Annotated in this window: 44 protein-coding genes and 1 tRNA gene (1 of these 45 running past the window's edge); all 45 read left to right on the top strand. The window is 52.1% G+C overall.

The window, feature by feature from the left end; translation table 11 throughout:
* Positions 1 to 2,246: the 3' portion of an insulinase family protein gene (locus TX77_RS07915; protein WP_044504232.1), read on the top strand. 676 nt of this gene lie to the left of the window's left edge; the window shows 2,246 of its 2,922 coding nt (coding positions 677-2,922); its start codon lies beyond the left edge, outside the window; it ends in the stop codon at positions 2,244 to 2,246.
* An 11-nt stretch (positions 2,247 to 2,257) separates the two neighbouring features.
* Complete coding sequence (gene gluQRS / locus TX77_RS07910; RefSeq protein WP_044504230.1) at positions 2,258 to 3,184, top strand: tRNA glutamyl-Q(34) synthetase GluQRS; 927 nt, start codon at positions 2,258 to 2,260, stop codon at positions 3,182 to 3,184.
* Positions 3,185 to 3,330: 146 nt separating this feature from the next.
* On the top strand, positions 3,331 to 3,771 hold the full coding sequence (gene mraZ / locus TX77_RS07905) for a division/cell wall cluster transcriptional repressor MraZ (RefSeq protein WP_044504228.1): 441 nt from the start codon (positions 3,331 to 3,333) through the stop codon (positions 3,769 to 3,771).
* Between the two features lie 8 nt (positions 3,772 to 3,779).
* On the top strand, positions 3,780 to 4,712 hold the full coding sequence (gene rsmH, locus TX77_RS07900) for a 16S rRNA (cytosine(1402)-N(4))-methyltransferase RsmH (RefSeq protein ID WP_044504227.1): 933 nt from the start codon (positions 3,780 to 3,782) through the stop codon (positions 4,710 to 4,712).
* Between the two features lie 13 nt (positions 4,713 to 4,725).
* Positions 4,726 to 5,121 (top strand): cell division protein FtsL, encoded by a 396-nt coding sequence (ftsL, locus tag TX77_RS07895; RefSeq protein WP_044504226.1) that lies wholly within the window; start codon positions 4,726 to 4,728, stop codon positions 5,119 to 5,121.
* 117 nt (positions 5,122 to 5,238) lie between these two features.
* The gene (locus tag TX77_RS07890; protein ID WP_044504225.1) at positions 5,239 to 6,744 is read left to right on the top strand and encodes a UDP-N-acetylmuramoyl-L-alanyl-D-glutamate--2,6-diaminopimelate ligase; all 1,506 of its coding nucleotides are present in this window, start codon (positions 5,239 to 5,241) and stop codon (positions 6,742 to 6,744) included.
* A complete protein-coding gene (locus TX77_RS07885) occupies positions 6,744 to 8,114 on the top strand; it encodes a UDP-N-acetylmuramoyl-tripeptide--D-alanyl-D-alanine ligase (protein WP_044504224.1) in 1,371 nt (456 codons plus the stop codon). Before TX77_RS07890 ends, TX77_RS07885 begins: the two co-directional genes overlap by 1 nt.
* Before the next feature lie 5 nt (positions 8,115 to 8,119).
* Positions 8,120 to 9,085: a phospho-N-acetylmuramoyl-pentapeptide-transferase gene (gene mraY / locus TX77_RS07880; RefSeq protein ID WP_044504223.1), complete on the top strand. Its 966-nt coding sequence runs from the start codon at positions 8,120 to 8,122 to the stop codon at positions 9,083 to 9,085.
* Positions 9,086 to 9,198: 113 nt separating this feature from the next.
* Entirely contained in the window at positions 9,199 to 10,119 is a 921-nt protein-coding gene (gene murD, locus TX77_RS07875; protein WP_230198086.1) for a UDP-N-acetylmuramoyl-L-alanine--D-glutamate ligase, read from the top strand.
* Complete coding sequence (locus TX77_RS14125) at positions 10,116 to 10,505, top strand: glutamate ligase domain-containing protein (protein ID WP_230198085.1); 390 nt, start codon at positions 10,116 to 10,118, stop codon at positions 10,503 to 10,505. The genes murD and TX77_RS14125 overlap by 4 nt, the downstream gene beginning before the upstream one ends.
* Positions 10,506 to 10,538: 33 nt before the next feature.
* Positions 10,539 to 11,660 carry an undecaprenyldiphospho-muramoylpentapeptide beta-N-acetylglucosaminyltransferase gene (murG, locus tag TX77_RS07870; protein WP_044504222.1) on the top strand — a complete coding sequence of 374 codons (1,122 nt, stop codon included), beginning with the start codon at positions 10,539 to 10,541 and terminating at the stop codon, positions 11,658 to 11,660.
* Positions 11,661 to 11,688: 28 nt separating this feature from the next.
* The gene (gene murC / locus TX77_RS07865) at positions 11,689 to 13,077 is read left to right on the top strand and encodes a UDP-N-acetylmuramate--L-alanine ligase (protein ID WP_044504874.1); all 1,389 of its coding nucleotides are present in this window, start codon (positions 11,689 to 11,691) and stop codon (positions 13,075 to 13,077) included.
* 3 nt (positions 13,078 to 13,080) lie between these two features.
* Positions 13,081 to 14,019: a D-alanine--D-alanine ligase gene (locus TX77_RS07860; protein WP_081651717.1), complete on the top strand. Its 939-nt coding sequence runs from the start codon at positions 13,081 to 13,083 to the stop codon at positions 14,017 to 14,019.
* A 113-nt stretch (positions 14,020 to 14,132) separates the two neighbouring features.
* Positions 14,133 to 14,927, top strand: coding sequence for a cell division protein FtsQ/DivIB (locus tag TX77_RS07855; protein WP_225069749.1), 795 nt, complete (start codon positions 14,133 to 14,135; stop codon positions 14,925 to 14,927).
* A 119-nt stretch (positions 14,928 to 15,046) separates the two neighbouring features.
* Complete coding sequence (gene ftsZ / locus TX77_RS07850; RefSeq protein WP_044504219.1) at positions 15,047 to 16,084, top strand: cell division protein FtsZ; 1,038 nt, start codon at positions 15,047 to 15,049, stop codon at positions 16,082 to 16,084.
* A gap of 75 nt (positions 16,085 to 16,159) precedes the next feature.
* On the top strand, positions 16,160 to 16,624 hold the full coding sequence (gene nrdR, locus TX77_RS07845) for a transcriptional regulator NrdR (protein ID WP_044504218.1): 465 nt from the start codon (positions 16,160 to 16,162) through the stop codon (positions 16,622 to 16,624).
* A 21-nt stretch (positions 16,625 to 16,645) separates the two neighbouring features.
* Entirely contained in the window at positions 16,646 to 18,127 is a 1,482-nt protein-coding gene (rfaE1, locus tag TX77_RS07840; RefSeq protein ID WP_044504217.1) for a D-glycero-beta-D-manno-heptose-7-phosphate kinase, read from the top strand.
* The gene (gene rfaD / locus TX77_RS07835; RefSeq protein ID WP_044504215.1) at positions 18,124 to 19,089 is read left to right on the top strand and encodes an ADP-glyceromanno-heptose 6-epimerase; all 966 of its coding nucleotides are present in this window, start codon (positions 18,124 to 18,126) and stop codon (positions 19,087 to 19,089) included. The genes rfaE1 and rfaD overlap by 4 nt, the downstream gene beginning before the upstream one ends.
* A complete protein-coding gene (locus TX77_RS07830; protein ID WP_044504214.1) occupies positions 19,086 to 19,607 on the top strand; it encodes a D-glycero-alpha-D-manno-heptose-1,7-bisphosphate 7-phosphatase in 522 nt (173 codons plus the stop codon). Before rfaD ends, TX77_RS07830 begins: the two co-directional genes overlap by 4 nt.
* Positions 19,594 to 20,625: a glycosyltransferase family 9 protein gene (locus TX77_RS07825; protein WP_044504213.1), complete on the top strand. Its 1,032-nt coding sequence runs from the start codon at positions 19,594 to 19,596 to the stop codon at positions 20,623 to 20,625. The genes TX77_RS07830 and TX77_RS07825 overlap by 14 nt, the downstream gene beginning before the upstream one ends.
* Entirely contained in the window at positions 20,622 to 21,671 is a 1,050-nt protein-coding gene (locus TX77_RS07820) for a glycosyltransferase family 9 protein (RefSeq protein ID WP_044504212.1), read from the top strand. The genes TX77_RS07825 and TX77_RS07820 overlap by 4 nt, the downstream gene beginning before the upstream one ends.
* Before the next feature lie 38 nt (positions 21,672 to 21,709).
* Complete coding sequence (locus TX77_RS07815) at positions 21,710 to 22,288, top strand: outer membrane beta-barrel protein (protein ID WP_044504208.1); 579 nt, start codon at positions 21,710 to 21,712, stop codon at positions 22,286 to 22,288.
* 414 nt (positions 22,289 to 22,702) lie between these two features.
* Positions 22,703 to 23,137: a PaaI family thioesterase gene (locus TX77_RS07810; RefSeq protein WP_044504206.1), complete on the top strand. Its 435-nt coding sequence runs from the start codon at positions 22,703 to 22,705 to the stop codon at positions 23,135 to 23,137.
* Entirely contained in the window at positions 23,130 to 23,573 is a 444-nt protein-coding gene (locus tag TX77_RS07805) for a PaaI family thioesterase (protein WP_044504205.1), read from the top strand. Before TX77_RS07810 ends, TX77_RS07805 begins: the two co-directional genes overlap by 8 nt.
* 41 nt (positions 23,574 to 23,614) lie before the next feature.
* A complete protein-coding gene (locus TX77_RS07800) occupies positions 23,615 to 24,754 on the top strand; it encodes an acyl-CoA dehydrogenase family protein (protein WP_044504204.1) in 1,140 nt (379 codons plus the stop codon).
* 277 nt (positions 24,755 to 25,031) lie between these two features.
* Positions 25,032 to 26,057 carry a phenylalanine--tRNA ligase subunit alpha gene (gene pheS / locus TX77_RS07795; RefSeq protein WP_044504203.1) on the top strand — a complete coding sequence of 342 codons (1,026 nt, stop codon included), beginning with the start codon at positions 25,032 to 25,034 and terminating at the stop codon, positions 26,055 to 26,057.
* Positions 26,058 to 26,076: 19 nt separating this feature from the next.
* Positions 26,077 to 28,503 (top strand): phenylalanine--tRNA ligase subunit beta, encoded by a 2,427-nt coding sequence (gene pheT / locus TX77_RS07790; RefSeq protein ID WP_044504202.1) that lies wholly within the window; start codon positions 26,077 to 26,079, stop codon positions 28,501 to 28,503.
* A gap of 200 nt (positions 28,504 to 28,703) precedes the next feature.
* Entirely contained in the window at positions 28,704 to 30,050 is a 1,347-nt protein-coding gene (gene tig, locus TX77_RS07785; protein WP_044504201.1) for a trigger factor, read from the top strand.
* A gap of 41 nt (positions 30,051 to 30,091) precedes the next feature.
* The gene (gene clpP, locus TX77_RS07780; protein ID WP_044504871.1) at positions 30,092 to 30,688 is read left to right on the top strand and encodes an ATP-dependent Clp endopeptidase proteolytic subunit ClpP; all 597 of its coding nucleotides are present in this window, start codon (positions 30,092 to 30,094) and stop codon (positions 30,686 to 30,688) included.
* Positions 30,689 to 30,704: 16 nt separating this feature from the next.
* The gene (gene clpX, locus TX77_RS07775; protein WP_044504200.1) at positions 30,705 to 31,943 is read left to right on the top strand and encodes an ATP-dependent Clp protease ATP-binding subunit ClpX; all 1,239 of its coding nucleotides are present in this window, start codon (positions 30,705 to 30,707) and stop codon (positions 31,941 to 31,943) included.
* Between the two features lie 72 nt (positions 31,944 to 32,015).
* Positions 32,016 to 34,349, top strand: coding sequence for an endopeptidase La (gene lon / locus TX77_RS07770; RefSeq protein WP_044504199.1), 2,334 nt, complete (start codon positions 32,016 to 32,018; stop codon positions 34,347 to 34,349).
* A complete protein-coding gene (gene yihA, locus TX77_RS07765) occupies positions 34,349 to 34,990 on the top strand; it encodes a ribosome biogenesis GTP-binding protein YihA/YsxC (protein ID WP_044504198.1) in 642 nt (213 codons plus the stop codon). The genes lon and yihA overlap by 1 nt, the downstream gene beginning before the upstream one ends.
* A gap of 118 nt (positions 34,991 to 35,108) precedes the next feature.
* Positions 35,109 to 35,456, top strand: coding sequence for a thioredoxin (trxA, locus tag TX77_RS07760; protein WP_044504196.1), 348 nt, complete (start codon positions 35,109 to 35,111; stop codon positions 35,454 to 35,456).
* Positions 35,457 to 35,517: 61 nt separating this feature from the next.
* Entirely contained in the window at positions 35,518 to 36,444 is a 927-nt protein-coding gene (locus TX77_RS07755; protein ID WP_044504870.1) for a glycosyltransferase family 2 protein, read from the top strand.
* 43 nt (positions 36,445 to 36,487) lie between these two features.
* Positions 36,488 to 37,246: a C40 family peptidase gene (locus tag TX77_RS07750; protein ID WP_044504195.1), complete on the top strand. Its 759-nt coding sequence runs from the start codon at positions 36,488 to 36,490 to the stop codon at positions 37,244 to 37,246.
* Positions 37,247 to 37,403: 157 nt separating this feature from the next.
* Positions 37,404 to 40,001 (top strand): alanine--tRNA ligase, encoded by a 2,598-nt coding sequence (gene alaS / locus TX77_RS07745; RefSeq protein ID WP_195891183.1) that lies wholly within the window; start codon positions 37,404 to 37,406, stop codon positions 39,999 to 40,001.
* A 45-nt stretch (positions 40,002 to 40,046) separates the two neighbouring features.
* On the top strand, positions 40,047 to 40,307 hold the full coding sequence (locus tag TX77_RS07740) for an IreB family regulatory phosphoprotein (RefSeq protein ID WP_044504192.1): 261 nt from the start codon (positions 40,047 to 40,049) through the stop codon (positions 40,305 to 40,307).
* A 7-nt stretch (positions 40,308 to 40,314) separates the two neighbouring features.
* Positions 40,315 to 40,731, top strand: a complete 417-nt coding sequence (gene ruvX / locus TX77_RS07735) for a Holliday junction resolvase RuvX (RefSeq protein WP_044504191.1) — start codon at positions 40,315 to 40,317, stop codon at positions 40,729 to 40,731.
* Between the two features lie 11 nt (positions 40,732 to 40,742).
* A complete protein-coding gene (locus TX77_RS07730; RefSeq protein WP_044504186.1) occupies positions 40,743 to 41,030 on the top strand; it encodes a DUF1292 domain-containing protein in 288 nt (95 codons plus the stop codon).
* Between the two features lie 134 nt (positions 41,031 to 41,164).
* Positions 41,165 to 42,058 (top strand): LysR family transcriptional regulator, encoded by an 894-nt coding sequence (locus tag TX77_RS07725; RefSeq protein ID WP_044504185.1) that lies wholly within the window; start codon positions 41,165 to 41,167, stop codon positions 42,056 to 42,058.
* Positions 42,059 to 42,179: 121 nt separating this feature from the next.
* Positions 42,180 to 43,385 carry an MFS transporter gene (locus TX77_RS07720; RefSeq protein ID WP_044504184.1) on the top strand — a complete coding sequence of 402 codons (1,206 nt, stop codon included), beginning with the start codon at positions 42,180 to 42,182 and terminating at the stop codon, positions 43,383 to 43,385.
* Positions 43,386 to 43,515: 130 nt separating this feature from the next.
* The gene (locus TX77_RS07715; protein ID WP_044504183.1) at positions 43,516 to 44,058 is read left to right on the top strand and encodes a TlpA family protein disulfide reductase; all 543 of its coding nucleotides are present in this window, start codon (positions 43,516 to 43,518) and stop codon (positions 44,056 to 44,058) included.
* Between the two features lie 66 nt (positions 44,059 to 44,124).
* A tRNA-Val gene (locus tag TX77_RS07710) sits at positions 44,125 to 44,201 on the top strand.
* An 884-nt stretch (positions 44,202 to 45,085) separates the two neighbouring features.
* Positions 45,086 to 49,270 carry an ESPR-type extended signal peptide-containing protein gene (locus TX77_RS07705; RefSeq protein ID WP_044504182.1) on the top strand — a complete coding sequence of 1,395 codons (4,185 nt, stop codon included), beginning with the start codon at positions 45,086 to 45,088 and terminating at the stop codon, positions 49,268 to 49,270.
* Positions 49,271 to 49,320: 50 nt separating this feature from the next.
* A partial coding sequence (locus TX77_RS07700) for a beta strand repeat-containing protein (protein WP_044504181.1) occupies positions 49,321 to 57,671 on the top strand: 8,351 nt, incomplete at its 3' end.

The raw sequence follows: 57,671 nt of genomic DNA, 5'->3' as shown, positions 1-57,671 counted from the left end.
ATATCTTCCTCTACGGCGATATGGACATCGACCAGACCCTGGCCTTCATCGATGGGGAATACTTGAGCAAATTCCGCCTCCAGGACGTCGATTCGACCATTGGCCGTCAGGCCTTCCCGGGCAGCGCCGTAAAGTCCTATCCCTATGGCATTGCCTCCGGGGAAAAGACGGAACACAAGACCCTGCACAGCCTGACCTACGTCATCGACCAGGCCCTCGACCCGACGGTGGCCCTGGCTTTTAAAGTCCTGACTTATGTCCTTCTCCAGTCGCCGGCTGCGCCTCTTAAGAAGGCTCTCGTCGACGCCGGTCTTGGGAAGGACATTTCCGGGGACTTCCAGGATGGCATCCTCCAGCCCTTGTGGAGCATCTCTGTCAACGGCTCTGACCCGGATAAGCAGGATAAAATCATGCCTATCGTCACCGACGTTTTGCGCCGCATGGTCAAAGGCGGTCTCGACAAGACGCTTTTGACCGGGGCCTTGAACCGGACGGAATTCACCCTCCGTGAAGCCGATTTTGCCGGCCGTCCTAAGGGCCTTATCTATGCCATCCGCTGCATGGATACCTGGCTCTATGATCTCGATCCTTTAGAAGCCTTGTCCTATGAAAAATCTCTCGACGTCCTCCGTAAGGGCATTGACACTGGTTACTTTGAAGACTTGATCCAGCGTTACATCCTCGATAATGCCTACTACGCATTGGTATCGCTGGTACCGGAACCGGGCCTGACGGAAAAACACGATAAAGCCTTAGCCGAAAAACTGGCAGCCTATAAAGCGTCCCTTACGAAAGAAGAAATCGATGCCATCGTCGCCGAATCGGAAGCGTTGAAACAGCGCCAGGCGACGCCCGATTCGCCGGAAGCCCTGGAATCGATTCCGACCTTATCACGTGATGATCTTGAAAAGAAAGTCGATACGGTGGTCATGCATGAGGAACAGCTCGGCGACGTGACCTTGTGCCATGTACCGGACAACACGAACGGCATTACCTACGTCAATGCCTACTTCGACCTTCACGGCCTGACGCGGGAAGAAATTTCCTACGCCTACCTTTTGAGCGACATCCTCGGTGATATAGACACCAAGTCCCATACGTACGGCGAACTGGCGTCCCTCATCGACCTCTACACCGGCGGCATCGGCTACAGCGTGTCGGCCTATTCCAATCGTTTAGACAACAGCGATTATACGCCCGTATTCCGGATCAAAGCCAAGGGCTTGGCCCTCAATTTCGATAAATTGATCGACCTCTTACGGGAAATCTCCTTGGAAACGGTCTTTACCAACCAGGAACGCTTGATCGAACTGGTCGATGAAATCAAGGCCGGCTGGGATATGGATACCTTCCGCCGCGGCCATACGATCGTCATGCACCGCGTCCTGTCCTACGTATCACCTGTCGAAGCGTTCTGCGATGCCGGAGAATTCTCGTACTATGAATTCATTACGGACATTGCCAAACGCATCAAGACCGATGCCGATGAAATCGGCGGGAAATTGGCAGCCCTCATGAAAAAAATCTTCAGCCGCTCGGCCCTGACCTTAGAAATGACGGCCAGTGACAGCGATTGGAATGGTGCTAAGGCCAGTGCGGCTCGCTGGACAGAAGCCCTGCCGCAGGGAGAAAAGCGGACCGGTCTTTGCGACTTCGGCCTTACGGCGAAGAACGAAGGCATCATGACCAGCGGCACGGTCCAGTATGTCGCCAAAGGCGGCAACTTCCGCGGCCACGGCTACGACTATACCGGGGCGCTGATGGTCCTCGATACGATTCTCCAGTACGGCTATTTATGGACCAAGGTTCGCGTTCAGGGAGGGGCCTACGGTGCTTTCACTCGTTTCTATGACAACGGCGACATGGTATTTTGCTCTTACCGGGACCCGAATCTGCGTTCTAGCGTCGAAGCCTATGACGGCTTGGCGGACTACTTAAAGACCTTTGACGTATCGGACCGGGAAATGACGAAATACGTCATCGGTACGCTGAGCCGCATCGATGTGCCTTTGACGCCGTCCCTTCGCGGTGAAAAAGCCATGACCCGTTACTTTACGGGGACGACGGACGAAGTCGCCCAGGCTCGCCGCGATCAGCTCCTGGCGACGACGGCAGCCGATATTAAGGCCCTTTCTCCGCTCATCGAAGCGGTCATGAAGGATGATAACCTGTGCGTCATGGGCAGTGAAGCGACGATTCGCCAGGAAAAAGACCTGTTTACGAACCTCGTTTCCCTTCCCGACTAAGGGGGGCTTCCATGCGAGGGCGATTTGCTCCGAGCCCGACAGGATATATCCACCTCGGCAACGTCTGGTCGGCCTTTTTGGCCTGGCTCCAAGTGCGTCAGGCCGGAGGCACCTTGGTCCTTCGGATTGAAGATATTGATGAGCAGCGATCCAAGGCTGTGTATACTAAGGCACTTATGGAAGACCTTTCCTGGCTGGGCCTTGCCTGGGACGAAGGCCCCGATGTGGGAGGCCCTTACGGTCCTTACGTCCAGCAGGAACGTTACGACCGTTATGACGAGGCCTTGGACGTCCTGCGGGAAAAGGGACTCCTTTATCCCTGCTACTGCAGCCGGACGCGGCTTCAGGCCATTGGGGCCCCTCATGCCGGCGAACATACCGTGTACGACGGCCATTGTTACGGCCTGAGTGAAGCCGAACGCCGCATGACCAAGAAACCGTCGTGGCGCATCCATGTACCGGACGAAACCGTTTACTTTACCGACTCCGTTTACGGCCGGCAGGAAGACTATCTGCCCGACTGCTGCGGTGACTTCGTCGTCCGCCGGGCCGATGACATGTATGCCTACCAGTTGGCTGTTTCCGTCGATGACGGCAGCATGGCCATAACCCATGTCCTGCGCGGTGAAGACTTGCTGTCATCGACGGCGCAGCAGATTTGGCTCATGAAGATTTTAGGCTACGACGCGCCCCACTATACCCACGTGCCGATGCTCATCGACGGCGATGGGAATCGCCTGTCGAAACGACAAAAAGGCATTACCGTCCGCGCCCTGCGGGACGACGGTGTCGATGCCGAGACGATTTTGTCCCACCTGGCCTATGCCGGCGGCTTGGTTCCGGAACGGCGCCGCTACAGCCGGGCTGAATTAGTGGCCCTTTGTGATTTTAAAAAAATGCATACAGATCCGATTGTTATTACCGGAACGATGAAGTAAATCGGTTTACTAAACGATATATTAAAAAAGTAGGCTGTCGCCAGTGCGACGGCTTATTTTTTTTTCCCATTCTTTGTCAACATTATTGTCACAGAGTGTGTAAATGTGGTAGAATGTGGAGGAGAGTGAAAGGAGTGACGCGCCTAATGTTTATGGGAGAATACGAACATACAATCGACGCTAAAGGTCGCGTCATTTTGCCTGTCAAATTTCGGGATGAACTCGGTCCAACCTTCATCGTTACCCGAGGTTTGGAAGGCTGCCTTTCCGTTTACACGATGGAAGCATGGATGCGGTTTGCCGGAAGTTTAAAACAACTGAAGGCATCGAAGGAAAACGTCCGTGCCTTCCAGCGATTCGTCTTTGGCAGTGCTGCTGAAGTCGAATTCGATAAGCAAGGTCGTATCCTTATTCCGGCTACTTTGCGGGCCTATGCGAAACTGGTTAAGGATGTGACCGTTCTGGGGACAGGAGACAAGGTCGAAATTTGGAGTAAAGACGCATATGAAGCCTATGTTGCCAAGACTGTTCCGGCCATGGAAGAAATCGCCGAAAGCCTCGACGATTTCCTGAACCTGGACTTTTAGGAGGAATTATGGATTTTCACCACGTCAGTGTTCTTCGTAAGGAAACCATAGCCAATTTAATAACTGATACCAGCGGCGTTTACGTCGACTGTACCCTCGGCGGCGGCGGCCATTCCAGGGCCTTAGCCGACCAGCTGACGGGGGAGGCGACGATTATCGGTCTCGACCAGGACCGGGACGCCATTGCAGCGGCAACGGAACGCCTCTCTGATACGCCGTGCCGACATATTCTCGTGCAGCGCAATTTCAGGTATATATCGGAAGTCCTCGACGAACTTCACATCGATGCCGTCGACGGCATCATGTTTGATCTCGGCGTATCGAGCTATCAACTGGATACACCGGACCGGGGATTTTCTTATATGCAGGACGGGCCCCTCGACATGCGCATGGACCGCAGTCAAGGGCGCAGCGCTTACGACGTCGTAAACGGTTACAGCGAAGCCGACTTGTACCGTATCATCAAAGATTATGGGGAAGAACGGTGGGCTAAGCGCATTGCCGAATTCATCGTGAAAGAACGTCAGGAAAAACCTTTAGAACGGACGGAAGAACTGGTTCACGTTATTAAAAAGGCCATCCCGGCCGGCGCTCGTAAGGACGGGCCGCACCCGGCGAAGCGAACGTTTCAGGCTATCCGAATCGAAGTCAATGACGAATTGGGAATCTTAAAGGATTCCTTGGAACATGCCGCTCAGCGTTTAAAGCGCGGAGGACGTTTGTGTGTCATTACCTTCCATTCACTGGAGGATCGTATTGCAAAACAGACGCTGCGTCTTTTGGCGACCGATTGTATCTGTCCGCCCGATATGCCGGTTTGCACCTGCCATCATCAAGCCATCCTAAAAGTAAAGCGACAACCCATTTTACCGTCGCCGGAGGAACTGGATTTGAATCCGAGGGCCCGCAGTGCAAAACTTCGCGTCGGTATCCGTAAATGAAGGAGCCAAGCTAATGATTATTGAAATGGATGTGTTGCGTATGCTGGCAAGGAAAGTCGGAAATTTACATGAAGAAAGAAGCGTTCCCCTGTGGAGGTCAGCTGCGGTACAGGCTGTCCAGCAGGGTGCCGTATATGTTCTGGTTCCCATTGGAATGATCGCAGCGATTGCCATCGCTTCTAATCTTATTACGTCTTGGACGTATCAGCAGAGTGGCGAACTCATGGAATTAAAACTTCAAGCACAGCAGTTACAACGTGAAAATGAGCAGTTACGGGTCCAAATTTCCAAATTGGAAACGCCGGAACGAATTTATACGACGGCGACGAAACAGCTGGGAATGGTGGCACCGTCACGTATTCTCTATGGGAATCAAAGCGATCAGGCCGCAAAGGGGAACCGTCGATAATTGCTTAAATGAGAGGTCGACGCACTTTTGTGCGACGACCTCATTGTTATTTATCCGATAAAGCTGTACAATGTAGAACAGTACAATGAAATGAACCGTCAAGGAGGTTCTATAATAATGACAAAAACAATAGGTGAACTTTGCAAACAACTTAAAGGAATTTATAATCTCAGCGGCAGTGCCGATACGGTAGTTACCGGCATTTCTTCGGACTCCCGGGACATCGAAGCGGGCTACTTATTCGTCTGCATTTCCGGCGCTCATGTCGACGGGGCTGCTTTTGCAGCGCAGGCTGTTGAAAAAGGGGCCGTCGCCGTTTTGACGACGAAACACCTCGACCTGCCGTCGAAAACGGTCCAGATCCAGGTCCCCGATATCCACCATGCCTTAGAAGACATGGTCCCTTTCTTTTATGACTATCCCGGCAAAAAGATGCGCATGATTGGCGTCACCGGTACCAACGGTAAGACGACGACGACCCACATCATTGCCCATATCCTGCGTTCTGCCGGCCATCATGTCGGCGTCATCGGCACGATTCACGCCCTTATCGACGATGAAGAACTGCCCATTCACAACACGACGCCGGACGTCGTCGAACTCCAGCGCTTTTTGGCCCTGATGTATGAAAAGGGCATGACCCATGTCGTCATGGAAGTGTCCAGCCACGCCTTGGCCTTAGACCGCGTCGCCGGTATCGAATACGATACGGCTGTCTTTACCAATCTTACTCAGGACCATCTCGATTTCCATAAGACCATGGAAAATTACGTCGCCGCGAAAGCCAAGCTCTTCCAGAGCCTGACCGCTGCCGACCATGTCAAAGACAATAAAACGGCTATCGTAAACGTCGACGATCCCTGGTCTAAACAGATTCTCGATGCTTGCCACTGCCAGGTTTTGACCTATGGCGTTGAACAAGATGCCGACCTCAAAGGTTCGAATTTAAATGTCGAACTGAAACGCTCGTCCTTCGACGTCGTCGGTCCTTTTGTCAATGTCCATCTCAATATGAACATTACCGGCCTGTTCAACGTTTACAATACACTGGCTGCTATCGGTGCGGCCCATGCCGAAGGCATCGACGAAGCCACTATCGACAAGGCCATTCAGACTTTCCACTCCGTAGCCGGACGTTTTGAACTCGTCGAAGCCGGCCAGCCCTTTGCTATCGTCGTCGACTATTCCCATACGCCGGACAGCCTTGAAAAGGCCTTGGAAACGGCACGGGCCATGAACCCCAACCACGTCATTGCCGTCTTTGGATGCGGTGGTGACCGCGACCGGACCAAGCGCCCCATCATGGGCCGCATCGGCGCAGAACTTGCCGATATTCCCATCGTCACTTCGGATAACCCGCGTTCGGAAAACCCCGATGCCATCGTAGCAGAAGTCGAAGAAGGCGTTAAACAAGGGCTTAAGGCGGGACAGCATCATGAAGTCATCGTCAACCGTCGTGAAGCCATTTATCGAGCCGTCGAACTGGCACAAGAAAATGACATCATCGTCATTGCCGGTAAGGGTCATGAAACGTATCAGATCTTAAATGACGGTACGATTCACTTTGACGACCGCGAAGAAGCCCGCAATGCCGTTCGCGACCTGCATCGAGGAGATAAATAATGGCTGATTTTACCAGTGAAGAAGTACAGAAAGCGACGGGAGCCCGTCTGCTCTCTTCTATAGGGAGCGTGCTTTTTCATGACGTTTGCACCGATACTCGGGCGGTGGAAAAGGGCTCCCTTTTCGTCGCCTTCAAAGGGACCTCTTTTAACGGTCATGACTTCGTCTTAAAGGCACTCTCTTCGGGCGCGGCCGGTGCCGTCGTCTCTGAACTGCGTCCGGAATATAAGGGGGCTGCGGTACCGATTTTCGTCGTTTCTGATACGCTGAAAGCTTATCAGGATTTAGCCCGTTTTCACCGCCGCCGTTTTTCCATTCCTGTCATTGCCGTAACCGGCTCGGTAGGGAAGACGTCGACGCGCAATATGATTGCCGCCGTCTTGAGTGAAAAATATAAGGTATTGCAGACGGAAAAGAATTATAATAATGAAATCGGACTGCCTAAAACCTTGTTACAGTTAACGGCTGACCACGAAGCCTGCGTCGTCGAAATGGGCATGCGCGGCCTCGGGCAGATTGCCGAACTGGTCGATATCGGCGAGCCGACCATCGGCGTCGTCACCAACGTCGGCAAGAGCCATATCGAACTCTTAGGTTCTCAGGAAAATATTGCCAAGGCCAAGTCTGAATTGGTTCAAGGCCTCGATGCCAAAGGAACGGCCATCTTAAATGGTGACGATCCTTTTGTTGCACCGATGAAGGATCTCTGCCAAGGTCGGTCTGTCCTCTACGGGACCGATGATTCGGCGCAGATCCGGGCCGAGAATATCGTCTGTGACGAAAAAGGGGTTCGCTTTACCTGCCGCTGCTTCGACCGTACCTTTGATGTTTCCGTTCCGGTCATTGGCCGCCACAACGTCTATAATGCCTTGGCGGCCATTGCCTCAGGATACCTGACCGGTCTCAGTGACGCGGAACTGCAGTCCGGACTTTCTGCCTATCGAGGCATGGCCATGCGCCAGGAACTCCTGCACCTCGGGCCTTATACCTTCATCAACGATACGTATAATGCCAATCCGGCTTCGATGGCTGAAGCTATCCGCACCTTGGATCTCTTGACCAAGGGACGCAAAATCGCCGTCCTCGGCGGCATGGGAGAACTCGGCGACTGGGCCGAAAGAGAACATCGGGCCATCGGCCGCTTGGTTGCCGATATGAAGCTCGACGCCCTCATCACCATGGGGAATCTGGCTGAAGATATCGCCCGTGCGGCACAGGATGCCGGCATGAAAGCCGTCTATATGACCGATTCTCATGAAGCGGCGGCCCGTCAGCTGAAGGCCTTGCTCCGGGACGGTGACACCGTCCTTTTGAAAGGCTCGCGCAGCTTTGCTATGGAAAAAATACTGCCCTATTTTGAAAGGAAGTAATGTGAATGTTTAAAATGCTGATTTTCAGCTTCATCGTCAGCTTGGTCATCGGCCTTGTCCTGGGACCTTTCGTCATCAAAAAACTGAAACAGTTCCACGCCCGCCAGTCTGAACGAGAAGAAGGGCCGGAAAGCCATAAGTATAAAGCCGGTACACCGACCATGGGGGGGATTCTCATCCTGACGGCGCTGACCGTGGCTTGCCTCCTCTTTGATCCGATGGAAATCAGAAAGGCTTTGGCCTTATTCCTGACCCTCGGTCACGGCGTCATCGGTTTTTTGGATGACTCCATCAAGGCCGTTAAACACCGCAATTTGGGCCTTACGGCAAAACAGAAACTGGCCGGCCAGTTCGTCATGGCTGCCGTTTTCTGCTACATCCTCCAAGCCTTCCTTCATTTTCCCACGACCTTGTGGATTCCTTTCACGTCGACTACGGTTGACTTAGGCTTGTTCTACTATCTCTTCGTATTCGTCATGATCGTCGGAACCAGCAATGCCGTCAACCTGACGGACGGACTCGACGGACTGGCAGCCGGTTCATGCTCGATTACGGCCGTTGCCTACGTCGTCATCGCTGTCGCCTTGGGGTATACTCATTTTGCCATTTTCAGTACGGCCCTGACCGGTGCCTGCCTGGGCTTCTTGTTCTATAACCAGCATCCGGCTAAAATGTTCATGGGCGATACCGGGTCTCTGGCTCTCGGCGGTGCCTTAGCGGCTATGGCCATTTTGACCAAGACGGAACTCTTGCTCATCTTGGCCGGCGGTCTCTATGTCCTCGAAGCCTTGTCGGTCATCATCCAGGTTATTTCCTTCAAAACACGGGGCGTCCGGGTCTTCAAAATGAGTCCCATTCACCACCATTTTGAATTATCCGGTTGGAGCGAAGTGAAAGTAGTTACTGTTTTTTGGAGTTTTTCGGCGTTAATGGCTATCTTGGCGATTATCGTCGTCATGGCAGGAAAGTAAACAGTCTTTTCTCCTTGTTAAGACCATATTTTACATAAAGCAGGTGTAGGTAATGAGCATCATGGATTTTTCTGGAAAAAAATTTTTAGTCATCGGCGCGGGCATTAGTGGTCGTGCCGCTTCACTGGCCTTGGCAGATCACGGGGGGGACGGTCGTCCTCAACGATATGAAGGCCATCGATGTGAGCGAAAAGCCATGGCCGGACTTGGCGTCTCACGGCGTAAAGCTCGTCTTCGGCAGTCAGGAAACGAGCCTCCTCGACGGCATGGATGTCGTCGTACCGTCGCCGGTCATTTCTCCGGAAATTCCCATTATGAAAGCCGCTGCTGCGAAAAGGCTTCCCATTTGGAGCGAAGTCGAAGTCGCCTGCCGCGTTACCGATGCTGACATCATCGGCATCACCGGTACTAACGGTAAGACGACGACGACGACCCTGGTGGGGGAAATCATGAAAGCTACGGGCCGTCAGACCGTCGTCGGCGGCAACATCGGCTACGGCCTTTCAGAACAGGCAAAGGATCTTCCGAAAGACGCCGTCGTCGTGGCCGAACTTTCAAGTTTCCAACTCGAATTTACGCGTACGATGAAGGCCAAGGCGGCGGTTATCCTCAATATCACGCCGGACCATTTGGACCGTCATCACACGATGGAAGCCTACAGTGCTGCGAAACAGCGAATTTTCCTCAATCAGGACAAAGACGATTATGCCATCCTCAATTACGATGATGACCGCGTCCGGGCCATGGCCGATGCCATGACCGGTACCGTCCTGTACTTCTCGACAAACGGCGAGGTCCCTGAAGGAGCCTTTTATCGGGACGGCGACCTTATTCTGCGCCATGAAGGACAGGATACCGTCGTCTGTGCTGAATCGGAGCTCCATCTCTTTGGCAAGCATAATATACAGAATTGCTTAGCGGCGATTCTCTTGACCTATGCGGCCGGGGCTTCCCTTGACGTCATTAGACAAGTTTTAAAACCTTTAAAGGGGTTGAACACCGGCTTGAAAAAGTCCGGACCATCCACGATGTGACTTATTATAATGACTCCAAGGGTACCAATGTCGATGCTTCGATGAAGGCTTTGGATGCCTTTCCCCAGGGCCATCTCATTCTCATCGCCGGCGGCTACGATAAAAAGACGCCCCTCGATGACTTCATGGCCTTAGCGGCCAAACGCGTCGATACACTGATCCTCATCGGCGATGCCGCCGACCGCTTTGAAGCAGCCGCGAAAAAAGCAGGTATTGCAGATATCCGCCGAACCGGTTATAGTATGGAAGGTGCGATTATGTTAGCCCGCAGTATTGCCAAAGCTCCTCAGGCCGTCCTCCTTTCACCGGCTTGCTCGAGCTTTGATATGTATGACAATTTTGAACAGCGTGGCCGTGTCTTTAAGGGCATTGTCAACGCGATCTGATACTATTTAAAACAGACGACAGGAGGCAGGAACATGCGTCGAGTTATAATTTCCGGAGGCGGCACAGGCGGCCATATCTATCCGGCTATTACCATTGCCCGGGCGATCGCCGACATCGAGCCCACCGAATTTCTCTACGTCGGCTCCAAAATCGGCCTGGAAAATACCTTGATTCCAAAAGAAGGGTTGCCCTTCGTCACCCTCGACGTGCGGGGCCTCGAACGGAAGATTTCCGTCCGCAACCTGGTTACCCTCGGGAAGACGGCAGCCAGTCTGATTAAGGCAGAAGGCATTATCCATAAATTTAAACCGGACGTCGTCATCGGTACCGGCGGTTTCGTCTGCGGCCCGGTCTTACTAGCCGCAAGTCTCAGCGGTGTACCGGCATTGATCCAGGAACAAAACGTCATTCCCGGCGTTACCAATACGATTTTGAGCCGCTTTGTCAATCGCGTCGCTCTCGGTTATGAAGAAGCTGCCGAGCGCTTTCGCAGAAAAAGCATTCTCGTTTATACAGGCAATCCCGTTCGCAAGGATATTTTGACGGTCACTCGCGAAGAGGGCCGGAAAAAACTGGGATTGGATCCCCATAAATTCACCCTCCTCGTCGCCGGAGGAAGCCGCGGTGCCCGCAGCATCAACACGGCGATGATCGAGGTTCATAAACATTTTCGCAACGACGATACGATACAGATTCTCCACGTTACCGGCGATCACGAATATGACCGCGTCGTAAAACAGCTGTCGGGCATCGAATGCCGCGGCCGCTACGGTAAGGGGAGCCGCATCATTCCTTATCTTCACCATATGCCGGAAGCCCTGGCTGCCTGCGACCTGGCCGTATACCGGGCCGGTGCCGTCGGTCTTGCCGAGCTGACCGTTCGCGGCGTACCGTCGATTCTTATTCCCTATCCCTATGCAGCGGAAGATCATCAGCGCTACAATGCACAGGCCCTGGTCATGTGCGGCGCCGCCAAGATGATTCTCGATAAGATGCTGACCGGGCGGGAACTATTGGAAGAAATCATTCATTTAAAAGACGATCCGTCGGCCCTGGCAGCCATGGGCAAAGCCAGCCGTTCGATGGGTAAGCCCCAGGCAGCTCAGGATATTGCTGAACTGGCCTTGTCGATTGCCCGAAACCGTCGTCCGTAACAGGAGAAGAAGGGTGTGGAATAAACCTATGGTTAATCTGAACGATGTGACAAACGTTCATTTTATTGGGATTGCCGGAGCCGGAATGCGGGCAATCGCCAATGTTTTTATTGAAAAAGGATATCACGTATCCGGCTCAGACCTCAAAGCCTCGCCTGTAACGGAGCAGTTTGCCAAGCGCGGAGCCCGTATCTGCATTGGACAAAGCCCTGAAAATTTGCAGGACGCCCAGGTCGTCGTCATTTCGTCGGCCATCCGCGACAACAACGTCGAACTCGTCGAAGCACGGCGTCGGCAGATTCCGGTCATCCACCGTTCCGATGCGCTGGTTCACATCATGAGCTGGGGAAAGGGGATTTCTGTTGCCGGTGCGCACGGCAAGACGACGACGTCGTCCATGCTGGGCCAGGTCTTTGAAGAATGCCGACAGGACCCGACCATCGTCATCGGCGGGGAAGTCGACTATTTGCACAGCAACTCGATTTTAGGGAAGGGGCAGTACGTCATTGCCGAAGCCGATGAAAGCGACGGCACCTTCCTCAAGCAGCATCCGTATATCGCCGTCGTTACCAACATTGATGCCGACCATATGGATCACTATAACTCCCTTGAAAACGTCATCGCCGCTTTTAAGGAATTCATCCAGAAACTCGATCCCGAAAAGGGACTGGCCGTCTTGTGCTTTGAAAACGACAAGATTCGCGCCATGGCTCCTTCCATCGGGCGGCGCTACGTTTCTTACGGCCTCGAACAGCCGGCGGATTACCAGGCAAGAGAGCTTCATTACCTGAAAGGCAAACTTCACTTTAGTGTCTATAAAGGCGGCCAAAAGATGGGCGACATGGTCTTAAACGTACCGGGCCGGCATAACGTCTTAAACGCCTTGGCGACGACGGCCGTGGCCGATGCCTGCGGACTTCCCTTTGCGGAGATAGCCGCTGCCATGAGCCATTTCCACGGGGCTAAGCGCCGGTTCCAGACCAAGGGGTTTGTCGGTGACGTTTGGGTCGTCGATGACTATGCCCATCATCCGACGGAAATCAATGCGACCTTGACGGCGGCTCGCGACATGGGGACCCACCGCGTCGTCTGTCTCTTCCAGCCGCACCGCTACACGCGGACGAAGCTTCTCCTCGAACAGTACGGCAGTGCCTTTGCAAAGGCCGATAAACTGATCGTAACCGATGTATACAGTGCCGGTGAAGATCCCATTCCCGGCGTATCGGGCGAACTCATTGCCAAAAAAGTCAAGGAGACGACGGGACAGGACGTCACCTACATTCCTCATAAAGAGGATTTGATTGCCTATTTGAAAGAAAACTCCAAGCCTCTCGATTTAGTCATCACCATGGGCGCCGGAGATATTTATAAAGTCGGCGAACAGTATATTGCCGAAGCGAAAGAAATGGAGAAATAACGCATGGAAGACATGAAAGGTAAAAAGATTGCCGTCGTCGTCGGCGGCCCTTCGACAGAAGCGGAAGTATCGCGCCGCACGGGAGCTGCCATTGCCGAAGCACTGAAGAAAAAAGGCTATGTCATCGAAACGATTGAACTCGTTCCGCATACCTTGGCGGCAACCTTGAAAGAAAAGAAAATCGACGTCGTATTCAACGCCCTTCACGGCCGCTACGGCGAAGACGGTGTTCTCCAAGGCCTGTGCGAAATGATGGGCATCCCTTATACCGGTCCGGGCGTCATGGCCAGTGCCGTCGGCATGAATAAGGTCATGAGCAAGGCTGCCTTTAAAGGCGCCGGCATTGCCACGGCTCCTTTTGCCTACTACTTTGCCAATCAGGACCGCAAGGAGATCATTGCCGATATTGAAAAGCAGTTTTCTCTACCCGTCGTCATCAAGTCGTCCGGCCAGGGATCGAGCATCGGAACGGTCATCGTCACCGCCCGGGAAGAACTGGAATCGGCCCTTAAAGAAGCCTTTAAGTACAGCACATCCATCGTAGCCGAAGCCTTCATCGACGGCGATGAATTTACCGTTGCCGTCATGGACGACCTGGCCTTTCCGGTCATTCAGATCGTATCCAGTACGGGGAAATACGATTTCTATTCAAAATATGAACCGGGCATTGCCAAGCACATCTGCCCGGCTCCCATTTCACCGGCTCTCACAAAAGAGATGCAGGACCTGGCTTTAAAAGTCTTCCGCCTCTGCCACTGCAGCGGTGTGTCCCGTGTCGATATGATGACCGATAAAGAAGGCCATCCCTTTGTCCTTGAAATCAATACCGTACCGGGAATGACGGCGACCAGCCTGGTCCCCGACGCAGCACGGGCCATGGGACTTTCTTTTGAAGATTTGTGCGAAAAGATTTTGCTCGAAGCATCGGTAGGTAAATTCTGATGAAACAGCATCCATATCCGGGAAGGCGGCCGCGAACGGTAGTGCCGAATGATCCTCATGATGTCTTTGTGCCTCCTCATCTGGACAGGGATCCCTTGCGCAGCGATGAGGATATGAGACTGGCTGAAGAAGAGGAACGCCGCCGTCAGCAGATACGGCAGGCCGCCCGACTGAAGAAAAAAAGAAAGCAGCAGAAAAAAGCGCGTGCCCGCCGGCGCCGATGCACGATCATCTTAGGCGTCCTCGGTGTCTTTGCCTTGTGGCTGTTCCTGCGGCTGGCACCGGTTCCCTTTGGCACAATCATCGTCGACGGCAATGAAAACATGTCCTTTGACGATGTTTACCGCGCCGCCGGCGCTTATTCCTACGTCAACGTCGTCCAACTGTCGACAGCCGGCATCGAAGAGCGGCTGAAAAAAGACCTGCGCATTGCCGATGCCACCGTAACCCGGGAATTTCCGGCGACCATTCACATCGAAATGACCGAACGCAAGCCGGCAGCTATCATTACGACGCTCTATGGTTTCGCTTACGTCGATAAGACGGGACGGGTCATCGATTTGGAACCGCAGATCAAAGGCGTTTCCCTGCCCATCATGACCGGGAAAAAAGTGGACAACCTGCTCCTTGGCGATACGATTGACGATCCGACGCTTCAAGCGGCTATGATATACCTTCAGAGTCTGCCGCCGGACCTGCTTAAAACGATTGCCGAAGTAAACGTCGGTAATCCCGAAAGTATCGTCGCCTATACGACTGATTCCGTTCCTATCCGCCTCGGTAAGGGAGATGACCCGGCTGAACGGGCCAAGATGACCGAAACCTTACTTACCGAAGCTCAAAGCAACGGGATCAATGTACAGTATATCGATACCGACCTCAGAGCACCGGCTATTAAGGCAAAATAAACAGGCTGGAGGCCTTGATTTTTAAAAACAGCTAGATAAATTTTCGAAGATAGTGTAAAATAATAAAGAATCCTACTGCACAAGGTGTGCGTATAGAGTCCGAAGGAGGAAAATGCGATATGGCAGAGTTTGCGAATATAAAAGTAATTGGTGTCGGCGGCGGCGGTAACAACGCTGTCAACCGTATGATAGAAAGCGGTTTGCAGGGGGTCCAGTTCATTTCGGTCAACACGGAAGACCAGGTGTTGGAAGTATCCCAAGCCGATGTCAAAATTCAGATCGGTGAAAAATTGACACGCGGCCTCGGCGCCGGTGCCAATCCTCAGGTTGGTGAACAGGCTGCCCTTGAAAGCAAGGAAGAAATCATCAAGGCTCTCCAAGGTGCCGATATGGTATTCGTTACGGCCGGCATGGGCGGCGGTACCGGTACCGGTGCAGCCCCTATCGTAGCTGAATGTGCTAAGGAAATGGGCGCCCTCACGGTCGCTGTCGTTACCAAACCGTTCTTATTTGAAGGCAAGCGCCGCAGAGAAGTTGCCGAAAAGGGTGCCGACTACTTGAAAGAAAAAGTCGATACCATCATTACCATCCCCAATGATAAACTGCTCCAGATCATCGACAAGAAGACGCCCCTTAAAGATGCTTTCCTCGTCGCTGACGACGTACTCCGCCAGGGCGTTCAGGGCATTTCCGACTTGATCACGACGACCGGTCTCATCAACCTCGACTTTGCCGACGTCAAGACGATCATGTCCGACCAGGGCGAAGCCATCATGGGTATCGGCATCGGTTCCGGTGAAAACCGTGCAGTCGAAGCTGTTGACGGTGCTATTCACAGTGCCCTCTTAGAAATGAGCATCGACGGCGCTCAGAGCATCCTGCTCAACGTCACCGGCGGTCCGGACGTCAGCTTGTACGAAATCAACGAAGCTGCTGAAAAAGTGGCTGAAGCCGTTGATCCGGAAGCCAACATCATCTTCGGTTCGGTCATCGATCCGGACATGGAAGATTCGATCCGCATTACGGTCGTCGCTACGGGGTTCGGTAAAGAACCGTCTTCGATTCCTTCTTTCGGACAGGGAACGGGCGGAACGACAAAATCCGGCGATAAAAAAGATAGTGCCGGCGGCGTAGAAATTCCTGCGTGGATGAGATAATCAGCATGAAAAAAAGCGGATCCCGGCGGACCCGCTTTTTTTGAAAATATCGTCGGAAAGAAGGTAGGAAGAAGGATGAGATGCCCATTTTGCCAATGTGCAGATACAAAAGTAACCGATTCACGGGCAACCGATGATGGCAAAGCTATCCGCCGCCGCCGCGAATGCCAGCAGTGCGGCCGCCGGTTTACGACGTATGAGATGGTGGAAGAAGTACCGCTCATCGTCGTCAAGAAAGACGGACGGCACGAACTGTTTGACCGCAATAAGTTGATCAACGGCCTGCTTCGGGCCTGCAACAAGCGGGAAGTCACGCGCCGGCAGCTGGAAGAGATTGTCACCAAGGTTGAACGCAATATCCGCAACACACTGGCTCAGGAAGTGTCCAGTGAAAAAATAGGGGAAATGGTTTTGCGCGAACTTCGCTCTGTCGATGCCGTTGCCTATATCCGCTTTGCTTCCGTATACCGCGAGTTTGCCGACTTAGAAAGTTTTATGGCTGAATTGAAGTATCTCATGGGTACGAAAGAACAAAAATAAGAGATTGAATCGAGGAACGCTATGACAGAAAATTACATCGACCACTTTTTTTATCATGTCTTGCCGAACCTGAAAATTGCCGTTATCGGAGATATCATGGTCGACCGCTATGTTTTTGGCAAGGTCGAACGCATTTCACCGGAAGCACCGGTGCCGGTCAATAAAGTCGATCACATGACGTCCGTCTTGGGCGGGGCGGCCAATGTCGCATCCAACTTGGCTAACTTGGACTGCCAGGTCTTATTGGGCGGTCTCATCGGCGACGATGAAAACGCCGACTTGCTCCACGAGTTATTGACCGAGTCCCACATCGACGGCTCAGGCCTTGTCGTGCGAAAAGGCCATGCGACGACGACCAAGATGCGTATTCTCGGCTCTCGGCAGCAGATGGTTCGTCTCGATTTCGAAGAAGTGACGCCTTTAGCTGAACCGGAAGAGGAAACACTTCTCGCCTGGCTGAAACAGCAGCTGGCATCAGGCCTTGATGGGATTATTCTGTCGGACTACCAAAAAGGCGTTCTTACCGATTCCTTGTCTAAAAGCGTCATCGAAGCCGCCAATGAAGCTCATATCCCGGTCTTGGTCGATCCCAAGGGCAGCGATTGGAGCAAGTATAACGGTGCCGATTTCGTGACGCCGAATATGAAAGAATTAGGTGACTGCTTGGGGACCCCTGTTGCCAATGAAGGCCAGGCTGTCGTCAAAGCAGCCCATGAGCTGTATAAACAGTATTCCTTTGCCCACCTCATGGTGACCCGGTCTGAAAAGGGAATCACCGTCGTCGGAAAAGACGGCAAGGTCTGGAACAATCCGGCCACTGCCCAGGAAGTCTTTGACGTATCCGGCGCCGGAGATACCGTAGCCGCTGCCTTTTTAGCAGCCGTTGCCGGTAAGTTGTCCATTCGCACCAGCCTGCAAATCGCCAACGCCGCAGCCGGTATCGTCGTCACCAAGGTAGGGACCTATCCCATTCATCGCCATGAGCTCCTGAAATTATGGGAAGATTGGCATCCCGTCCGGTGGCAGCCTTATCAGTCCTTGACCTGGGATGAGATGGCCAAGAAAATCCGGGATTGGCAGCAGAAAGGGGAAACCGTGGTCTTTACGAACGGCTGCTTCGACATTCTCCATCGCGGCCACGTCCTTTATCTGCAGCAGGCAGCCATGCTGGGACAACACCTCGTTGTCGGCCTCAATTCTGATGACTCCGTACGGCGCCTCAAAGGGGAAACGCGTCCTCTCGTAGCTCAGGAAGACCGGGCCGTTCTGCTCGGAGCCTTGGGATGTATCGATGACGTCGTCATCTTTGACGAAGACACGCCGAAGGAACTCTTAGAGGTCCTCCGTCCCGATATCCTGGTCAAAGGCGGCGATTATAAGGCCGATGAAGTCATTGGCCGCGAGTCCGTCAAGCGCGTAGAAATCATTTCTTTTGAAGAGGGGTATTCGACGACGGGACTCGTTCAGAAAATAGCTGATTTGGTAAAGAAGGGGAAAATATGAAAATAGTAACAGGCGGTGCCGGTTTTATCGGCAGCAATATCGTAAAGCAACTGAATAATCGGGGTATCGACGACATCATCATCGTCGACGACCTGACCGACGGCCGCAAGTGCCGCAACCTCCAGGGCCTCGATTTCTTTGATTATATGGATTACGCCGACTTCGATGAACAGATGGCCGATGATACCTTTGACTGCGGCTACATCGACGTCGTCTTCCACGAAGGGGCCTGCTCGGATACGATGAATTACGACGGCCGCTACATGATGAAGAACAACTATGAAGGCAGCAAGAATCTTTTGCGCTACTGCATGAGCCGGAAGATTCCCTTCCTCTACGCGTCGTCGGCGTCGACCTATGGCAGCGGCCGAAACGGCTTCCGCGAAGATCCGTCGTGCGAAGAGGCCCTCAATCCCTATGCGTATTCCAAGCTCCAGTTCGACCGTTTCGTTCGCCGCGTTCAGCCTATCGCCAAGAGCCAGATCGTCGGTTTCCGTTATTTCAACGTCTTCGGACCGCAGGAAAACCACAAGGACAAGATGGCATCCCTGGTATTCCAGAAATACCATGAACTCCAAGAAACAGGGAAAATCACCCTCTTTAAGGGGACGGCAGGTTATGAAGACGGCGGTCAGATTCGCGACTTCATCTACGTAAACGATGTGGTCAACGTCATCTTCTATTTCTGGGAACATCCGGAACTGTCGGGCATCTATAACTGCGGTACCGGTATCGGCCATACCTTCAATGAATTTGTCCAAGGCGTCATCGATTATTGCGGCAAGGGCCATATCGAATACGTTCCCTTCCCGGATATTCTCAAGGGCAAATATCAGAGCTATACCCAGGCCGATACGGAAAATCTCATGAAAGCCGGCTATGACAAGGGCTTTACCATCCTGTCGGAAGCCGTTAAGGAATACTGCAGCATCCTCGAAAAGAACGGCGGCTATTTCGCATGAGAAGGGCTGTCTTTTTCGACCGCGACGGCGTCTTGAACGTCGATAAGTCGTACCTCGGATTCATCAAGGATTTTGAATGGATGGACGGCGCCAAAGAAGCCTTGGCCTACTTGACGGCCGAAGGCTATGCCATCATCGTCGTCACCAATCAGAGCGGTGTCGCCCGCGGTTATTACACCGAAGACGATGTAAAGACCCTCCACGATTGGATGTGCCGCGAAGCCGCCGCTGCCGGCGGGACGATTAGCGCCGTCTATTACTGCCCCTACCTCGAAGGGGCGCCGATAAAAGCCTATGATAAAAAGAGCGATTGGCGCAAACCGGAACCGGGCATGGTCCTGGCAGCTGCCCGCGACTACGATATCGACCTGTCCCGATCCTTTATGATCGGTGACATGCCCCGTGACGTCGAATGCGGCCGGCGAGCCGGCATGGACGGCTACTTATTCACCGGCGGCAGGCTCGATGCCTTTGTAAAGGCTATTGTCACAGAAAGGAAGGAACGTGAAAGCGTATAAAAACATATTGGTCATCAAGATGAGTTCTCTTGGTGACGTTCTTCATTCGCTGCCGACCCTCCATGCCCTGCGACAAAATTGTCCCGACGCCCGCATCGTCTGGGCCGTTCATCGGCAGTTTGCCTCGGTGCTGCCGGGAAAACCCTACATTGATGACGTCATCTATGTCGATAAAAAACGGCTGAAATCCTTGTCATACTGGATGGAACTGCGCAAGACACTCCATCCCTATCATTTCGACCTCTGCCTCGATTTGCAGGGTTTGGCCAAAAGCGCCATCGTTGCCTTCCTCAGCGGAGCCAAAGAGAAATACGGCTATTGGGAAATGCGCGAAGGAAGCTTTTTAGTCAGCAAAGGCCTGGTCGGGGCTCATAAATACGACCACGTCATCGAGCGCTACCTCGATACGATTCGGGCCTTAGGCGGCCGTGTCGACGACTTGGTTTTTCCCTTGCCGGATATTACGGCAGAGAAGGAGGCCTGGCGTCAGCGCCTTTTGCAAGACGGCCTCAAAGGGCCTTATATCGCCGTCGTTCCCGGTGCTCGCTGGAATGTTAAAGAATGGCCTCTTGACCATTGGAGTCGCTTTTTAAAGCGCCTGACCGATAAGGGCCTGTCAGCTGTCATCTTAGGCGGCAATGACGATCGGGAGAAGGGACGCCGGATTAAAGAACGGGATGCGTCGGGACTGGTTTTTGACTATACCGGCAAGACCGATCTTCGCCAGCTCATGGCGGCCATCGATGACAGCCTGGTTTATCTCAGTGCCGACACGGGTCCCCTTCACATCGCCAATGCCCTCAAAAAGGAGCTCATCGCCCTTTTTGGCACTACGTCTCCTGAACGGACCGGACCTTATGGAGGACAGGACAGCGCTTATATCCATCTCGTCATTTCGCCGACGTCGAAAGCCACGCCGGAAGAACCTCTCGTCGACGATCCGGACTGCATGGCCCGGATTACTGTCGATGCGGTGTGGAACCTTTTTGAAGAGGTACTGAAGAAGGTGGAACCATGATTAATTTACGCAAGAAAAAAATAATTGTCACCTTTCTCATGCATCTTGGCGATCTCATTCTCATCACGCCGTTCCTGCAGGTCCTGCGCCGTCATGCCCAGGGGTCTGATATCACCCTCGTCGTCGACGAAAAAGTTGCCGACGTCGTCCGCTATAACCCCGATATCGATCATGTCATCACCGTCGATAAGAAGGGGAAGGACAATTCGATCGGTGCCTTGTGGCATATCGGCCGCCGCCTGCATCAACAGCACTATGATATTTTGATCAACCTGCATCCCAATGAACGGACGTCCTTTTTGGCGGCCGCCATTCAAGCTAAGAAATTCGTCGGCATGAGCCATTTTTTGGCCCGTCCGCTGATGAACCGCTATACGCGGCTGGACCGCATCCATCTCCACGCCGCCGATATGTACATCAACGTCCTGGCCCAGCTCGGCATTGACGACTATCGAAGCGACGGGCTGCAGTTCCCGACTTCAAAGGCCTGGGATGACAAGGCCGCCGCCTTTTATGAATCCCACGGCGTCTCGCCGGCAGACAGCCTGATCGGCTTCAATATCGGCAGTGCCGTTCCTCAGAAGCGGTGGCCGGCCAAACGATTTGCTGCCGTCGCCGATTACTTTGGCCGCCGGGGTTTCAAGTGCGTCTTCTTCGGAGGCGACATGGATCTCGATATGGTGAAGGAAGCGACGGGGGAGATGGCTTCGAAACCTATCGTCGCTACCGGTCAGTTTACCATCGGTGAATTGGCCTCGGCCATCCGCCGCTGCTCCCTGTTCATCACTAATGACAGCGGCCCCATGCATATCGCCGTCAGCCAACGGGTGCCCTTGGTCGCCCTCTACGGGCCGAGCAATCCCAAGCTCTACGGTCCCTATACGGACCGGGCCATCGTCCTCGAATCGACGGACCATTATGAAGTCGGCAAGAGCATGAAGAAAATTATCCGCGAAGGTAACTATAAAGGTATTTCGGTGATTCCCATGAGCCAGGTCATCGCCGCAGGCGAAGAACTCCTGAGCCGCTATTATGGAAGATCATAAATGTACTTTAAAGGAATTCTATTTGGAGGTGTCATGTCATGAAAAAATTTATTTTAACGGCGACATTGGCAGCATTTGCCATTACGTCAGCAGCGTGGGCAGCCCCTATCAAAAACGAGCAGCCCGGTGATTTGAAAGCCAACATCAACTATGGATTTGACCAAAAAGAAGGCCACGGCGATGCCGATAGCCGCTTTACCGGCGGCGACGTCACCTACGTCCTGAACGATCGTTGGAATATCCAGTACATCAACAATTATACGAAGGGTGACGATTCCGACAAGATCAACGAAAATTATCTCGTCGGCAACTATCGCCTGACGGAGTACCTTTCGGCCTATGCCGGTGCTTCTTACGTTAAGACCGATACGTACAACACGAAAAAATCCTACGGCTACCAGGTCGGTGTACGCGGCCAGGTTCCTATTTCTGAACGTTGGCAGGGCTTTGCTTCCATCGGTGTCGGCGATGACGTAAATACCTATGAAATCGGCGTCGGCTACGACATTACGCCGGAATGGGACGCTCACCTCAAATATCGCCGCAGCAGCGTCGATGTCGACAACTACGATGACGACGTCCGCGGCTGGCAGGTCGGTATGGGCTATAAGTTCTAACGTTGACAATTTGTCAGCCTGTCCCGTATAATGTATCAATGACATGTGCTGTGGTTGAAAGTCGATGTCAGTCGCAGACGAAGCGATCCACGTAAGGTGCCCAAAGCGGTACTGATCATAGTGCGGCCTAGAAGTAAGACCTGCCGCGTCATAAAACGCGAGAGGACTATTAGTGGGGGACAACAGTCTATGAGCAAGGGTCCCGGCAGGCGAGTGTGGGGGTAAAGACCAGGTCAGGCATGTCACAGTGATAAGGTCTCGCATAAAGGCTCGTGCCGCTATGCGGGACCTTATTTTTTCCCATTCTTAAAGTTCAGTTTAAGGGGCACAAATCGTTGTTTTTTGTTTGACGGATGATTATTCGTATAGTAAAATATAAGGGATTTATGTATTAGCCTAAGGAGTGGAGTCATAATGGATCGCGAATGGTTAGAGCATGAGATTCAAAGAAATCCTTTTGATACCTTTATGCAGTTCCATGTAGCCAAGGCTGAACAGGAGTGTACTGTTCTCACCTTTGAGAATAAGGGCTCAAAATGGGATAATCCCAACGGTACGATGTACGGCGGTGTGTTGTACTCCATGGCCGACTCGGCGATGGAAGCTGCCTGTGCTGTCCACGGCAAGGCGGTCCTGACCTTGGATCTGGGCATGAACTATCTTCGCCCGGCCTTTGCCGATACAGTCATCCGTGCCGAAGCAAAGATCATTCACAACGGCCGCACGACGATGGTCGCTCTTTGTGATTTTTACGATGATGACGATCGCTACTTAGCGCATGGGAAGGGAACCTTCTTCGTAACCGGCCCCTACGGCGGCGAAGAGCAAGGAGGTACGGACCATGGATGAGTCAAGAACTGGCGTCGGCCTATCCGACTCTGCCAGAATGCATGCCATCATCGAAGGCATTTATGCCAAAACGCCGTATTTCAAGAGCATGCCCTGCACCATTGAAACGGTAGCTGTCGGCCGCGTCCGCGTCGGCTTTGACGTTAGCCGCCACATTTGTAATTATCGTAATATTGCCTCAGGCGGTGTCCTGGCAGCCTTTTGTGATACCCTCATGGGGATGGCCTGCCGGACGATGGGTTTTCAGGTTACGACCTTGGAAATCAATATGAACTACATTCGCAGTGTCAACAGCGGCGAGCACATTACCGGAATCGGACAGGTTCTCCATCACGGCCGAAATACGATTGTCGTCGAATGTGAATGCCGCGATGCCGACGGTAGTCTCATTGTAAAAGGGCGGTCGTCTTTTTACATTTTAAAAAAAATCGATTAATATGATATTCACGTATTACAGGGAAGGTTGGTTAGTACAAGATGGATTTTGCTTATAACGACGAACAGAAAGATATCATCAAAGTCGTCCGCGACTTGGTGCAAAAAGAAATCGTCCCCTACGCTGCAGAAATGGATGAAACGGGAAAGCTCCATGAAGGACTTTTGGAAAAATTGGCAGCACAGGGACTATTGGGCGTCGCTATTCCGGAAGAATTTGGTGGAGCCGGACTGGATGCCATTACCATTGCTGGTGTTTATGAAGAATTAGCTAAAGGCTGCGGCGGCGTCGCTACGACGGTAGCTGCCAATGCACTGGCTTCGTATCCGGTCATCTTGGCCGGCAACGACGATCAGAAGAAACGCTATTTTGACGTCATCAATGAAGACAACCTGGCTGCTTTTGCCCTGACGGAACCGGGAACCGGCTCCGATGCAGGCTCCGTATCGACACGGGCTACCAAGACGGAAGACGGCAAAGGCTATCTCTTGAATGGTACTAAGTGCTTCATTACCAACGGCGGTTTAGCTGAAATCTTTGTCGTTTTTGCCAATACCCGCAAAACCGGCGGTATTCGCGGCCTTACGCCGTTCATCGTCCGCAAGGGCACGCCGGGCTTTACCATCGGTAAAGAAGAAAATAAGATGGGCATCCGTGCGTCCAACACGACGGAACTCATTTTTGACAACTGCTTCGTTCCTGTCGAAGACCGTCTCGGCCGCGAAGGCAGCGGTTTCCGTATCGCTATGGCAACCCTCGATGCCGCTCGTCCCTTCGTCGGTGCCGTTTCCGTCGGCATTGCTGAAGCGGCATTCCGTGCTTGCTGTGAATACGCCAAGGTTCGCGTACAGTTCGGCAAACCGATTGCATCCTTCCAGATGGTCCAGGCTATGATCGCCGATATGGCCATGAAGGTCGAAGGGGCTCGACTCCTCGTCCACCGCGCTTGCTGGATGAAGGATCAGGGCATGGACTTCAGCCGTGAAGCTGCCATTGCCAAATGCAACGCTTCCGACGTCGCCATGCAGGTTACGACGGACGCTGTTCAGGTTATGGGCGGGTACGGTTACATCAAGGAATACCCCGTTGAAAAATACATGCGCGATGCCAAGATCATGCAGATCTATGAAGGCACCAACCAGATTCAGCGCTTAGTTATTGCCAATAAGACACTTTACTGATACAATGTATCGTGAATTGAATAGCGATTTATTATGACGATGATAAAGAGGGCATGAAGGGACTTCCGTTTACAGGAAATCCGGGTCGTGGATTGAGAACCCGGTAACGGAAGCTTCATGCGTTCACTTTAGAGTCTCTTGCTGAACGGAGTAGGCAGGACGGGTGTTCCCGTTACAGGATATGAGAGAATCAAGTAGGGTGGTACCGCGGATAAGACTTTCGCCCCTTAGGGGGCGGGAGTCTATTTTTTATGTACTTGCCAGTAGGAGGAAAACCATGATCAATGACAAGATTGAGGCTATTAAAACGGCCGTAATGGAAGAACTCGCCAAGAGCGAACATTTGCAGGATATCCAAGATATCCGCGTCAAGTTCCTGGGGAAAAAGGGGGAACTGACGGCGATTATGAAGGAAATGAAAAACTTTTCCAAGGAAGATCGGCCAAAAGTCGGCCAGTTAGTCAATACGGCACGAAATGCCATTGAAGAACAGTTAAAGGCTAAACTAGAAGAAGTCAAAGCCAAGGAATTGGCCGCGAAAATCGAATCGGAAAAGATCGACATCACCCTGCCGGGACGTAAACCGGTTACGGGGCACGAACATCCCCTTCATCAGACGCTGCGCCTCATGGAAGACTCCTTCCTGCGCATGGGCTTTTCCATCGTCGAAGGGACCGATATCGAATCGGACTACTATAACTTCCAGTGCCTCAATCTGCCCGAAGACCACCCGGCACGGGATATGCAGGACTCGATGTATATCACCGACAACATCCTCCTGAGGACCCATACGTCAGGCATGCAGGCTCGGACTCTTCAGTCCCATAAACCCAATGAACCCTTTAAAATCATTGCCCCCGGCAAAGTCTATCGCTGCGACTACGATGCGACACATTCGCCGGTCTTCCATCAGATGGAAGGCATGATCATCGATAAGAACATCCGCTTCTCCGACCTCAAGGGCATGCTCGAAGACTTCCTTCGCGACATCTTCGGGGAAGACACGAAAGTTCGCTTCCGTGCCAGCTACTTCCCCTTTACGGAACCGAGTGCTGAAGTCGATATTTCCTGCGTCATGTGCGGCGGTGAAGGCTGCCGTGTCTGCTCCCATACGGGCTGGCTGGAAATCCTCGGCTGCGGCATGGTAAACCCCAACGTCCTGCGGCTGAACGGCTACGATCCGGACGTCGTTACGGGCTTTGCCTTCGGCATGGGCGTCGAACGTATTGCCATGCTGAAATACGGCATCGACGACCTGCGTCTGTTCTATGAAAACGATATGCGGTTCTTGAACCAGTTCTAGTTTCAGGAGGGAAAAGATAATGAAAAGTTCTTTAACATGGATGCAAGAGTATGTCGACGTCGATATGAATCAAGACCCGCAGGCTTTTGCAGATAAATTGACGATGGCCGGCATTCCTGTCGAACAAGTTGAATATTGGGGACGGGACATCAAAAAAGTAATGACCGGTAAAATCCTTCAGATCGACCGCCATCCGGACGCCGATAAACTCGTCGTCTGCCAGGTCGACATGGGGGATGAACAGCTCCAAATCGTTACGGCTGCGACCAACGTCCGAGTCGGCCAAATCGTGCCTGTCGCCGTCCACGGCGCTCATCTGCCGGGCGGTACCAAAATCAAGCGCTCGAAGCTGCGCGGCGTCCTGTCGAACGGCATGTTCTGCTCGGCCCACGAATTCGGTTTCGATGACAGCCTGCTCCTGCCGGAAGAAAAAGAAGGCATCTGGATCCTGCCTGCTGATACGCCCCTTGGCGTCGATGCTGCCGAATACATGCAGGTCCGCGACGTCGTCTATGAATATGAATTGACGGCCAACCGCGCCGACTGCTTCTCCATGGTCGGCCTGTCTCGCGAATTCGCTGCCCTCAGCGGAAAAGAAGCCCGTTACCCGGAAATCTCCGTCAAGGAATGCGATACGCCCATCGACGGCAAAGTCAAGATTTCTATCGACGACGAAGAACTGTGCAGCCGCTATACGGCACGCCTTTTGCTCAACGTCAAAATCGGCAACTCGCCCTTGTGGATGCAGCAGCGCCTGCGTAAATACGGCGTTCGCCCGATTAATAACGTCGTCGATGCCACGAACTATGCCATGATCGAATTGGGGATTCCCCTCCATGCCTATGACTACGACCATGTCGCCGACCACCATCTCATTGCCCGCCGCGCTAAAGACGGGGAAGAAATGAAGACCCTCGACGATACGGACCGCACCTTGACCGACAACATGCTGGTCATTGCCGACCCGGAAAAAGCCTGCTGCATTGCCGGCATCATGGGCGGCCTCGATTCGGAAGTCACCAAAGATACGACGTCGGTCATCCTCGAATGCGCCTCCTTCAAAGGTTCCAATATCCGCCATACGGGCCGCATGCTCGGCCTTCGCTCGGAAGCGTCGGGCCGCTTTGAACGAGGCCTCGATTCGGACAGCTGCATCAATTCCATCAACCGCTGCGCTCAGCTCCTCCAGGAAATGGGTGCCTGCGACGTAGCCAAAGGCATTGTCGACGTCTACCCGAATAAACCGGCTGTAAGACGCATCGCTTTTTCGGCGGCTAAAATCAACGCCTTCTTGGGCACGGACATTCCCGAAGCCGACATGATTGACTTGTTGGAACGCCTCCAGTTCGGCATTGAAAAAGACGGCGAAGCCTTGACGGCTGTCGTTCCCAGCTACCGCGGCGACTGCACGGAAATGTCCGACATCGCCGAAGAAGTCGCCCGCATCTACGGCTATGAAAACATTCCTTCTACTCGTCCGGCCGCTCCGATTTCAAAAGGGGAAACGGGCTTCCGCCACGAAGTCAACGAACGGATTTCGACGATCCTCAGCCGCTCCGGCCTCAACGAAACGGTCACCTTCAGCTTCATGCATCCCGACCAGCTCCAAAAGCTGCTCTTTACCGAAAGCGACCCGGTCTATCAGGCCGTTCCCATCCTCAATCCGATCACGGAAGATTTCCCCCTCATGCGGACGACCCTCATCCCGACCTTGATGGATGTATTGGTCCGCAATCAGGCCGTAAAGAACGCCTCCGTCGGCATCTATGAAATCGCTCCCGTTTATCGTCCCAAACAGCTGCCGCTCACGGAACTTCCCGAACAGGAAGACTGCGTCTCAGGCCTCCTCTACGGTCAGCGGACGGATAACTCCTGGCCCGGCAAGGCTGAAAATTACGATTTCTATGACGTAAAGGGCATGGTCGAAGCCATCCTCGAAGGCCTCGGCGTTCAGGCCGACCTCGAAGTATCCGACTGGGCACCCCTCCATCCGGGAAAAGCCGCTCGTTTCGTCAAAGACGGCAAGGTCCTCTGCGACTTTGGCGAACTCCATCCCAAAGCCATGGATAACTACGACGTCGCCGGTCCGGTCTACCTCTTTGAAATGCACATGGATGCCGTCATGCCGTACGTCCGCCTCCTGCCCGATTACCATAAGGTCGCCAAATTCCCGGCCTCGAGCCGCGACCTGGCCTTCCTGGCACCGGTAGGGACGGCCAACGCCGATATCGTCCGCGTCATTAAAGAAGACGGCGGCGACTACTTGGAAGATGTCCGCCTCTTCGATATGTACACGGGCAAACAGGTTCCCGAAGGCTATAAGAGCCTGGCGTATGCCTTGGTCTTCCGTTCCGAAGAAGGAACCTTGACTGATGCCGATATCACCGAACCGGTCAATGCCATCGTAAAAGACCTCGAAGAAAAGTTCGGCTGCCAGCTGCGCTGATTCGAATACAAAGTCGTACCCCTCGACGAAGGATAAAGAGGGGATCGAAATAGAAAACAGGGTAATAAAGGACGCTGTGCGCGGCGTCCTTTATTCTCATATATTGTAAAAAAAGTAAAGTTGTGTTATGATGTAGAGCGTAATATGGTATTTTAGAGATATTAAGGGCTGTACCGGCCCATAAGGAGGACATACTTAGAATGAACGTAACAGTAAACGAAGTAGACCAGCACAAAGTGACCCTGCGCATCGAAGTGCCTGCGAAAGACGCTTCCAAACAGGCCGCAGCCGCTTGCAAAAACTTGGCAAGCCGCGTAAATATCCCGGGCTTCCGTAAAGGCAAGGCACCGCGCATGGTACTGGAAAGCTTCTTAGGCAAAGATGCTGTCAAACAGGAAGTTTTTGAAGCCATTGCCAATAAAGCGTACAGCGACGCCCTCGATCAGGAAGGCATCGTTCCCGTAACGGAACCGGAATTGAACGTTATCTCTGACGAAAACGGAAAAGACGTCGTCTTTGAAGCTACGGTCACTAAGAAACCGGAAGTCAAACTCGGCGAATATAAAGGCATTGCAGTTGCCAAAGATAAGGTAAACGTAAGCGATGAAGACGTTGCCAAAGAATTGGCCAACCTCCAGAAACAGCACGCTAAATTAGTTGTCGCTCCGGAAGGCACGGAAATCGCAAAAGACGACTTTGCTGTCATCGACTTCAAAGGCACCGTCGACGGCGTCGCATTTGAAGGCGGCGAAGGTAAGTCCTACCCGCTCCAGATCGGCTCCGGCAGCTTCATTCCGGGCTTTGAAGATCAGCTCATCGGCAGCAAAGCCGGCGATGAAAAAGACGTCAAAGTTACTTTCCCGGAAGACTACTTTGAAAAATCCCTGGCCGGTAAAGAAGCCGTCTTCGCCGTTAAAATCAACGACGTAAAACGCAGCGAACTCCCGGCTATCGACGACGAATTTGCCAAAGAAGCCGGCAAATTTGAAAGCGTCGACGATCTCAAAGCCGACATCCGCAAACGCCTTGAATCGAAAGCCTCCTACCAGGCTTTGGAAAAATTCAATGCCGAAGTTTTGCAGACTGTCGTCAACAACGCTGAAGTAGATATCCCGCAGGTCATGGTCGACGACAAAATCGATCAGATGATCGAAGAACTGTCGGTTAAGCTCGAAACGCAGCGCATGAACCTCGACGACTATCTCAAATACATGAACCAGGATATGGATAAGCTGAAAGAAAGCTATGCCGAACCTGCTAAAGAAAACGTCAAGATGGACCTCGTCCTCGAAGCCATCTCGAAAGCGGAAAACATCGAAGTAAAAGACATCGATCTCCAGGCTGAAATCATCACCATGTCTCAGAACTTCGGTGCCGATCCGAAAGAAGTTTATAAGATTATTTTGAAAGAACACCGCGTTCCCATGTTGGTTCAGTCTGTTGGCCGTAAAAAAGCAGCCAGCTTCATCTTGAGCAACGCTGTCGACACCAACGAAGACAAGAAAGAAGAAGCAAAAGCTGAAGAACCTGCAAAGGCTGAAGACTAATACCGGAAACGCGTCATCCGGAGGTGTTTGTTTTGACAAATATGTATGTACCTATCGTCGTTGAACAGACGGCGCAGGGTGAACGTAGTTACGATATTTATTCCCGCCTGTTAAAAGACCGCATCGTCTTTCTCGGCGGCCCCATCGATGATACCGTTGCCAACAGCATCATCGCCCAGCTCCTCTTTTTAGAAGCCGAAAATCCTGACAAGGATATTCACTTATATATCAACAGCCCCGGCGGCGTCGTTACGGCCGGCATGGCTATCTATGATACCATGCAATATATCAAACCGGACGTATCGACCATCTGCGTCGGATCCGCTGCCAGCATGGCCTCTGTCCTCCTGACAGCCGGCGCCAAAGGCAAGCGCTTTGCCCTGCCTCATTCCCAGGTCATGATTCACCAGCCCTTAGGCGGTGTCCAGGGCCAGGCGACGGAAATCGAAATCCATGCCCGCGAAATCCTGCGCATGCGTGAAGAATTAAACGGCCTCTTGTCGAAACACACAGGACAGCCTGTGGACGTCATCCAAAAGGATACGGAACGGGACAACTTCCTGACGGCTGAAGATGCAAAAGCTTACGGTCTCATCGATGAAATCCTGTCCCGCCCGTTGACTCATGAAACGAAATAGGACAGGAGGAAATTACATGAACGATAAGCATGATGAACCGCGCTGCAGTTTCTGCGGCCGTCCTCAGGACGAAGTACAGAAACTCATTGCCGGTCCCGGCGTCTACATCTGCGATGAATGCGTTTCTGTAGCGCAGCACATCATCGAAGAAGAAAAGACGGAAGATACAGAAGAGTTCGAATTGAAGGATCTGCCGACACCGCACGAAATCAAGGCAACCCTCGATGAATACGTCATCGGCCAGGAAGCTGCCAAGAAGACCTTGTCCGTCGCCGTTTACAACCATTACAAACGGCTTCAGACCAATTCGACGGCCGTTTCCGGTGACGTAGAACTCCAAAAATCAAACATCGTCATGGTCGGCCCCACAGGGAGTGGTAAAACCCTGTTGGCTCAGACTTTGGCGCGGCTCCTCGACGTTCCCTTTGCCATTGCCGATGCGACGAGTTTGACCGAAGCCGGCTATGTCGGTGAAGACGTCGAAAACTGCCTGCTCAAACTGATTCAGGCTGCGGACTACGATATTGCCAAAGCCGAACGAGGCATCATCTATATCGACGAAATCGATAAGATTGCCCGTAAATCAGAAAACCCGTCGATTACCCGCGACGTATCCGGTGAAGGTGTCCAGCAGGCCCTTTTGAAAATCCTCGAAGGGACTGTCGCCGGCGTTCCGCCTCAGGGCGGCCGCAAGCATCCTCATCAGGAAATGCTGCAAATCGATACGACGAACATCCTCTTTATCTGCGGCGGTGCTTTTGACGGTATCGATAAGACCATCTTAAGCCGGACGACGGATAAAAACATGGGCTTTGGCGCTGACATTCAGACCAAGGACGAACACTCTATGGAATCCCTCCTGAAGGACATCATCCCGACGGACCTCCAGAAGTTCGGCCTCATTCCTGAATTGATCGGCCGTCTGCCCGTTTTAGTTACACTCAATCCTCTCGATGAAGAAGCGATGGTACATATCCTCACAGAGCCCAAGAACGCCCTGGTCAAACAGTATCAGAAGATGCTGTCCATGGATGACGTAGATCTCGAATTTACGCCGGACGCTCTGCAGGCCATTGCCAAGGAAGCGCTGCGGCGCAATACCGGTGCCCGCGGACTTCGCTCGATCATCGAACGGATCATGCTCGATGTCATGTTTGACGTACCGAGCCGCGATGACGTTGAAAAATGCGTCGTAACGGATTCTTGCGTCAAAGACGGTGCCGAGCCGGATCTCGTTTTGAAAGAGGCAAAATGATATAGTGGTATGATAAAACTCATTTCTTAATCCGGAAATGAGTTTTATTTTTCAATAGAAGAAGGTGAAATTATGGAAGAAAACATTGTCATGGATGAACGCGATATTCTGTCTTTACCTTTTGTACCCCTTCGCGGCCTCGTCGTCTACCCCAATCTGGTCAGTCATATCGACATCGGTCGGGATACGTCCCTGGCTGCTGTCGACTATGCCATGGAGCATGACCGCCAGCTCTTAGTGGCGACCCAGGTCGATGAAAACGAAGACAATCCCGGCTTTGATGACGTCTATACCATTGGCTGCGTCGTTAAAATCGAACAATTCCTGCGCATGCCGGGCGGTTTGGTCCGCATCTTGGTCAACGGGATTTCTCGCGTCCGCATGCAGGGCTTTTCTCAGAAAGCAGGCTATCTCGAAGGCGCTGCCATTAAGGTAGCTGAAGTCAGCCGCAATGCGACGGAAGAAGAAGCCTTGCGCCGGGTCATCCTCAAACGCCTCCTCGATTGGCTCGATAAGCTTCGCGACGGTGAAGAAGCCAGCGAAATTGCCAAGAGCATCGAAGAACCGGGCGTCCTGGCCGACTATGCAGCGTCCCAGCTTCCCTTGAAGCTCGTCATCCGCCAGCAGATTCTGGAAATGACCGACGTCGAAGCCCGTCTGCGCCGCATCGGATCCCTCCTCGATACAGAAGTCGACATTGCCAACCTCGAATCGAAGTTAAACCGCGAAGTCCGCGGTAAGATGGACCAGCAGCAGAAAGAGTACTATCTGCGTGAAAAGATAAAGGCCATCCACGACGAACTGGGGGACAAGGTCGATAAGGATACGGAAGTCCAGGAACTCCGTGATAAGATCAAGAAGATGAAACTGGACGAAGACATCGAAAAGGCCCTGCTCAAAGAAACGGACCGCCTCGATTCCATGCCGCCCATGATGGCCGAATCGGCGATCATCCGGACCTATCTCGACTTGGCCATGGCCCTTCCCTGGAAGAAAGAAACGAAAGATCGACTGGACCTCAATGAAGCCCAGAAGGTCCTTGACGAAGACCATTACGGTCTGAATAAAGTGAAAGACCGCATCATCGAATACTTGGCGGTAAAACAGCTGACCAACAGCCTCAAGGGACCGATTCTTTGCTTCGTAGGCCCTCCGGGAACGGGGAAGACCAGTATCGCCCGGTCCATTGCCAGAGCCATGAACCGCAAGTACGTCCGCGTCTCCTTAGGCGGCGTCCGCGATGAAGCCGAAATCCGCGGCCATCGCCGGACCTATATCGGTGCTTTGCCGGGCCGCATCCTGAGCGGCATGAAACAGGCTGGCGTCAAGAATCCGGTCTTCCTCCTCGACGAAATCGATAAGATGACCGCCGATATGCGCGGCGATCCGTCGTCGGCACTCCTCGAAGTCCTCGATCCGGAACAGAACCATACCTTCAGTGACCATTTCCTGGAACTGCCTTTTGACTTGTCCAAGGTATTCTGGATCACGACGGCCAACGTTCTCAGCAATATTCCGAGGCCTTTGATGGACCGCATGGAAATCATCGACTTCACAAGCTATACGGAAGATGAAAAAGTCCAGATTGCGAAAAAATACCTGGTACCGAAACAGATTAAGGAAAATGGCCTTAAGGCCAGCCAGGCTAAATTCTCCGATGCCGTCCTGCGCCGCATCATCTCCGGTTACACCCGCGAATCCGGTGTCCGCCGCTTAGAAAAGATGATCGGCACCGTTTGCCGCCGCATCGGAAAATCCCTGCTCATGAACGATGAAGTGCCCCTCAGCGTATCGGTCAAGAACTTGGAAAAACTCTTAGGGCCGGTGAAATTCCTGCCCGACACGGTTCATAAAGACGACGAAGTCGGCATCGTCACCGGCATGGCCTGGACCCAGGTCGGCGGCGAAGTCCTGGAAACGGAAGCCGTAGCCGTCAAGGGCCGGGGGCGCTTGATGCTCACGGGACAGCTCGGCAGTGTCATGAAAGAATCGGCCGAAGCCGGCGTTACCTATATCCGCAGCCGTGCCGAAGCTTTGGGCCTTGCCGAAGATTTCTATACCAAGACCGATCTTCACATTCACCTGCCCGAAGGGGCCATCCCGAAAGACGGTCCGTCTGCCGGGATTACCATGGCTACGGCCATTACATCGGCCCTGACCGGCAAAGCGGTCCGCCATGACGTGGCTATGACCGGTGAAATTACCCTGCGCGGGACCGTCCTTCCCGTCGGCGGCATTAAAGAAAAAGTCATTGCTGCCCACCGGGCAGGCATTAAAAAGATCCTCCTGCCGGAACAGAACCGCCGCGACATGGTCGACGTGCCCCAGTCTGTTCAGGACGACGTCAAGTTCGTATTCGTCCACCATATGGATGAAGTGCTGGCTCAGGCACTGGTGAAGTCCTGATGGCCTCCTTCGATATCATTCAGGCTGAGTATGCGGCAACGGCTGTCCGCCGCGATCAATATCCGACGGACGGTCTTCCGGAAGTGGCCTTTCTCGGCCGCTCCAACGTCGGCAAGTCGAGCCTGATTAATTCACTCTGCCGCCACCGCGGCTTGGCCAGGGTCAGCGGAGCGCCGGGGAAGACCCAGACCATCAACTATTTTAAGGCCGCCCTGCGATGCCGCGATGAAGAAGAAGGGGAGCAGCGCCTGCCGTTTTTCCTGGTCGACCTTCCGGGCTATGGCTTTGCCAAGACGGGCGGTAAGAACCGCGACCGCTGGAGTGCCTTCATCAGTGAGTACGTCACGGGTTCTGAAAACCTCTGCGTCTTGTGCCTCCTCGTCGACCTGCGTCATCCCGGCCTTGCCATCGACCGCGAAGCCTATGAATGGCTGGCGTCGTCCGGCGTGCCCCTGCAGATCGTCGGGACCAAGGCCGATAAACTGAAGGCTAATGAAAAACACCGTAACCTGGCCCAATTGAATAAGCTCTTTCCGACGGGACAGCCGGCTCTGGCTTACTCGTCTTTAAAAAGCGAAGGTTTCGGTCCCTTGGCTAAAAATCTCTTCAGCCGGCTCCAAGCCTTCACGAATCAGCTTTAAAAATATATAAATTTTTTCTTGTTGACACGAGATACACCGCGATTTTACTGGAAAATCGCGGTGTTTTTTGATATAATTAGTGTGATTTATTATCGGCTAGACAGGAGGTTAGGTAATTATGGCAATCGTGTCGCTTGACAGTGATTCCGATTTTTCAGTAAAAGTCTTTCATCAGCCGGGTATCGTCGTCGTCGATTTCTGGGCACCTTGGTGCGGACCGTGCAAGATGGTTCATTCCGAAGTCAGACAAGCGGCTGCTCGCTTTGGCGACGCCGTCAGTGTCGTACAGGTCAACGTTGACAATCACCGCGCGCTTGCTGAAAAATATGAAATCATGGCCGTTCCGACGCTATTGTTTTTTAAAGACGGTAAACCGCTTAAACGAATCATTGGTTACGCTTCACGATCCGAAATCAGTGACTTCTTGGCAACCCTGGTACCAAAACGCAGGACTTGCCGGTTTTGACAATAAAAATATTGGGATGATATAATTGAATTTAGAAGAAAGAGGGACGGAAGGGCAATTACTGTCGATTGTCGTTCCTGTATATAACGAACAGCCGAATATCGAGAAGTTCTATATGGAGGCGACGAAAGCCGCAGCGACACTCGATATGGATTATGAACTCATCTTTGTAGACGACGGTTCTAAGGATGCAACGCCCCTTATTCTCAGTCGGTTGGCCCAAGAGGACGAACACGTCCGGGCCTTTATCCTGGCTCGCAATTTCGGGCATCAACTGGCCATTACCTGTGGAATGGACCATGCCCGCGGCGATGCGATTATCACCATGGACGGTGATTTACAACATCCGCCGGAAATGATTCCCGACCTGGTTCAAAAATGGCGTGACGGCAGCGATGTCGTGCAGACGATTCGCGAAGCCACCGACGACGCAGGCTTTCTCAAGAAACAGACGTCCAAATGGTACTATCGCGTCTTGAATGCCGTGTCACCCGTTCACATTACGCCCGGCGGCTCTGATTTCCGCCTCCTTGACCGAAGGGTTTTGGAAACATTTAAACAATTTCGCGAACACGACCGTTTTATCCGCGGCCTTATCGGGGATATCGGTTATAACCAGACCTTTATTCGTTTTGTAGCCCCTAAACGCTACGCCGGCAGTTCAAAATTTTCCATGCGCAAAATGCTCCATTTTGCCTTAGATGGAATCATGGCTTATTCGAAAATACCCTTACGGGTTTCCTTTTACATCGGCATGTTGAGCGGAATTTTAAGTTTACTTCTGATCCTGCATGTCGTTTACAGTAATTTAGTGGGCAAGGTCGTTCCGGGATGGACGACGATGATGATCGTCCAATGCCTGTTCAGCGGCATCCAGCTCATTTTTATCGGTGTCATCGGAGAGTATATAGGACGTATCTTTGAAGAGGTAAAACATAGGCCCCTGTATTGGCTGCGTGCCGAACTGGGTCAACGAAAAGAACCATAAATGCCTTTGCGTTGTATGGACTTCGAGACAGAGAGGAGTTTTTATGTGGAGAAAACACAGTAAGGTGTGTATATTGACTGCCCTTTTCGTATGTACGGCTTTGCCGGCACTGGCTGCTTCGACGCTGACCGTCGGCAGTCGGGGCGATCAAGTCCGCGCTGTTCAGCAGGGACTGCGCAGCCAGGGCTACAAGGTCAATGTCAGTGGTGTATATACGAAAGAAACGGCTAAGGCCGTGTCGAAATATCAGAAAGATAAGAAAATCCAGGTCAGCGGTGACGTTGGCGGCTGGACTTATTATCTCCTGACAGGCAGTCGGTCCATGTTACCTGCCAATCCACCCAAGAATAATCCCCCAGTCGCTAAGAAAGCACAAGCTATCAAGGTCAATGACAAGGCCGTATCGAAATATAAACACTTTGGCGGCGGTGATGCCTTTGGGAATAAACTGGTCAACTCCGCGTACCAGTACCTGGGCGTTCCCTACGTATTTGGAGGAAACACGCCGGATGGTTTTGACTGCTCGGGATTTACCAAGTATGTCTTTTCCCATAACGGCATTGAACTTCCGCGTATGGCCGATCAGCAGTACGAAGTCGGTCAGCGTGTTCGCCGCAACGACCTCATGCCGGGCGATTTAGTTTTCTTTACGACGTATGAACCGGGTGTATCCCACACCGGAATCTATGTCGGCGACAACAACTTCATCAGCGCTACCAGCAGCGGTGGTATCCGCGTAGACAGTTTAGACAGCGGCTACTGGTCGTCGCGCTACGTCGGCGCTACCAGAGTCCGAAAATAAGATGTAATGGCTAGGGAACAAGTCGTCTCTAGCCATTCCTTATACGGCAGTCCTTGAGATTTTTATCGTCAAAAGGTTGCCGAACCGGGGGAAATGAGCGTATAATTTTCCCATATAGAAAGATATGTAGAGGGAGTGTTTATTAACTATGAAGTACATGACGGGTAATGAAATCCGCAAGGCCTATTTACAATTTTTTAAGAGTAAGGAACATCTGATCCTGCACAGTTTTCCCCTTATTCCGGAAAATGACCCCAGCCTGCTCCTCATCGGCGCCGGCATGGCACCGCTCAAACCGTACTTTACGGGCAAGCTCGTCCCGCCGTCGTACCGCGTTACGACGAGCCAGAAGTGCATTCGCACCGGGGACATCGACAACGTAGGCCGCACGGCCCGTCACCATACGTTTTTTGAAATGCTCGGCAACTTCTCTTTCGGCAATTATTTTAAGAAAGAAGCCATTTCCTGGGCTTGGGAATTCTTAACGGAAGTACTCAAACTGGACAAGAGCAAATTGTACGTTACCATTTATCCTGATGATAAAGAAGCTTATGATTACTGGCATAATATGATCGGTCTTGCCGACGAACGGATCTTCAAATTCGACGACAACTTCTGGGAAATAGGCGAAGGCCCCTGCGGTCCGGACAGCGAAATCTTCTACGACCTCGGCCCTGAACGCGGCTGCGGCCAGCCTACGTGCAACGTCGGCTGCGACTGCGACCGGTATCTTGAAATCTGGAACCTCGTCTTCACCCAGTTCAATCGGACGAAAGACGGGAAATACGAACCCCTCGAAAAGAAAAATATCGATACCGGCTGCGGTCTCGAACGACTGGCTTCGGTCATTCAGCAGAAGGAATCGAACTTTGAAACAGACCTCATCTTCCCGATTATCGAAAAGGTAATCGCCATCAGCCACGGCGATTACAGCGATCCTCAGCAGAAGGTCGCTATGAAGGTCATTGCCGACCACATCCGGGCCATTACGGTCATGATCTCCGACGGTATCCTGCCGTCCAATGAAGGCCGGGGCTACGTCCTGCGCCGCATCCTGCGCCGTGCCGTTCGTTTCGGACGTCTTCTCGGAATCCGCGACATGTTCCTCGGCAGCCTCGTCGATACGGTCATGGACATCCTCGGTGACGAATATCCGGAACTTCGGGAACGTCAGGACCTGATCAAACAGATCATCGATACGGAAGAAAAACAATTCAGCGCTACCCTGGCTCAAGGCATGGAACTCTTAAACGACATGATGAGTCAGAGTGATAATAAAGTCCTCTCCGGCGACGACGTATTCAAACTCTATGATACGTACGGCTTTCCGATGGAACTGACCGAAGAAATTGCCGGTGAAAACGGTATGACCATCGACACCGACGGTTTTGAAGCGGCCATGAAGGAACAGCAGGAACGGGCCCGTGCAGCCCGTGCCGACGTATCGGCTAAGGTCGCTACGCCGGATACGACGAAACTCGATCAGTCGAAACTGGTCAACGACCCGTCGGCAACGAAAGCCTCCATCGTCATGATTGGCAAGGGCGGCGTCGAAGTCGATACAGCATCAGCCGGGGAAGAAGTGACAATCATCGTCGACAACAACCCCTTCCACGCCGAAGGCGGCGGTCAGCTCGGCGATACGGGCACCCTTTCCGGTGAAAAAGGGAAGGCTCAGGTCACCGATGCCAAGGCCCTGCCGAACGGTTTGGTATACCTCATCGCCACTATCGAAGAAGGCTCCCTTCAGACAGGCGATGCCGTCGCCGTCACCGTCCATCAGACACGTCATCTGAATCTGGCCCGCAACCATACGGCAACCCATCTCCTGCAGGCAGCCCTGCGCAAGGTCTTGGGCAACCACGTCAACCAGGCCGGCTCCTTAGTTACGCCGGACCACCTGCGCTTTGACTTCACCCATTTCTCGCCCGTTACCCAGACCGAACTCGATGCCATCGAAAACTTGGTTAACGAAGAAATCCTCAAAAACATACCCGTCACCATCGAAGAAATGTCCATCGACGACGCCAAAGAAAAGGGCGCCATGGCCTTATTCGGTGAAAAATACGGCGACGTCGTCCGCGTCGTCTCCGTCGATGACTTCAGCTGTGAACTCTGCGGCGGTTCCCACGTCGACAACACGTCGGTCATCGGCTCCTTCCGCATTACCGGTGAATCCGGTACCGGGTCCGGCGTTCGCCGCATCGAAGCCGTCACCGGGGCTGCTGCCTTGGCTCTGGCTAAGGCCGAATCCCGTGAACTGCAGCAGTTGGCCGATATGCTCAAAGCCAAAGTCGGCGATACGACGGCGAAATTAGAAGCCCTCCTCGCTCAGGCCAAGGGCCTCGAAAAAGAATTGGCCCAGCTTAAGAAAGAAGCGGCCATGTCCGATATGGACAGCATCTTAGCCGGCAAGGAAGATATCGGTGGCGTCTCGGTCATCACGGCCGAAGCCCAGGCTGATTCCATGGATAACCTCCGCGATTTGGCCGACTCCGTCCTCGATAAGGCAGGAAGCGGCGTCGTCCTCTTGGGAATGGTTCACGACGATAAAGTCAACTTCGTCTGCAAAGTCGCCAAGGCCGATGTAAAACGGGGCCTCCATGCCGGCAAGATCATCAAGGCAGCCGCACAAGCTGCCGGCGGTAATGGCGGCGGCCGTCCCGATATGGCCCAGGCCGGCGGTAAAGAACCGGGAAAATTAGCCGATGCTCTGAAAGCCGGTGCCGATGCCGTCCGCCAGTTGTTAGGATAAATTTTTGGCAGTCATGCCAATTGAATAAAAAGGATGTGATTGAATATGGCAGTTAATGACGAAACGATGATTATGCAAAACCGCAGCGAAGAACAGACCGTTGCCTCCATGATTCTCGAAGATGTCTATCACGCATTGGAAGAAAAAGGATACAACCCGATCAATCAGATCGTCGGCTATCTGCTGTCCGGTGATCCGACCTATATTACGAGCCACAACAATGCCCGCAGCAATATCCGCCGCATTGAACGGGACGAACTCATTGAAGAATTAGTCCGTTCCTACGTAAAACAGCGGAACTTATAGGAGGAACATGCGAATTTTAGGACTCGACGTCGGTTCCAAGACGATAGGCGTTGCCTGCAGCGACGCCCTGCTGATTACGGCCCAAGGCGTAGAAACGATTCGCCGTAAGTCCGATGAAGCAGACTTCGCCCGCTTGCACGAACTGATCAAAGAAAAAGAAGTACACTGCATCGTCGTAGGCAAACCACGCCATATGAATGGTGATTACAGTGATAACATGAAACATATCGAAGAATTCGTTCAACGATTCCAGAAAACCGTCCCGAACGTAGATATTGTCTATTGGGATGAACGCCTGACGACCATCATGGCCCAGAATGTATTAAAGGAAGGAAATGTGCGGCGCGAAAAGCGCAAGCAATTTGTCGATAAAATGGCGGCAATCCTTATTTTACAAAATTATTTAGACGCTCATGCTCACTAAGGAGGACTATCATGTCGGAAGAAATGAACAACGAATTAGAAGAAGTTATCATCGTTACCGCAACGGATGACGAAGGCAATGAAGTAAACTATCAGGAAGTACAGCGCATCGACTTGGACGGAAAAGTATTCGCCCTTCTCGTCGAAGTCCCTGACAGTGAAAACGACGCTGATGACGATGACGGCGATGCTATCGTAGCCCGCGTCGACATGGAAGACGGCGAAGAAGTCTATGTTGCTCCGACGGATGAAGAATTCGACGCAGCCAACGCAGCATTCGATGAACTTTTTGCAGAATAATGATTTAGCAGGTACTGTCCCGGCGTAGGTCTTGGGACAGTTTCCTCATTTCTTATGGCAGTAAGGATGACACAGGGACTCGCGCCCCGGCAAGATGCCCGGATGCGGAGTCCCTTTTTTAGTGGGGGAGTAACATGGAATTGCCATCGATACAGCAATTGCGGAACTTTGTCATTTACAGTAAGTACGGAAACTTTACGGCTGCTGCCAAGGCAGCCAATATCACCCAATCGGCCTTCAGCGCCCAGATGAAGAAACTCGAAGAACTCCTTGGCGTGCGCCTTATCGAGCGGTCCAATCGCGGCAGCCATCTCACGCCGGAAGGGAAGGACTTCTATACCAAGATAAGCCATATCCTGGGCGAACTGGAAGCCGTCGTCAGCGAGCTTCCCGGAAGGGCAGCTACGGCTCAGCCACTGGCTGTCGGCATCATGCTGTCCTTAGGAGACGTCCACATGAACCGCCATCTGGCCTATTTTCAGGACCATCACAGCGGCGCATCTTTTAGGGTCTATAACCTTGAAGTGCGGGAAATGCTCCAATGGCTGAAAGATGACCGCCTAGACATCGTATCTCTGTTTTACCTGCCGAGCCTTAACCTCGACGACTACGAAAAGGTCTTCTTTGGAACCGACGACATCGTCTACTACAAACCGGATCTCGACGTCGCCGGTCCGTCCATTTCGGCCTGTGCCGTCGCGGCCGAGCCCTTGGCTCAATATTCGCCGCAGTACGAGATGAATGCCTATATGGGCCAATATTTTACGGCTAACGGCTGTCCGCCTCAGAAGACGAAAGCTTGGTTCTCGACGCCTTATGCCATGCTGAACTACTGTCAGCAGAACCACATCGGTGCCTTGCTGCCCGAACGGTTTTTACGGGCCATGGGCGTCGGAAAAGACTACTGCCGTCTCGATCCGCCCATCCATTTGCCGTGCTATCTGGTCTACAAAAAGGCGAATCCCAAGTACGCTGCCATCCAAGTATTTGTCGAGTACATCCGCCGCGTCTATCACATCGAAACGTGAGTCATAAAAGATATTTGTCATCAAAAAAAACGATGACAAATATCTTTTTTTTCTGTTATACAAGGGGCGGCGGAAGGTGTAGAATCTAGCTTGCAAATACGAAAGGAGCAGTGACTACTGTATGTCAAATCAATCACTTTGGAACAAGGATTTCCTGCTGGATACGGGAATCAACTTCATCGTCTACCTCATCTATTATCTGTTAATGGTCATCATTGCTGTCGTCGCCAAAGACCAACTCCATGCCTCCCTGGGGGAAGCAGGGCTGGCATCGGGCATCTTCATCGTCGGCACCCTCTTGGCACGTCTTCAGTTCGGCAAGGCCATTGAACTCTACGGCCGCCGCATGTCCCTTTATGGCGGCATCATCTTTTATTTTGTAACGACCTTATTGTATTTTTATATCCCGAATCTCGCTATCCTTTACGTCATCCGCTTCTTAAACGGTATGGCCTACGGCATCGTATCGACGGCGACCAACACCATCGTCGCCTCCTGTATCCCTCCTGAAAAAAGAGGTCAGGGCATCAACTACTACGGCCTCAGTACCAGCCTGGCAGCCGCTGTCGGCCCCTTCCTGGGCATGCTCCTTATCGTCATCACCAACTTTACCTTCATCATTACCCTCTGCGCCGTCTTGGTCGGCCTGTGCATGATCGGCTGCATCATCCTTCATATCAATGAAATTGAACTGACGGCCGAACAGATCGCCAAGATGAAAGCCATGACCCTCGACAACTACGTCGAATACCGGGTTATGGTCATCTCCATCATCGGTTTTTTCATGGGCTTTGCTTATTCCAGCGTCCTGACCTTCCTGGCCGCCTATGCCCGGGAAATCAACTTGGTGGAAGCCGGGACCTTCTTCTTCATCGTCTATGCCGTCGTCATCACCTTGACCCGTCCGCTGACGGGCATCGTCTTCGACCGTAAGGGAGAAAATTACGTCCTCTATCCGTGCTACATCTGTCTTGCTATCGGCCTCTTCCTGCTCAGCATTACCGGCACGTCGTGGCAGCTCCTCCTGTCCGGTGTCTTCGTCGGCCTCGGCTATGGGACCTTCATGTCGAACGGACAGGCCGTCTGCATCAAATTGACGCCGCCGTACCGCATCAGCGTGGCCTTGTCGACGTACTTCGTTGCCCTTGACCTCGGTCTCGGCGTCGGGCCTTACGTCCTCGGCAGCCTTCAGGGCATCTTGACCTTCCCCCAGCTCTACATCGTCGCCGGTGTCATCGCCGCTGCCTGCTTTGTTATGTATTATCTCTTCTATGGACGGAAAATCAACCTCATCAATCGTGCCGTCCGTATCTATATTCACGCCTAGGTGTATCATATATTTCATTTTCCCCAGACTCAGGGATTGCGCCGTACTTTCGGTGCGGTCCCTTTTTTGGACCTTGGGGCGTGTTTGAAGTTTATCCATAAGTCGGTTATAATGGACGAAAGGAGAACTCATGACTACAAAAACAAAGATACTTTCCCTATTAGCAGCCGTCTGCGTCGTCCTCAGCCTCTTTTTTTGGCCTGAAAAAGAACCGGACGCCTACAGCTCGGCGACGATCGAAGCGGCCGAAGAGGTGAGTCGGACCGAGACGGAAATGCTGGCTCCCGATGAACGCCTCTACGGTCCGGATGGAGCCGTGCGCCTGCAAAGCTTATACAATGAAAAACCGGTCTGTCTCTTTTTCTGGGCCGTTTGGAGCGAAGACAGCCTGAAGAACCTGGCCGTCATGGAAGAGATGTACCAAAAGTACGGACAGGACATTTCCTTTGTCGCCGTTCCCGTCGGACCCGATGCCGATAAGGGGGCGGAATACTGCCGAAAAGAAGGCTATGAAATTCCCGTCTACAAAGGGGAAGGGCAGCTTTTCCGGGACTACAGCATCAGCAACGTACCGCAGGTTATCTTCATCGCCCGTGGCGGCCAAATGAGCCGGCCTTATGACGGTCTCGTGACCCGTCGTCAAATTGAATATGCCTTGGCGAAGATTCAATAAAAAAAGACTTGCCAAGATGGGAAAAACAAGGTATACTATATGAGTCGCACGAAATGTGCACTGTATGGGCGGTTAGCTCAGTTGGTTAGAGTATCTCGTTGACATCGAGGGGGTCGATGGTTCGAATCCATTACCGCCCACCATACATGAAAACCGGTTGTATTATGACTCGTTGAGTAATAATGCAACCGGTTTTTTCCTTTTGTCCTTTTAGCGAAAGCAAAATTATTCAAAACTTTTGCGAATTATAACCCTATTATGGACAAATTTTATCCCAATTATACTTAGAAATGCTTATGACAGACACCTTGTGACAATACATAACTGTATAACAGCGACAGCCGATATATCTAAACTCGGCTGTTTTTTTGTAGAAAAGATTGTGTTATTTCCTCGCTTTTTGGCTTTTTGATGGTGAGAGCGAAGTGCTTTGTATTGTAGTAGGAAATGTAATATATTGACACATAATATACTTTCTTGTAGATAAAATATGTCTTTTATTTCATCTATATTTATGTGGTAGAACGGATTTTTTATGGATAATCTTTACAAGTTATTTGTTGTATGATATATTATATCAAAGATTAAAACAATCCACATTAGAAATGAAACAATAATTGGGATTACGGACGTTTTTTTGAATATATTTTAAGTTGACACCTTCAATAAAAAATAAAATAAAGCGTTTTGTGGAGCGGTTTTATCTATTATAAAGAATAACACAGTATTTATAAATGTGCTTTTATTACATTCCCAATTTTGTTTTGAAGTGTAACTTATCGTTAAAGTGTATACGTTTCATGGAAGAACATCACAGCAGAAAGGGGTGTTGGCAGCCTGATTTGTGCTTGAGCGTTTTAACGGGGGACGAATTACCGAGACGGTATTTTTTTGTTGGAACCGTACATCACAAATCATTGACATATCCTGACAGGTCCCATACCTACTGTCAGGACAGATTCCGAGTGCATCCGTTGTTTTTTTGACGAGTTGTTATTGGGATTTAATTAAGGAGGAAGATTTTTGTATGAATAAGATCTATAAGGTCGTCTGGAGCAAGGTGAGAAACGCCTACGTCGTCGTTTCCGAGCTTGCCAAGAGAAATAGTAAAACGAAATCGCAGCATACGGCGCGCGTGTCCCATAGCTTGCTGAGCCTGGCCGTCGTAAGCAGCTTAGCCTTGGGACTCGTTTCAACCGTTACCTTACCGGCAGAAGCGGCGCAGCGAGTTGTAGCAGGGCGTTATCCGGGGGCTCAAGACAATGACACGATGGCTGTAGGTGCTAACGCGACAGCTACCGGTGCCGGCGCTGTTTCTGTAGGCACAGCTACCTCAAACGGTGAAGATGCCCTTGCTTTGGGGACTGATGCCTCTGCGACCGGTACAGAAACGATTGCTATCGGTGGTGCTACGGCAGCCATTAATTACGCAATTGCAATGGGCGATGGTGCTATCGCCGGTGGTACTTATTCAGTCGGCGGCGTAACCCAGAGCGGTGCCAATGCCGTTGCGATTGGTAAATCGGCCTTAGCCTACGGTATCAATGATGTTGTTATCGGTGCTAATCAGACTGCTATTGCTCCGACCACCACTGCGTCGGAAGATACACCTGATGGCACGGGCCTCAGTTCGGCTCTCGGCGGCCGTGTCATGATTGGCCATGACAATATTGCTTACGGTCGTGCCGGTAATTCAGTTATTGTAGGTTCAAATAACCGAACGAATGCTATTCATGGTATTGCCATTGGTCAGAATGCGTATGCCGGTCAACCTGATGGGAGTACGCTGGCCTATGAAAATACTATGTCCATCGGTACTAACACTCGTTCATACTCTACGGACGCTATCGCTATTGGTAATAATGCTGTTGCCGGTAATACGGATACTAGTAAGACTTCCTATGATGGTAATGGCCTAGCTGCAGCTGCCATAGGTTCCGGGGCTAAAGCAACTTCGTTCCATACAGTAGCTATTGGATCTACAAGTCAGGCAACTGATATTAGCGCTGCCGCTATCGGTGATGGTGCTGTCGCAAGTGCCGTTAGTACTACCGCTGTCGGTAACAGTGCCAAGGCTACGTCCATAGGTTCTCTTGCTGCCGGGGCAGCCGCAACTGCCAGCAATCAATACACTATTGCCGTAGGTAATAGCGCACAGGCGAGCGGTTTGCGCTCTATGGCTGTAGGTTATGGCGCTGTATCCAGCGGTGGAGGAGCCATGGCCTTAGGTCGAACGGCTCAAGCTACCGGTAACTACTCACTTGCAGCCGGTTATGAAAATACAGCCAGTGGTGCTAGTTCTGTTTCTATAGGCTACCTAACTAAGACGTCCGGTACGAGAAGTATTGCTATCGGTCGCGAAGCGAACTCCGGTGCTGACGGTACCGGACAGGATACGATCGCTATCGGTCATCAAGCGACTACTGCTGCAAATACCGGTATTGCAATCGGTAAAACAGCTACTACCGATGCATCGGCAACTAGCGCCATTGCTTTGGGTAGTGGTGCGGCGGCAGGGGTGGCTACCAGTGTGGCCATCGGTTCCGGATCCACTACAACGCGTGCAACCGATACTACCAGCCAGGGCTGGAATGCTCAGGACAGCACATGGACCGGGTGGCTTTCTACGAAAGGAAATGCCGGTACTACCTCTGGCGGCGTATGGAATAGCAGTGCTGGTGTCGTTTCCATTGGTACGGATGGCTTTGCCGGAACGACCGTAACTCGTAAACTCACCGGGTTAGCAGCTGGTCAGTACGATACGGATGCCGTAAATATGAAACAGTGGACGAATACTATGCTTGCTACTGCCGGTGATTTCCAAGTGAGCGGCTCTACCCACTATGGCTCGGACAACACACCGCGTACAGCGACTAAACTTCTGAATGAATCCTTGACGATTACGGGTGGCGTAGACAAAACATTGTACGAACAGAGCGATTTTGCTACGAACCCTAATATTGGAGCTTTCATTAGCGATAATACAGTAACCCTTCGTTTGAATAAAGCCCTTACAGGCTTAACAAGTGCTGCATTTACTGATTCTGACGGTAATCGTACAGCTATCAACGGGAAAGGTGTTTACATTACGCCTGCGTCGGGTTCTAGGGTGACTTTGACCACAGCCGGTCTTAATAATGGCGGTAATAAGATTACTAACGTTGCTGCCGGTACAGCCAATACTGACGGTGTTAACGTAAGTCAATTGAATCAGGCTATCGCCGGTGTCAGTGGTGGATCGGGTACGACGACTACCGTTACCGTTGAAGGCGGCACGGCAGCCGGTACCGACAGCACTTATACAGGCAACAACTTACAACTTACCTCTACGACGGGTACTAATTCGACAGCCTATGACCTCAAACTTGCGGACAAAGTAACTTTAGGCAGCACCAGTACGGACGGCTCGCTTACGGTTAACGGCACCGGCGGTTCTTCTGTAGCTGTTGATGGTGCAACCGGTTCTGTTGCTTTAACCGGTACAGATGGTTCTACAGCTACTATCGCAGCAGGTACGGCAGCTAACGACGTAAACGGTAATTCTCTTAACCGTATTACCGCAGGTGGTGCGACGGTCGCAACCCTTGATGACGGCATGGTTTATACCGGTGATACCGGAACGGCTGCCGTTAAATTGAATAAGACCGTCAATATCGTCGGTGGGGAAACGGATTCCTCCAAATTATCTACGGACAACAATATTGGCATCGTTGCCGCACAAGACGGCGACAATGGCAAACTGACCGTTCGCTTGGCGAAAGACATTACCGGTTTGAACACCGTAACAGCCGGCGATGCTACGATCGGTACTCAAACAGAAACGACAGCAGGTGGTGTTGCTGAAACGGGAAGCTATGTAACCGGATTAGACAACACGACTTGGAATGTATCGAATCCGGATATCGTAAGCGGTCGTGCAGCTACGGAAGATCAGCTGAAAACCGTAAGCGATGCTGTCGTTGCTGTTACTGATGGTACTAGTGAAAACGCAACCGGTGGCTTCGGCTTGACCGACGACAGCGGCACGGCTGTGAAGCAGGACTTGGGCAAAACGATTCAGATTGCCGGTGACGGTAACATCACGACTACGGCTGATACGACAAATACTAAGATTACCGTAGGTTTGAGCAATACTGTTTCTGTAGGTACAGCAGGTACCGATGGTGCTAATGGCACGGTTACCGTTAATGGTACTGACGGTTCGTCCGTAGCGATTAATGGTGCTGACGGCACGATCGCCTTGACCAGCGGTTCCGGTTCGCCGGTGACCATTGGGGCCGGTACCAGCGTTAATGACGTAACCGGTACGCCCATTAACCGTATCACCGTAGGTGGCGCGACTGTAGCTACCATGAATGACGGTATGAAATACGGCGGCGACTTCGGTACCGTTTCCAACGTTAAATTGAATAATCAAGTTAACGTAAAAGGGGAAGCTACGACAGAAGCGGACCTTACGACGGGCAACATCGGTGTCGTATCCAGTCAGGATGGCGATAACGGTTTATTAGTCGTGAAATTAAATAAAGACATCGACTTAGGTGAAAATGGCTCGGTAACAACAGGCAACACGACCATCAATAATAGTGGCTTAACCATCACCAATGGTCCGTCTGTTACTTCCAGCGGTATTGATGCCGGCGGTAATAAGATTACCAACGTTGCAACCGGTACGGATGGCACGGATGCTGTCAATGTCGATCAGTTGACAAAGGCCATTGCCGGTGTAAGTGGCGGTTCCGGAACAAAGACTACGGTAACCGTTGAAGGCGGCACGGAAGCAGGTACTGATTCTTATGCAGGCAGCAACTTACAGTTGAAAGGAACTACAGGAACAGATGGTTCCACTACGTATGACTTGAAACTGGCTGATAAGGTTACCTTAGGCAGCGCTGCGGATGGTACGGCTGGTACAACCGGTACTGACGGGGCCGTTACCGTTAACGGCGTTGACGGCTCTTCTGTTGCAATCAACGGTGCTGATGGCTCTATCGCCTTGAATACAGCTGACGGTTCGCCGGTCACGATTAAAGCCGGTACGGCAGCTAACGACGTAAACGGTAATTCTATTAATCGTATTACCGTAGGCGACGCGACTGTAGCAACTCTTGATGACGGTATGAAATACGGTGGTGACTTCGGTACCGCTTCGGCTGTGAAATTGAATAACCAAGTCAATGTCAAGGGCAATGCCACGACAGAAGCAATCTGACTGATGGCAATATCGGTGTCGTATCCAGCCAGGATGGCGAGAATGGTCTGTTGACGGTTAAGCTTAATAAAGATATCAACTTAGGCGAAACAGGATCTGTAACCACAGGCAACACTGTGGTCAATAACGACGGTGTAAAAGTCGGTGATACAACCCTCACGACCAGTGGCTTGACCATCACCAACGGTCCGTCTGTCACAACGGCGGGCATCGACGGCGGCAGCAAACAGATTACCAACGTATCCAGCGGCTCCGACGGTGTCGATGCTGACGGGAACCCGACGTATAATAACCTTACTAATGGCGCCAATATCGGTGACATTAAAAATATTACCGATGCGGCTAAGACCGAATTAACCAATGATGGTCTGAATTTCACGGCCGATAGCGGCGATGCTGTACACCGCAACTTAGGAGAAACCTTAAATATTGCCGGTGATGGCAACATCACGACTACGTCTGATGCCACTAATGGCAAAATCACCGTAGGTTTGAGCAATACTGTTGCTGTTGGTGACAAGGGCAGTGAAGACGGCTCGCTCACCGTGAATGGTGCAGATGGCTCTTCCGTTGCGATTAACGGTGCTGACGGTACTATCGCTTTGAATACCGCTGACGGTTCGCCCGTAACTATTGGTGCCGGAACTCAAGTTAATAACTTGGCCGGTACGCCTGTCGATCGCATTACTGTAGGTGGTCAAACTGTGGCTACCATGAGCGACGGTCTTAAATTTGCCGGTGATGACGGCCAGACGGATACGACGAAAGTTATTCCGAAGACCCTCAACGAACAGCTCGATATCATTGGCGGTGCTGAAGGTGAATTGACGGACAAAAACATTGGCGTCAACAACGTTAATGGCCAATTAAAAGTTCAGTTAGTCAAAGACGTCGACTTAGGCTCCACCGGTTCCTTAACAGTGGGTAACACGGTTGTTAACAACGATGGCATTAAGATTACCCCTGCTACGGGTGAACCTGTATCCTTGACCGGCTCCGGTCTTGATAACGGCAACAACGTCATCAGCAATGTTGCTACCGGTGTTAAGGGTACAGATGCTGTTAACGTGGATCAGTTGACAAAGGCAATTGAAGGCGTAAGTGCCGGTGAAGGCAGCAAGACGAACCTTACTGTCGAAGGCGGCACAACTGCCGGTACTAGTGGTAACTATACTGGCAGCAACTTGCAGATTACCGAAAAAACAGAAACGACCGGTGCCACGACTTATGACGTGAAACTGGCTGATAACATTACTTTAGGTAGTAAAGCCGACACTGCAGCGGGGACAGAAGGGACGGACAGCTCCATTACCGTCAACGGTAAAGACGGTTCCGCCGTTGCTATCAACGGTGCTGACGGCTCTATCGCCCTGAACACGGCTGACGGCTCGCCGGTTACGATTAAAGCCGGTACGGCTGCTAACGACGTCAACGGTAACTCTATTAACCGTATCACCGTAGGCGGCGCGACCGTAGCTACTCTTGATGACGGCATGGTATATACCGGTGACACCGGTTCTGCCGCTGTCAAACTGAATAAGACCGTCAATATCGTCGGTGGGGAAACGGATGCTTCCAAGTTATCTACGGACAACAACATTGGCATCGTTGCCGCTCAAGACGGCGACAATGGCAAGTTGACCGTTCGCTTGGCCAAAGACATTACCGGTTTGAATACCGTAACGGCCGGCGATGCTACTATCGGTACGCAGACAGAAACGACAGCTGGCGGCATTACTCAAACGGGCAGCTATGTAACCGGTTTGGACAACACGACGTGGAATGTATCCAATCCGGATATCGTAACCGGTCGTGCAGCTACGGAAGATCAGTTGAAGACCGTAAGCGACGCAGTCGTTGCTGTTACTGATGGTACCAGTGAAAATGCAACCGGTGGCTTCGGCCTCGCTGACGGCAGCGGTACCACGGTTAAGCAGGACCTCGGCAAGACGATTACCGTTAAAGGCGGCGTCACCGACGGAACGGCTACGACCGAAAATCCGGATGGCGTTTCTAACATCACGACAGCCGTGAAAGACGGGGCTCTTGAAGTCAGCCTGAATAAGGATCTCGACTTAGGCTCGACCGGTTCTGTAACCACCGGCAATACGGTCATCAACAACGACGGTGTGAAAGTCGGCGATACGGCTCTCACGACGGGTGGCTTGACCATCACCAATGGTCCGTCTGTCACGACGACGGGCATTGATGCCGGTAGCAAACAGATTACTAACGTAGCCAGCGGTTCCGATGGTGTCGATGATGACGGCAACCCGACGTACAATAACCTTACCAATGGTGCCAATATCGGTGACATTAAGAATATTACCGATGCGGCTAAGACAGAATTAACCAATGATGGCCTGAATTTCACGGCCGACAGCGGTGATGCTGTACACCGTAACTTAGGTGAAACCTTAAATATTGCCGGTGACGGCAACATCACGACTACGTCTGATGCCACCAATGGCAAGATCACCGTAGGCTTGAGCAACACTGTGGCTGTTGGTGAATCCGGCAGTGAAGACGGTTCCCTTACTGTGAATGGTGCAGACGGTTCGGCCGTAGCTATCGATGGCTCCAACGGCTCTATCGCCTTGAATACCGGTTCCGGTTCGCCTGTAACTATCCAGGCCGGCATCAGCGTCAATGACGTAACCGGCTCGCCGATTAACCGTATCACCGTAGGCGGAGCCACTGTGGCTACCCTGAATGACGGCATGAAATACGGCGGTGACTTCGGTACCGTTTCCAACGTCAAATTGAATAATCAAGTTGATGTAAAAGGGGAAGCGACGACAGAAGCTAACCTTACTTCCGGCAACATCGGTGTCGTTTCCAGCCAGAATGGCGACAACGGTCTGTTAGTCGTGAAATTGAATAAAGACCTCAACTTAGGTGAAAACGGTTCTGTTACTACAGGTAACACTGTAATTAATAACAGCGGTGTAACCATTGGCAGCGGGGATACGGCTGTAAGCCTCACTGACGGTGGCCTCAACAATGGCGGCAATAAGATTACCAATGTTGCTACCGGTACAGATGGTACTGATGCGGTGAACGTAGCTCAGTTAGAAGATAGACTCAGCCAGATAACGATTGGCGAATCGAAAACGACTGAGGTTACGGTTGAAGGCGGCACCGAGGCTCCGACTGATGGAACCTATGCGGGGGACAACCTGCAGGTGAAAGCAGGGACGACAGCCAATGGTTCACCGACCTATGATGTGAAACTTGCCGATAACATCACCTTAGGCAGTGCTGCCGACAGTGCAGCCGGCACAACCGGTACCGACGGCTCTATTACGCTGAACGGTGCCAACGGCTCCTCCGTAGCCGTTAACGGTGCTAATGGTTCTGTTACGGCAAAAGGTACAGATGGCTCGGCCGTAGCTATCAACGGCTCCAACGGATCTATCGAACTTAATACCGAATCCGGTTCGCCGGTAACTATCCAGGCCGGCACTAGTGCCAATAACTTGGCAGGAACTTCCGTTGACCGCATCTCTGTAGGCGGCCAGACGGTTGCTACCATGAGTGACGGTTTGAAATATGCCGGTGATGACGGCCAGTCCGATACGACGAAAGTCATTGCTAAGACCCTCAACGAACAGCTTGATATCGTTGGCGGTGCTGACGCAACAAAATTGACGGACAATAACATCGGCGTCAACAACGTTAACGGCCAGTTAAAAGTCCAGTTAGTGAAAGACATCAACTTAGGCGATACCGGTTCTGTAACCGTCGGTACAGCCGTCTTGGGCAACCAGACTGTAACCACGACTAATGGCGTATCTCAGACAGGTACCTACTTAACCGGGTTAGGCAATACCGCTTGGGATACGTCGAATCCGGATGCCGTAACCGGTCGTGCTGCCACGGAAGATCAGCTCAAAGCTATCAACGATAAAGTGAATGCCATTTCGACCGGTACCGGTGCCTTCGGCTTGACTGATGATGATGGAAACAAAGTTACACAAAGCCTTGGCGAAACGATTCAAGTCGCCGGCGATGGTCAGAATATCACGACGACAGCCGATGCTGAAAACGGTAAGATTACCGTAGCCTTGAGCAACGATATCTCCATCGGTGCGAAAGACGGAGATGATGGTACAGACGGTGTCGATGGTAAGATCGGCGTCAACGGTAAAGATGGTTCGTCCGTCGTTATCAACGGCAAAGATGGCTCCATCGGCTTGACCGGCCCTGCCGGAGCTGACGGAACACCGGGCACGACGGTAACGATTAAAGTGGCTGACCCTGTTAATAACGTATCCGATACTCCGGTAGATAGAATTACCGTAGGTGACCAGACCGTTGCAACCTTGACTGATGGCATGAAATATGGCGGTGACTTCGGTACTGTTTCCAAAGTAAAATTGAATAATCAAGTTAACGTGAAAGGTGAAGCAACGACGGAAGCCAACCTCACGACGGGCAACATCGGCGTCGTATCCAGCCAGGATGGCGACAATGGTCTGTTGACGGTTAAGCTCAATAAAGACATCAACTTGGGCGACACCGGCTCGGTCAAGACAGGTGCTACGGTCATCAATAACGATGGCGTGACCATTACGCCGTCCACCGGTAAGCCTGTAAGCTTGACCGGTACCGGCCTCAACAACGGCGGCAATACGATTACTAACGTAGCTGCCGGCACGGCCGATACGGATGCTGTCAATTACGGCCAGTTAAAAGCTGCCGCTACGGCGGTCACCGTTGAAGGTGGTACCGCAGCCGGAACGACTGACTACGCAGGCAACAACCTGAAACTGAAAGCCACTACCGATGGCGATAAGACGACCTATGACCTGAAGCTTGCCGATAAGATTACCTTAGGCAGTGCTGCCGACAGTGCAGCCGGTACAGAAGGAACCGACAGCTCTATTACTGTAAATGGTAAAGACGGTTCCGCAGTAGCTATTAACGGTGCTGACGGCTCCATCGCCTTGAACACGGCTGACGGCTCGCCGGTCACCATCAAAGCCGGTACAGCTGCTAACGACGTCAACGGTAACTCTATTAACCGTGTCACCGTAGGCGGTGCGACGGTCGCAACCCTTGATGACGGCATGAAATACACCGGTGATACCGGTTCTGCCGCTGTCAAACTGAATAAGACCGTCAACATTGTCGGCGGAGAAACGGATTCTACGAAGTTATCTACCGACAACAACATTGGCATCGTTGCCGAACAAGACGGCGACAATGGCAAACTGACGGTTCGCCTGGCGAAAGACATTACCGGTTTGAACACCGTAACGGCCGGCGATGCTACCATCGGTACGCAGACAGAAATGACAGCTAGCGGTGTTGCTCAAACGGGCAGCTATGTAACCGGCTTAGACAACACGACGTGGAATGTATCCGATCCGGATATCGTAAGCGGTCGGGCAGCTACGGAAGATCAGCTGAAGACCGTAAGCGATGCCATTATGGATGGTACCAGTGAAAACGCAACGGGCGGCTTCGGCCTGACCGACGACAGCGGCAACGCTGTTAAGCAAGACCTGGGCAAGACCATCCAGATTGCCGGTGACGGTCAGAATATCACGACGACAGCCGATGCAACAAACGGCAAAATTACCGTAGCCTTGAGCAACGACATCTCCATCGGTGCCAAAGACGGCGCTGACGGTACAGACGGTGTCGACGGCAAGATTGGCGTCAACGGTAAAGATGGCTCTGCTGTAGTTATCAACGGCGCTGACGGCTCCATCGGCTTGACCGGCCCTGCCGGAGCTGACGGAACACCGGGCACAACGGTAACGATTAAAGTGGCTGACCCCGTCAATGATGTAACCGGTACGCCCATTGACCGCATTACGGTCGGTGGTGCGACCGTTGCTACACTCGATGACGGTATGAAGTACGGAGGTGACTTCGGCACGACTTCGGCTGTGAAACTGAACAACCAGGTCAATGTCAAAGGCAATGCCACGACAGAAGCTAACCTCACTGATGGAAACATCGGTGTCGTATCCAGCCAGGATGGCGACAATGGTCTGTTAACGGTTAAGCTCAATAAAGACATCAACTTGGGCGACACCGGCTCGGTCAAGACAGGTGCTACGGTTATCAATAACGACGGCGTTACCATTACGCCTTCTACGGGTAACCCTGTAACCTTGACGGGTACCGGCCTCAATAACGGCGGCAATAAGATTACTAACGTTGCAGCCGGTGATGTAAGTTCGACCTCTACAGATGCTGTTAACGGCAGTCAGTTGAAAGCTGTTCAAGACATTGCTGAAAAACACACGGTGGTAACCGTTGAAGACGGCACAGCAGCCGGAACGACTGACTATACAGGAAACAATCTGAAGCTGAAAGCTACCGAGGTAGACGGTCAGACCACGTATGACCTGAAACTTGCCGACAACCTCACTATCGGTGCGAAAGATGGTACGAACGGATCTATCGGTGTTAACGGCAGCGATGGAAACGTCGTTACTATCGACGGCAACGACGGCATCTCGATTAAGGGTGCCGACGGCAAAGATGGCGTCAGCATCACCGGTAAAGACGGTGTCGATGGCGTCGACGGCTTGGAAGGCCACATCGGCCTCAATGGCAAAGACGGCGTGACCGACATCTATACCACGCCTGGTGACGCCGGCGTCAACGGTGCCGATGGTGATACCATGACTCGCATCATCTACACCGATCCGGAAGGCACGAACCATCAGGTAGCAACCCTTGATGACGGCATGAAGTACACCGGTGATACCGGTTCTGCCGCTGTCAAACTGAATAAGACCGTCAACATTGTCGGCGGAGAAACAGATTCTACTAAGTTATCTACCGACAACAACATTGGCATCGTTGCCGAACAAGACAATGACAATGCCAAATTGACGGTTCGCCTGGCGAAAGACATTACCGGGTTGAATACCGTAACAGCCGGCGACGCTACCATTGGTAATCAGACGGAAGTTACCGCCGGTGGAACTGCTCAAACGGGCAGCTATGTAACTGGTTTGGATAACACCGAATGGAATATGACGAGTCCGGATATCGTAAGCGGCCGTGCAGCTACGGAAGATCAGCTGAAGACCGTAAGCGATACGGTGAATGCTCTTGCTGATGGTACCAGTGAAAACGCAACGGGCGGCTTCGGCTTGACCGACGACAGCGGCACCGCTGTTAAGCAAGACATTGGCAAGACGATTCAAATCGCCGGTGATGGCAACATCACGACTACGGCTGATGCGACCAGTGGCAAACTCACCGTAGGCTTGAGCAATACGATTGCCCTTGGTGAAAAAGCCAGTGAAGACGGTTCCACTGAAGGTACAGACAGCTCCATTACCGTTAATGGTAAAGACGGCTCGGCTGTAGCTATCAACGGTGCTGACGGAACTATCGCTTTGAATACCGCTGACGGCTCGCCTGTAACTATCGGAGCGGGCACTCAGGTTAATAACTTGGCCGGTACTCCCATTGACCGCATTACTATCGGTGGTGCAACCGTTGCAACTCTCGACGACGGTATGAAGTACTATGGTGACTTCGGCGAAGTTGCTTCTGTTAAGTTGAATAATCAAGTTAACATGGAAGGCGAAGCAACCTCTGAAGATGACCTGACGACGGGCAACATCGGCGTCGTATCCAGCCAGGATGGTGACAATGCATTGTTAACGGTTAAGCTCAATAAAGACATCAACCTAGGCTCATCTGGTTCCGTAACTACAGGCAACACCGTGATCAATAACAGCGGCGTTACCATTACGCCTACCGGCGGTAATCCTGTAACCTTGACGGATGCCGGCCTCAATAACGGCGGCAACAAGATTATCAATGTTGCGCCTGGAGCTATCAATGACGATTCTATGGATGCTGTTAATGGCAGCCAGTTAAATGAAATTAGAAAATTAGCTGCTCAGCATACGTATGTAACCGTTGAAGGTGGTACAGAAGGCGAAGCGGCCGAGTATGCAGGTAAGAACTTGTTGATTCAAACAAAGAGAGATAACAACCTGACGACGTATTATGACCTCAAACTCTCGGATAACATCACCTTAGGTAGTGCCAACGATGATGAGGGCACAGGCGGTGTAGACAGCTCGATTACCCTGAATGGTGCTGATGGATCTTCCGTTGCCATTGACGGGGCGACAGGCTCTGTTGCCCTGACGGGTACGGATGGTTCGACGGCAACAATCGCAGCCGGAACCCAAGCTAATAACTTAGTCGGTACGGCCATTGACCGCATTACCGCAGGCGGCTCGACCGTTGCAACCCTCGATGACGGCATGAAATACGGCGGTGACTTTGGCACTGCTTCTGCAGTGAAACTGAACAACCAGGTCAATGTCAAAGGTAATGCAACCACTGAAGCTGATCTCACTGATGGCAACATCGGTGTCGTATCCAGCCAGGATGGCGACAATGGTCTGTT

The sequence above is a fragment of the Megasphaera massiliensis genome (assembly GCF_000455225.1).
Taxonomy (GTDB): domain Bacteria; phylum Bacillota; class Negativicutes; order Veillonellales; family Megasphaeraceae; genus Megasphaera; species Megasphaera massiliensis.
Note: the sequence above shows the minus strand (reverse complement) of the source record. Positions and strands in the feature narration are given on the sequence as shown.

Coding starts and splice junctions, on each gene's coding strand:
- clpX (WP_044504200.1), top strand. CDS start 30,705: ATGAACGATAAGCATGATGAACCGCGCTGCAGTTTCTGCGGCCGTCCT.
- lon (WP_044504199.1), top strand. CDS start 32,016: ATGGAAGAAAACATTGTCATGGATGAACGCGATATTCTGTCTTTACCT.
- ftsZ (WP_044504219.1), top strand. CDS start 15,047: ATGGCAGAGTTTGCGAATATAAAAGTAATTGGTGTCGGCGGCGGCGGT.
- nrdR (WP_044504218.1), top strand. CDS start 16,160: ATGAGATGCCCATTTTGCCAATGTGCAGATACAAAAGTAACCGATTCA.
- mraZ (WP_044504228.1), top strand. CDS start 3,331: ATGTTTATGGGAGAATACGAACATACAATCGACGCTAAAGGTCGCGTC.
- TX77_RS07740 (WP_044504192.1), top strand. CDS start 40,047: ATGGCAGTTAATGACGAAACGATGATTATGCAAAACCGCAGCGAAGAA.
- TX77_RS07810 (WP_044504206.1), top strand. CDS start 22,703: ATGGATCGCGAATGGTTAGAGCATGAGATTCAAAGAAATCCTTTTGAT.
- pheT (WP_044504202.1), top strand. CDS start 26,077: ATGAAAAGTTCTTTAACATGGATGCAAGAGTATGTCGACGTCGATATG.
- TX77_RS07715 (WP_044504183.1), top strand. CDS start 43,516: ATGACTACAAAAACAAAGATACTTTCCCTATTAGCAGCCGTCTGCGTC.
- TX77_RS07815 (WP_044504208.1), top strand. CDS start 21,710: ATGAAAAAATTTATTTTAACGGCGACATTGGCAGCATTTGCCATTACG.
- TX77_RS07730 (WP_044504186.1), top strand. CDS start 40,743: ATGTCGGAAGAAATGAACAACGAATTAGAAGAAGTTATCATCGTTACC.
- clpP (WP_044504871.1), top strand. CDS start 30,092: ATGTATGTACCTATCGTCGTTGAACAGACGGCGCAGGGTGAACGTAGT.
- TX77_RS07725 (WP_044504185.1), top strand. CDS start 41,165: ATGGAATTGCCATCGATACAGCAATTGCGGAACTTTGTCATTTACAGT.
- ftsL (WP_044504226.1), top strand. CDS start 4,726: ATGATTATTGAAATGGATGTGTTGCGTATGCTGGCAAGGAAAGTCGGA.
- rsmH (WP_044504227.1), top strand. CDS start 3,780: ATGGATTTTCACCACGTCAGTGTTCTTCGTAAGGAAACCATAGCCAAT.
- TX77_RS07885 (WP_044504224.1), top strand. CDS start 6,744: ATGGCTGATTTTACCAGTGAAGAAGTACAGAAAGCGACGGGAGCCCGT.
- alaS (WP_195891183.1), top strand. CDS start 37,404: ATGACGGGTAATGAAATCCGCAAGGCCTATTTACAATTTTTTAAGAGT.
- TX77_RS07800 (WP_044504204.1), top strand. CDS start 23,615: ATGGATTTTGCTTATAACGACGAACAGAAAGATATCATCAAAGTCGTC.
- TX77_RS07820 (WP_044504212.1), top strand. CDS start 20,622: ATGATTAATTTACGCAAGAAAAAAATAATTGTCACCTTTCTCATGCAT.
- TX77_RS07860 (WP_081651717.1), top strand. CDS start 13,081: ATGGAAGACATGAAAGGTAAAAAGATTGCCGTCGTCGTCGGCGGCCCT.
- trxA (WP_044504196.1), top strand. CDS start 35,109: ATGGCAATCGTGTCGCTTGACAGTGATTCCGATTTTTCAGTAAAAGTC.
- TX77_RS07705 (WP_044504182.1), top strand. CDS start 45,086: ATGAATAAGATCTATAAGGTCGTCTGGAGCAAGGTGAGAAACGCCTAC.
- ruvX (WP_044504191.1), top strand. CDS start 40,315: ATGCGAATTTTAGGACTCGACGTCGGTTCCAAGACGATAGGCGTTGCC.
- rfaE1 (WP_044504217.1), top strand. CDS start 16,646: ATGACAGAAAATTACATCGACCACTTTTTTTATCATGTCTTGCCGAAC.
- TX77_RS07855 (WP_225069749.1), top strand. CDS start 14,133: ATGAGACTGGCTGAAGAAGAGGAACGCCGCCGTCAGCAGATACGGCAG.
- tig (WP_044504201.1), top strand. CDS start 28,704: ATGAACGTAACAGTAAACGAAGTAGACCAGCACAAAGTGACCCTGCGC.
- TX77_RS07750 (WP_044504195.1), top strand. CDS start 36,488: ATGTGGAGAAAACACAGTAAGGTGTGTATATTGACTGCCCTTTTCGTA.
- murG (WP_044504222.1), top strand. CDS start 10,539: ATGCGTCGAGTTATAATTTCCGGAGGCGGCACAGGCGGCCATATCTAT.
- murC (WP_044504874.1), top strand. CDS start 11,689: ATGGTTAATCTGAACGATGTGACAAACGTTCATTTTATTGGGATTGCC.
- rfaD (WP_044504215.1), top strand. CDS start 18,124: ATGAAAATAGTAACAGGCGGTGCCGGTTTTATCGGCAGCAATATCGTA.
- gluQRS (WP_044504230.1), top strand. CDS start 2,258: ATGCGAGGGCGATTTGCTCCGAGCCCGACAGGATATATCCACCTCGGC.
- mraY (WP_044504223.1), top strand. CDS start 8,120: ATGTTTAAAATGCTGATTTTCAGCTTCATCGTCAGCTTGGTCATCGGC.
- TX77_RS07805 (WP_044504205.1), top strand. CDS start 23,130: ATGGATGAGTCAAGAACTGGCGTCGGCCTATCCGACTCTGCCAGAATG.
- TX77_RS07890 (WP_044504225.1), top strand. CDS start 5,239: ATGACAAAAACAATAGGTGAACTTTGCAAACAACTTAAAGGAATTTAT.
- TX77_RS07720 (WP_044504184.1), top strand. CDS start 42,180: ATGTCAAATCAATCACTTTGGAACAAGGATTTCCTGCTGGATACGGGA.
- yihA (WP_044504198.1), top strand. CDS start 34,349: ATGGCCTCCTTCGATATCATTCAGGCTGAGTATGCGGCAACGGCTGTC.
- TX77_RS07830 (WP_044504214.1), top strand. CDS start 19,086: ATGAGAAGGGCTGTCTTTTTCGACCGCGACGGCGTCTTGAACGTCGAT.
- pheS (WP_044504203.1), top strand. CDS start 25,032: ATGATCAATGACAAGATTGAGGCTATTAAAACGGCCGTAATGGAAGAA.